At 46.5% G+C, this 49690-nt stretch carries 46 protein-coding genes, 1 tRNA gene, 1 rRNA gene, 1 other RNA gene and 1 riboswitch; of the genes, 12 read left to right on the top strand and 37 right to left on the bottom strand.

Translation table 11 applies throughout. The annotated features are described in order from the left end of the window. Positions 1-263 precede the first annotated feature (263 nt). The 14 genes from C170_RS05740 to rpoE form a co-directional block, all read right to left on the bottom strand. The gene (locus tag C170_RS05740) at positions 264-533 is read right to left on the bottom strand and encodes a pro-sigmaK processing inhibitor BofA family protein (RefSeq protein WP_036607241.1); all 270 of its coding nucleotides are present in this window, start codon (positions 531-533) and stop codon (positions 264-266) included. Between the two features lie 34 nt (positions 534-567). Next, entirely contained in the window at positions 568-795 is a 228-nt protein-coding gene (locus tag C170_RS05745; RefSeq protein ID WP_051447031.1) for a DUF2508 family protein, read from the bottom strand. A gap of 233 nt (positions 796-1028) precedes the next feature. After that, the gene (gene recR / locus C170_RS05750; RefSeq protein ID WP_036607246.1) at positions 1029-1628 is read right to left on the bottom strand and encodes a recombination mediator RecR; all 600 of its coding nucleotides are present in this window, start codon (positions 1626-1628) and stop codon (positions 1029-1031) included. 36 nt (positions 1629-1664) lie between these two features. Beyond that, on the bottom strand, positions 1665-1976 hold the full coding sequence (locus C170_RS05755; protein ID WP_036607248.1) for a YbaB/EbfC family nucleoid-associated protein: 312 nt from the start codon (positions 1974-1976) through the stop codon (positions 1665-1667). A 41-nt stretch (positions 1977-2017) separates the two neighbouring features. After that, on the bottom strand, positions 2018-3763 hold the full coding sequence (dnaX, locus tag C170_RS05760; RefSeq protein WP_036607251.1) for a DNA polymerase III subunit gamma/tau: 1746 nt from the start codon (positions 3761-3763) through the stop codon (positions 2018-2020). Positions 3764-3937: 174 nt separating this feature from the next. Continuing rightward, an RNA gene (gene ffs, locus C170_RS30375) (signal recognition particle sRNA large type) lies at positions 3938-4205 on the bottom strand. A gap of 147 nt (positions 4206-4352) precedes the next feature. Beyond that, positions 4353-4550, bottom strand: a complete 198-nt coding sequence (gene rpmE / locus C170_RS05765; protein WP_036607255.1) for a 50S ribosomal protein L31 — start codon at positions 4548-4550, stop codon at positions 4353-4355. A 102-nt stretch (positions 4551-4652) separates the two neighbouring features. Further along, a complete protein-coding gene (locus C170_RS05770; RefSeq protein WP_036607256.1) occupies positions 4653-5927 on the bottom strand; it encodes a radical SAM protein in 1275 nt (424 codons plus the stop codon). A gap of 96 nt (positions 5928-6023) precedes the next feature. After that, a complete protein-coding gene (gene rho / locus C170_RS05775; protein WP_036607258.1) occupies positions 6024-7349 on the bottom strand; it encodes a transcription termination factor Rho in 1326 nt (441 codons plus the stop codon). A 465-nt stretch (positions 7350-7814) separates the two neighbouring features. Beyond that, positions 7815-9068 (bottom strand): UDP-N-acetylglucosamine 1-carboxyvinyltransferase, encoded by a 1254-nt coding sequence (locus C170_RS05780; protein WP_036607261.1) that lies wholly within the window; start codon positions 9066-9068, stop codon positions 7815-7817. 147 nt (positions 9069-9215) lie between these two features. Beyond that, positions 9216-10070: a class II fructose-1,6-bisphosphate aldolase gene (gene fba, locus C170_RS05785; RefSeq protein WP_036607263.1), complete on the bottom strand. Its 855-nt coding sequence runs from the start codon at positions 10068-10070 to the stop codon at positions 9216-9218. Positions 10071-10330: 260 nt separating this feature from the next. After that, positions 10331-10717: a response regulator gene (locus tag C170_RS05790; RefSeq protein WP_017691292.1), complete on the bottom strand. Its 387-nt coding sequence runs from the start codon at positions 10715-10717 to the stop codon at positions 10331-10333. A 228-nt stretch (positions 10718-10945) separates the two neighbouring features. Then, on the bottom strand, positions 10946-12550 hold the full coding sequence (locus C170_RS05795; RefSeq protein ID WP_036607266.1) for a CTP synthase: 1605 nt from the start codon (positions 12548-12550) through the stop codon (positions 10946-10948). 453 nt (positions 12551-13003) lie between these two features. Continuing rightward, positions 13004-13573, bottom strand: coding sequence for a DNA-directed RNA polymerase subunit delta (gene rpoE / locus C170_RS05800; protein ID WP_036607268.1), 570 nt, complete (start codon positions 13571-13573; stop codon positions 13004-13006). Positions 13574-14034: 461 nt separating this feature from the next. On the opposite strand from rpoE, the gene C170_RS05805 reads away from it, so the two are divergent. Next, positions 14035-15189 carry a S8 family peptidase gene (locus C170_RS05805; RefSeq protein ID WP_036607270.1) on the top strand — a complete coding sequence of 385 codons (1155 nt, stop codon included), beginning with the start codon at positions 14035-14037 and terminating at the stop codon, positions 15187-15189. Between the two features lie 287 nt (positions 15190-15476). Here the strand turns inward: C170_RS05805 and argS are convergent, their stop codons facing one another. From argS to C170_RS05825, 5 genes are all read right to left on the bottom strand, one after another. Further along, positions 15477-17156, bottom strand: a complete 1680-nt coding sequence (argS, locus tag C170_RS05810) for an arginine--tRNA ligase (RefSeq protein ID WP_036607272.1) — start codon at positions 17154-17156, stop codon at positions 15477-15479. After that, a complete protein-coding gene (locus C170_RS05815) occupies positions 17153-17578 on the bottom strand; it encodes a DUF1934 domain-containing protein (RefSeq protein WP_017691299.1) in 426 nt (141 codons plus the stop codon). The genes argS and C170_RS05815 overlap by 4 nt, the downstream gene beginning before the upstream one ends. Before the next feature lie 265 nt (positions 17579-17843). Further along, on the bottom strand, positions 17844-18110 hold the full coding sequence (locus C170_RS30380) for a DUF6171 family protein (RefSeq protein ID WP_036667692.1): 267 nt from the start codon (positions 18108-18110) through the stop codon (positions 17844-17846). A gap of 3 nt (positions 18111-18113) precedes the next feature. Further along, positions 18114-19595 carry an alpha-N-arabinofuranosidase gene (locus C170_RS05820; RefSeq protein WP_036607274.1) on the bottom strand — a complete coding sequence of 494 codons (1482 nt, stop codon included), beginning with the start codon at positions 19593-19595 and terminating at the stop codon, positions 18114-18116. 218 nt (positions 19596-19813) lie between these two features. Further along, positions 19814-21001 (bottom strand): WD40/YVTN/BNR-like repeat-containing protein, encoded by a 1188-nt coding sequence (locus C170_RS05825; RefSeq protein WP_036607276.1) that lies wholly within the window; start codon positions 20999-21001, stop codon positions 19814-19816. A 629-nt stretch (positions 21002-21630) separates the two neighbouring features. On the opposite strand from C170_RS05825, the gene C170_RS31480 reads away from it, so the two are divergent. Further along, positions 21631-21762, top strand: coding sequence for a hypothetical protein (locus C170_RS31480; RefSeq protein WP_017691304.1), 132 nt, complete (start codon positions 21631-21633; stop codon positions 21760-21762). Between the two features lie 308 nt (positions 21763-22070). On the opposite strand, the gene speB is transcribed toward C170_RS31480, so the two are convergent. Together speB and speE are read right to left on the bottom strand one after the other, a co-directional pair. Continuing rightward, positions 22071-22940 (bottom strand): agmatinase, encoded by an 870-nt coding sequence (gene speB / locus C170_RS05835; RefSeq protein ID WP_036607280.1) that lies wholly within the window; start codon positions 22938-22940, stop codon positions 22071-22073. Between the two features lie 15 nt (positions 22941-22955). Continuing rightward, the gene (gene speE, locus C170_RS05840; RefSeq protein WP_017691306.1) at positions 22956-23783 is read right to left on the bottom strand and encodes a polyamine aminopropyltransferase; all 828 of its coding nucleotides are present in this window, start codon (positions 23781-23783) and stop codon (positions 22956-22958) included. A gap of 404 nt (positions 23784-24187) precedes the next feature. Between speE and C170_RS05845 the strand changes: the two genes are divergently transcribed. Next, the gene (locus C170_RS05845; protein ID WP_036607282.1) at positions 24188-26266 is read left to right on the top strand and encodes a transglycosylase domain-containing protein; all 2079 of its coding nucleotides are present in this window, start codon (positions 24188-24190) and stop codon (positions 26264-26266) included. A 197-nt stretch (positions 26267-26463) separates the two neighbouring features. Here C170_RS05845 and C170_RS05850 read toward each other — a convergent pair whose 3' ends face one another. Further along, positions 26464-26967, bottom strand: coding sequence for a YwhD family protein (locus tag C170_RS05850; RefSeq protein WP_017691308.1), 504 nt, complete (start codon positions 26965-26967; stop codon positions 26464-26466). A 101-nt stretch (positions 26968-27068) separates the two neighbouring features. Between C170_RS05850 and C170_RS05855 the strand changes: the two genes are divergently transcribed. The 5 genes from C170_RS05855 (at position 27069) to C170_RS05875 (ending at position 32136) form a co-directional block, all read left to right on the top strand. Then, positions 27069-29060 carry a M1 family metallopeptidase gene (locus tag C170_RS05855; protein WP_036607284.1) on the top strand — a complete coding sequence of 664 codons (1992 nt, stop codon included), beginning with the start codon at positions 27069-27071 and terminating at the stop codon, positions 29058-29060. 10 nt (positions 29061-29070) lie between these two features. Continuing rightward, the gene (locus tag C170_RS05860; protein ID WP_036607309.1) at positions 29071-29922 is read left to right on the top strand and encodes a hypothetical protein; all 852 of its coding nucleotides are present in this window, start codon (positions 29071-29073) and stop codon (positions 29920-29922) included. A gap of 245 nt (positions 29923-30167) precedes the next feature. Further along, a riboswitch (cyclic di-AMP (ydaO/yuaA leader) is annotated at positions 30168-30305 on the top strand. A gap of 3 nt (positions 30306-30308) precedes the next feature. Continuing rightward, positions 30309-30779 carry a C40 family peptidase gene (locus tag C170_RS05865; RefSeq protein ID WP_036607285.1) on the top strand — a complete coding sequence of 157 codons (471 nt, stop codon included), beginning with the start codon at positions 30309-30311 and terminating at the stop codon, positions 30777-30779. Positions 30780-31134: 355 nt separating this feature from the next. Beyond that, complete coding sequence (locus C170_RS05870; RefSeq protein ID WP_036607287.1) at positions 31135-31629, top strand: GNAT family N-acetyltransferase; 495 nt, start codon at positions 31135-31137, stop codon at positions 31627-31629. Positions 31630-31779: 150 nt separating this feature from the next. Further along, positions 31780-32136 carry a c-type cytochrome gene (locus C170_RS05875; protein ID WP_036607288.1) on the top strand — a complete coding sequence of 119 codons (357 nt, stop codon included), beginning with the start codon at positions 31780-31782 and terminating at the stop codon, positions 32134-32136. Positions 32137-32210: 74 nt separating this feature from the next. Here the strand turns inward: C170_RS05875 and rbsK are convergent, their stop codons facing one another. From rbsK to C170_RS05895, 3 genes are all read right to left on the bottom strand, one after another. Beyond that, the gene (rbsK, locus tag C170_RS05880) at positions 32211-33194 is read right to left on the bottom strand and encodes a ribokinase (RefSeq protein WP_036607312.1); all 984 of its coding nucleotides are present in this window, start codon (positions 33192-33194) and stop codon (positions 32211-32213) included. 44 nt (positions 33195-33238) lie between these two features. After that, positions 33239-33535 (bottom strand): 4a-hydroxytetrahydrobiopterin dehydratase, encoded by a 297-nt coding sequence (locus tag C170_RS05885; protein ID WP_017691315.1) that lies wholly within the window; start codon positions 33533-33535, stop codon positions 33239-33241. Between the two features lie 250 nt (positions 33536-33785). Further along, entirely contained in the window at positions 33786-34079 is a 294-nt protein-coding gene (locus C170_RS05895) for a hypothetical protein (protein ID WP_036607290.1), read from the bottom strand. Between the two features lie 233 nt (positions 34080-34312). Between C170_RS05895 and motA the strand changes: the two genes are divergently transcribed. Together motA and motB are read left to right on the top strand one after the other, a co-directional pair. Further along, positions 34313-35113, top strand: a complete 801-nt coding sequence (gene motA, locus C170_RS05900; RefSeq protein ID WP_036607291.1) for a flagellar motor stator protein MotA — start codon at positions 34313-34315, stop codon at positions 35111-35113. Further along, positions 35100-35918: a flagellar motor protein MotB gene (gene motB, locus C170_RS05905; RefSeq protein WP_036607292.1), complete on the top strand. Its 819-nt coding sequence runs from the start codon at positions 35100-35102 to the stop codon at positions 35916-35918. Before motA ends, motB begins: the two co-directional genes overlap by 14 nt. A gap of 213 nt (positions 35919-36131) precedes the next feature. Here the strand turns inward: motB and rluF are convergent, their stop codons facing one another. Together rluF and C170_RS05915 are read right to left on the bottom strand one after the other, a co-directional pair. Continuing rightward, positions 36132-36833, bottom strand: coding sequence for a 23S rRNA pseudouridine(2604) synthase RluF (gene rluF, locus C170_RS05910; RefSeq protein ID WP_036607293.1), 702 nt, complete (start codon positions 36831-36833; stop codon positions 36132-36134). An 18-nt stretch (positions 36834-36851) separates the two neighbouring features. Beyond that, positions 36852-39191, bottom strand: a complete 2340-nt coding sequence (locus tag C170_RS05915) for an ATP-binding protein (protein WP_036607315.1) — start codon at positions 39189-39191, stop codon at positions 36852-36854. A 332-nt stretch (positions 39192-39523) separates the two neighbouring features. Here C170_RS05915 and tadA point away from each other — a divergent pair, with 332 nt between their 5' ends. Both tadA and C170_RS05925 read left to right on the top strand, forming a co-directional pair. Beyond that, positions 39524-40030, top strand: a complete 507-nt coding sequence (gene tadA, locus C170_RS05920) for a tRNA adenosine(34) deaminase TadA (protein WP_051447030.1) — start codon at positions 39524-39526, stop codon at positions 40028-40030. A 43-nt stretch (positions 40031-40073) separates the two neighbouring features. Then, positions 40074-40643, top strand: coding sequence for a GNAT family N-acetyltransferase (locus tag C170_RS05925; RefSeq protein WP_036607294.1), 570 nt, complete (start codon positions 40074-40076; stop codon positions 40641-40643). Between the two features lie 261 nt (positions 40644-40904). Here C170_RS05925 and C170_RS05930 read toward each other — a convergent pair whose 3' ends face one another. The 10 genes from C170_RS05930 to rrf all read right to left on the bottom strand — a co-directional run bounded on the left by C170_RS05930 (position 40905) and on the right by rrf (position 49541). Next, a complete protein-coding gene (locus C170_RS05930; protein WP_036607295.1) occupies positions 40905-41999 on the bottom strand; it encodes a hypothetical protein in 1095 nt (364 codons plus the stop codon). Between the two features lie 235 nt (positions 42000-42234). Then, a complete protein-coding gene (locus C170_RS05935; protein WP_036607296.1) occupies positions 42235-42387 on the bottom strand; it encodes a small acid-soluble spore protein P in 153 nt (50 codons plus the stop codon). A gap of 21 nt (positions 42388-42408) precedes the next feature. Further along, positions 42409-42585: a hypothetical protein gene (locus C170_RS31115; RefSeq protein ID WP_017691325.1), complete on the bottom strand. Its 177-nt coding sequence runs from the start codon at positions 42583-42585 to the stop codon at positions 42409-42411. Between the two features lie 29 nt (positions 42586-42614). Then, positions 42615-42953, bottom strand: a complete 339-nt coding sequence (locus C170_RS05940) for a hypothetical protein (protein WP_036607297.1) — start codon at positions 42951-42953, stop codon at positions 42615-42617. Positions 42954-43145: 192 nt separating this feature from the next. Then, positions 43146-43234 (bottom strand) — tRNA-Ser (locus tag C170_RS05945). Between the two features lie 198 nt (positions 43235-43432). Continuing rightward, positions 43433-44716 (bottom strand): serine--tRNA ligase, encoded by a 1284-nt coding sequence (serS, locus tag C170_RS05950; protein WP_017691327.1) that lies wholly within the window; start codon positions 44714-44716, stop codon positions 43433-43435. A gap of 273 nt (positions 44717-44989) precedes the next feature. Beyond that, a complete protein-coding gene (pdxT, locus tag C170_RS05955; RefSeq protein WP_036607300.1) occupies positions 44990-45580 on the bottom strand; it encodes a pyridoxal 5'-phosphate synthase glutaminase subunit PdxT in 591 nt (196 codons plus the stop codon). Positions 45581-45797: 217 nt separating this feature from the next. Next, positions 45798-47183 (bottom strand): D-alanyl-D-alanine carboxypeptidase family protein, encoded by a 1386-nt coding sequence (locus C170_RS05960; protein ID WP_036607302.1) that lies wholly within the window; start codon positions 47181-47183, stop codon positions 45798-45800. 416 nt (positions 47184-47599) lie between these two features. Then, positions 47600-49057 carry an IMP dehydrogenase gene (gene guaB / locus C170_RS05965; RefSeq protein WP_036607306.1) on the bottom strand — a complete coding sequence of 486 codons (1458 nt, stop codon included), beginning with the start codon at positions 49055-49057 and terminating at the stop codon, positions 47600-47602. A 367-nt stretch (positions 49058-49424) separates the two neighbouring features. After that, positions 49425-49541: ribosomal RNA gene (rrf, locus tag C170_RS05970) — 5S ribosomal RNA — on the bottom strand. Positions 49542-49690 lie beyond the last annotated feature (149 nt).

Raw genomic sequence — 49690 nt, forward strand, 5'->3', positions numbered from 1 at the left:
GTCTCAAACTTTCGCGTTCATTCTGCAAGCAGAATGTTTACTCACTCGTTGTTCAGTTTTCAAAGATCAAACTTGTTTTTTCGTCACCATTTTCTCTCAGCGGCGACTTTTATAATATATCATACTTCGTTTGTTTTGGTCAAGTGTTTTTTTGAAATTCTTTTTCGAAGTTCGCAATGAACTCCTTCATTTCATCTAAAGCATCTAACCAAGCAAGCAAAGCAACGAGATATAATGTACCATATAAATATCCTGCGAGTCAACTATCCGAACAAAGAAATTTTCAACCCTAATAATAGCCCCACACCTGGCAATCCCAAAACAGTTACAGTCCCTATCGTTGCAGGGTTCAGCGGGATGTAGGTACCTGTAATCCAGCCGGAATAATTCACGATATATATCCCTACTGCAGCCAGCACCAGATGAATTCCAAATGACGTGAAAAACGATAACCCTATCCGCTTTCTGAATAAAATAACGATAAGCCCCAGTAATGATATAACCAATACACTTCCCAGTATGATACTCTTCATATGTTACACCTCCGTGTTTAATGTAAACATGACTCTACATACTAACCCCTCGCTGTGATGTAACATCATCATTAGCTCTGGCTCGCTTTGCTCTTCTCAAGTGGATCTGGTACTTCCGCTCAGCTGCCTCCAATACATAAATAGCATAATCAATCTCATCCTGCCCCTGTGCATCTTCAAACTGTCTCATAGCCCGTTCCCATTCCTGCTTAGCCATTTGAATATCTGCATAGATCTGATCCGCCTCAAGTTCCTTCAACATTCTGTTGTGTTTCTCTACCGAGTTCCGTGTATTTCGCCACAAAAACATAATCTCTCCCCCTCCTGATCAGCACAGCATATTCTCATACTTATCAGGGAAAGGACAAACTTAGAACTCGAGCATTCATTTTCTTCACAAAAAAAAGAGAGCCCTAAGGCTCTCTTTGCATATCGAAACTTATTTAGCATCCGAAGTTTCCAAGGAAGTCCGCTGCGTAATACAAATTGATCACACTAACGCATCTCCCTGCGACCTTCCAACGCTTTGGAAAGGGTCACTTCATCCGCATACTCAAGATCGCCACCTACGGGCAATCCATGCGCAATACGAGTCACACTGATCTCAAACGGACGCACCAAGCGGGAGATATACATCGCTGTAGCCTCACCCTCAATGTTGGGGTTTGTTGCCAAGATGATCTCTTTTATACGTTCATCACTTAATCGAACCAAGAGTTCCTTCAAACGAATATCGTCTGGGCCAATTCCCTCCATAGGTGAAATCGCGCCCTGTAACACATGATAGTACCCATCGAATTCCTTGGTGCGCTCCATGGCCACCAGATCTTTCGAATCCTGAACTACACAGATTACAGAGACATCCCTGGACTTATCCTGACAGATGCGACACGGGTCCGTATCAGTGATATTACAACATACAGAACAGTAATGAAGATTACGCTTCACACTTACGAGTGCTTTGGCAAAATCGATAACGTCATCTTCCTTCATGTTAAGCACATGAAAAGCTAAACGCGCTGCCGTCTTGGGACCCACACCCGGCAACCGGGTGAAGGCATCAATCAGCTTGGCTATTGGTTCGGGATAATACAATCGATTGTGTCTCCTTTGACAGGATCAATTTTTTAATTAAAATAATCCCGGAATATTCATGCCGCCTGTGAACTTGCCCATATCCTTGTTGGCAATCTCATCGGCTTTGGCCATAGCATCATTAACAGCTGTCATAACGAGATCCTGCAACATTTCAACATCTTCCGGATCTACCGCTTCAGGTTTGATCGTGATAGCAAGCAATTTCTTGTGTCCGTTAACTTCAGCCGTCACTACACCGCCACCAGAAGTACCTTGGACTGTTTTGTCCGCCAGTTCCTCTTGTGCTTTCAGCATTTGCTCCTGCATTTTCTTCACTTGTTTCATCATTTGGTTCATGTTGTTCATAATTGTTCATCTCCTTTGTTATGGTTATCGCGCTATGCGCATTATTCTTTGATCACTACAAGATCCTCACCAAAGAGCTGGATGGCTTCATCAATCCAAGGCTGTTTGTTGCCTGAACCGCCGTCTTCATGCTCAGGTTCAAGCTTAAAGTCCTCCTTTGGCGCTTCAGAAGCTCCCTCCATTGCTCCAGTCCAATCTTTGAGCATCATCGTCACCAATCGTGCCGAACGCCCAAGATGTTCCGACAACACCCGCTCAATGACTTCGCGGTTAGCCTGCTTCTCCGTCGTTTCACGGTGAATATTGTTTTTAAAAGCAACCAACACATTGTCTTCAAGCAATGATACCGGCTCACCATCCACAAACCAGGCGTGAACGGTAACCCGCTCTTCCTTCACTCGTTGCAGGATCTGACTCCATTTTTTGCTGATCTCTGCGAACTCAGGGGCTCCCTTGCGCGCAACATACTGATCCAACTGTGCAGGAAGCTTCGCAGGTGAATTGCCTCTCGATACCGGCGCTCTTGTTGCCGGGCGAGATGGAGCACTCGATGAACCTTCTCCACCAGACAAACCACTTTTCAGTGCACGATCCAACTTCTTCTCCAACTCAGCAAGCTGCTGCTTCAAGCGGTTGATCTCACCCCCATCAGCAGGTGCTGCATGAGCTGAAGCTCCCACCTGAACAGAAGCCTCACCTTGAGCTGGAATACTACACAGTTTAAGCAATGCAACTTCAAATAATGTCTGTGGTTGTACTGCATATTTCATTTCACTCTGGTACCGATTAAGGGTGTCAATCATGTGGAACAGTTGTTCCTTGGTGAATGACTCCGCCATATCACGGAAAGACTCCGGATTAAGTACCCGGTCCGTCAGTTTATCTGCATCAGGTACCATCTTAATCATAAGCAAATCACGGAAATAATACAGTAAATTCTCCATGCACTTGTCTGCACTCTTTCCTTCATGCATGAAACCTTCAATCATCTGCAAAATATGACCAACATCACCTTTGAGCAGCGAAGCAGCCAGTTTGGCAAATTGCTCTGAAGCAATTCCACCCGTCATGTCCATAACCTGCTGGTACGTTACTCGTCCATCCGTAAATGAAGAGATCTGATCCAGCACACTAAGTGCATCCCTCATTCCACCGTCCGATAAACGGGCAATGTATTGGAGCGCATCCTGGTCAGCTTCCATGCCTTCCTGTTCACAGATCAGTGTAAGTCTCGCTGTCTGCTCTTCCAGGGACACCCGACGAAAATCAAATCGCTGACAGCGCGATATAATGGTAGCCGGAAGGCGGTGCGGTTCCGTTGTTGCCAAAATAAACATCACATGTGGTGGTGGCTCTTCCAATGTTTTGAGCAAAGCATTGAATGCCTCCGTTGTCAGCATGTGCACTTCATCAATAATATAGACTTTCTGCCGGACTTCGGTTGGCGCATATTTAACCTTTTCCCGAAGATCACGTATTTCCTCAACGCCCCGATTGGATGCAGCATCAATCTCTTGCACATCCATCACAGCGCCAGTCGTAATTCTGCGGCAAGCTTCACACTCGTTACAAGGTTCAGGCGCAGGCCCACGTTCGCAGTTCACAGCTTTGGCCAAAATCTTGGCGGCACTTGTCTTTCCCGTTCCTCTGGGCCCGCTAAATAAGTAGGCATGGGAAGTCCGCTGTTCACGAATCGCGTTCTGCAAGGTCTGAATAATATGCTGTTGCCCCACCATATCTTGAAACGACTGGGGACGCCAAGCCCGGTATAACGCGATATGCTCCATGATGCGTTACCTTCCTTCCACTTCGCATTCGAGTCCTTTGTCGTTCCCCTATTATACTATATTCCAGGGTGAATCCAAACTTTATCTGACTCATTCATGCGTGGTTTATTAAGACATATCAAAAAGACCTCTGCATACATACAACTGCAAAGGTCTCTACATTTAAAAGGTAAGCCGTGCACCTGCTATCGATATTTGCGATCCAAGTGGCACCCCTGAACAATAGCTCGGGCTAGGCAACCCTCCGGCACAAGAGTGATCTCACTTATGGCTGCTTCCTTCCGGACCTGACCAGGTTCATGAGTACTCATTGCGGAGGACCCAACCGTCAACACCACGTTTAGGGACCAAACCTCACATCGGCAAAACCTCTAGCAGGAATTCAACCTCGCTATAGCGGATTGCGAGTTACAGGGCACCGCTACCTCCCCATCTAGCACGGTAAGAAATAGTATAACGTAAGGTTATCCAAATTGCAACCAGAGGAACGTGAATGCGATTATGCTTAACATATAACATATAAAAACCCCTGCCAGATCAGCAGGGGTGTGTTGGATGCAATTAGCAGACAACTCCAAGAATTGTCCAATTAGATTCCGTATTTCTTTTTGAAACGATCAACACGGCCGCCAGCATCGATAAACTTCTGTTTACCTGTGAAGAACGGGTGGCACGCGGAGCAAATCTCTACACGAAGTCCGTCTTTAACCGAACCTGTCTCAAAAGTATTCCCGCAAGCGCAAGATACTTGACCAATCGTGTAATTAGGATGAATTGCTTCTTTCATTACCTTTCACCTCTTTCCGCCCTGAGCCTCAAGCGGACCCAGAGTAAATGGCACAACCCTGAGATTATAACACGACCTTGCGCCTGTTGCAATCCATTATTGTTAAGAGGTAATCAACCGTTTTGGACGTGCCATTCCAGCGGGTGGAACATGAGTATACGATCCAATCACAACACCAGGCAACTCGTCTTCAAAGATCTCAATCATCTGCTTCATGCCCAAGATATCACCTTGAGCAGGAGGAATTAATTCCAGATAGCTCTCTGGATCAATATTGAGATTACGCATCTGAATCAAGCGTAGATCGGTTCTTCTTGCAAACTCAATCATCGCCTCAATCTCTTCTTCACGATCTGTTACGCCTGGGAAGATCAGATAGTTAATGGACGTGTATACACCCTGCTGCGCTGCGTATTTCATCGACTTCTCAACATTGGCTAAGGTATAACCACGTGGTTTATAGTAAGCGTTATAATGGTCATCCAGTGCACTAATTGTACTTACGCGCATCAGATCCAATCCAGCATCTACAATACCTCTAATGTGATCATTCAGACCGGCATTGGTATTAATGTTGATATACCCCATGTCCGTTACGGAACGCACTTCGCGAATCGCTTCAATAATCAGCTTGGCCTGCGTGGAAGGCTCCCCTTCACAACCTTGTCCAAAACTAATGATGGACTCCGGCGTCTTCAGGTGTTCCAGCATAACCTCCACAATCTCATCCACACGTGGTCGGAAGTTCATACGTGTCTGCGGGGAAACAAAGCCGCTATCATCCGGTTGCTCGGAGATACACCCGAAACAGCCCGCATTGCAAGAATAGGATACCGGCACTCCACCTTCCCAACGATTCAGGAACGTGTTTGATGAAGTTAGACATTCATATCCAAGCGCACAGTTGGATAGATGGGTGTAAAGACGGTTCTCGGGGTATTGCTCCGTCAATCGTTTGACCCCGGAACGCACATCGTCACGATCACAGTTGAGTGGATTCCATTTTTCAGGACTATCCGACTTCGAAGCGGTGACATAGAAACCGCCATCTTTCCAAACTACTGCGGAATAGCCGAATAACGGCAATTTATACTCTTTATCCGTCTTCACATAACCAGGGAGACACAAACGAGTGAATCCCTGTGGAAGCAACGCACCTACAGCCTGTGTGTCTGATGGCATTGGCAGCATCTCACCGGTGTCCGGGTCCATACCAATGGGCCGGGTACTCGGGAGTCCAACCAACGTTGCACCTTCTGGCAGAGGAATCAACTCATCCTCCATAATCTCAACGATCATATCTCCACTGCGGGCAAGCCCGTACAGGGAAGGATGATCAAATACATTACCTTTTTCATCTGCGTATACTAAATACATGATGTTCTCCTCACATCTAATGGGTTAAACCTAACGACGAGTGTATTGTAAAATTCACAGCAACGCTGTAAAAGTATGTTATTGGTCGAACGACACTTAAGTCGATGTACCTGACGTTGCTGTCTGTCTAGGTGAGCGACGGGTTGTTGTTGTACCCGAATTGCTTGTCGGGCTATTACCAGCCGAATCAAATGCCGCCAAAAACTCTGCATTTGTCTTACTGTTACGAAGTTTTTTCAGGAATCCTTCAACAAAGTCATGGGAATCATTCATGTTTTTACGAATTGCCCAGATTGTATCCAACTCTTCCTTGCTTAGCAACACTTCTTCACGACGTGTACCCGAACGACGAATGTCGATCGCCGGGAATATGCGGCGTTCTGCCAGACGACGGTCCAGATGGAGCTCCATGTTACCTGTACCCTTAAACTCTTCATAAATGACGTCATCCATACGTGATCCGGTATCAATTAATGCCGTTGCCAGGATCGTCAAGCTTCCGCCTTCCTCCACATTCCGGGCAGAACCGAAGAAACGCTTCGGACGATGGAACGCAGCTGGATCAATACCACCACTAAGTGTACGACCGGATGGTGGAATAACCAGGTTATATGCACGGGCGAGACGCGTAATGCTATCCAGCAGGATAACAACATCTTTTTTGGCCTCAACCAGACGAAGCGCACGCTCAAGCACCAATTCCGCCACCTTGATATGATTCTCAGGCAGTTCATCAAATGTCGAAGCCACAACTTCCCCTTTTACCGAACGCGACATATCCGTTACTTCCTCTGGACGTTCATCAATCAACAGGACAAACAGTTCAATTTCAGGATTGTTAGTTGAGATGCTGTTGGCAATTTCTTTGAGGAGAAGCGTTTTACCCGCTTTGGGAGGTGCTACGATCAATCCGCGCTGTCCCAATCCTACCGGGGCGAGCACATCCATAATTCGTGTGGACAAATGGTTGGGGGATGTTTCGAGAACCAGTTTTTTCTGCGGATACAGTGGGGTTAGTGCCGGGAAGTGAAGTCGCTCTGCAGCCGCCGATGGATTCTCACCATTTACAGCGTTGACTTGCAACAAACCGAAGTATCTCTCGTTTTCCTTAGGCGTTCTACACTTACCTGATACGAGGTCACCTGTTCTTAGGTCAAACTTGCGAATCTGAGAAGCTGAGATGTAGATGTCTTCCGTACTTGGCAAGTAGTTGATCGGCCGAAGAAATCCGTAACCTTCAGGTAGAATCTCGAGTACGCCTTGCATGAACATCAGGCCACTCTGTTCAGCTTGTGCACGCAGTATAGCAAAGATTAATTCTTTCTTTTTTAACGTACCATAGTACGGTATCTGATATTTTTTGGCCAGTTTGTAGAGGTCCGTTAGTTTCATTTCTTCCAAATCGGAAATTTGTAGATCCATATAATAACCACCTATTCAATTAATAAGTCCGTGTGAAATGGATAGTTTCGCTAGATGTTCCGGCTATAGAGAGCGGCGTCTGCCACAATCCCTTCTGTCCATTGTACGGAATGTAACCGTTATAATGCAAATACTTGTCTTTGAGTGTAAGTTTCCGGGTGGGATGGCCAACATTCGGCAATATCCGCTATTGAGTGAACGATGCATTGAGGCGATCAATCCGGATAGACCGGCTATGGAGCGCAGTTCAAACAAAACCGGGGGTTGGGGATGAGAAATGATGTTCTTACAGCCATATGAAGTTTATTTCAAAAAAAGACCCTCCGGTAAAGGAAACAGAAACATTTCGTCTTATGCCGGAGAGACTGAGAACTCTATTAAAACAGGTTTACCTAATCATCAAAAAGATATGCAGTTCAGTTAAAATAAACATGTGTAGGACTGAATCATGCATAATGCTTCCTATTAATCAGTTTCCCGCCATACATCTGCACCGAGCAGGCGCAGATTAGTCACCAGATGATCATAACCGCGGTCGATATATTCGACCCCCGTTACTTCAGTCACACCTTCACTGACGGTGAGACCTGCAATCACCAGCGCTGCTCCAGCGCGAAGATCGGATGCTTTTACTTTAGCCGCGTTTAATGCACTGCCTTCAATAATCGCTGACCGTCCTTCTACTCGAATCTTTGCACCCATCCGCACTAACTCAGGCACATGCTTGAATCGATTACTGTATACAAAGTCGCTCAGGACGCTCACACCAGTTGCCTGTGTCAAAACACTGGTCATTGGTGACTGTAGATCCGTTGGGAAACCAGGATATACAAGTGCCTTCACGTCCACATGGTTATAGCTTGGTTTACCAATGACACGTATACTTTCATCCAATTCCTCAATGCCAACACCCATTTCTAGCAGCTTTGCCGTTAAAGCTTCCAGATGTTTGGGAATCACATTGTCAATCAGAACATCTCCGCGCGTCGCCGCTGCAGCGATCATATACGTACCTGCTTGGATACGGTCCGGAATAATGGAATGACGGCAGCCTTTAAGCTCCGAGACCCCTTCAATACGGATCGTTTCGGTACCTGCACCCTTGATGCTGGCACCCATGGAATTCAGAAGTGTTGCTACATCTATAATCTCAGGCTCTTTAGCCGCGTTTTCGATAATTGTAGAGCCTTTGGCACGAGTAGCCGCCAGCATGATATTAATGGTTGCGCCGACACTGCTTACATCAAGATAGATTTTTGCTCCGCGCAGCTCTTTGGCATGCAAATGAATGGAGCCATGTTCGTTTGTTACGGTTGCGCCAAGCGCTTCAAACCCTTTGATATGTTGATCAATTGGACGAGGCTCAAAATTACAGCCCCCTGGTAAACCTATGGTCGCTTCTTTGAAACGCCCTAGCAATGCACCCATCATATAATACGAAGCACGAAGCTTCTTCACGGGACCATTCGGCATAGGAATGGATTTGATGTCAGAAGGGTCAATCTTCATCTGACTGCCTTCCCAAGTCACATGTGCTCCGAGTTCCTCCAAAATTTCTGCATAAACCGCCACGTCACTCAAAAGCGGCAGGTTGTCCAACACGACTTCTGACTCGGCAAGCAATGCTGCAGGAATAAGCGCAATGGCGCTGTTCTTGGCGCCGCTTATAGTTACAGTTCCCTGTAACGGACGTCCGCCACTAATCATCAATTTTTCCATAAAGCTTAATGTCCCCCTACGTGTTTTGCAGCCGATGAACGGCAATACGTGCTGTTGGCTTCCGATGTAGAAATAAGGTGTGAAAATGGAAAGACACCGGCTAGGCGGTGTTTTTCCATTTCACAGTATGGAACTGGTAAAGATAAATTACGCTTTGTTGTTAGAACCAAACTCGCGGATTTTACCTTTAACGGTTTCTTTAATTGCTTCACGGCCTGGTACGATGAATGTACGTGGATCGTAAGCGTCTGGTTTAGCTGCAAGCACTTCACGAACCACTCTTGCAAAAGCAATTTGGTTCTCTGTGTTTACGTTGATTTTGGACGTACCCAGGGAAATGGCTTTGTCAATGTCGTGTTTAGGAATACCTGTACCACCGTGCAATACGAGTGGAACTTGTACCGCGTCACGAACTTCTTCCATTTCTTTGAAGCCCAGGTTAGGCTCGCCATGGTAAGGACCGTGTACGGAACCAAGAGCTGGTGCCAATGTATCGATACCTGTTTCTTTAACGATACGGATACACTCGTTCAAGTCAGCGTACATGATACCGCCGATAACGTCGTCTTCTTGTCCGCCTACAGTACCTACTTCAGCTTCTACAGAAACGCCTTTAGCGTGTGCATATTCAACAACTTTTTTAGTCATTTCGATGTTCTCATCGATAGAGTGGTGGGAACCGTCGATCATTACGGATGTGAATCCAGCGTCGATCGCTTCTTTACACTTGTCGAAGCTTGAACCGTGGTCCAGGTGAATTGCAACTGGAACAGTGATTTTCATGTCGTGAATGAGTCCTTCTACCATTTTAACTACAGTGTAGAAGCCACCAATGTGACGTGCTGCGCCTTCGGATACACCCAAGATTACTGGGGATTTCTCTTCTTCAGCAGCACCAAGAATCGCTTGAGTCCACTCAAGGTTATTGATGTTGTATTGACCAACTGCATATTTTCCTTCAAGTGCTTTGTTCAACATGTCTGTCATAGATACTAATGGCATGGTTTCAATCCTCCTAGGGGTTTGGGTTGTGTCTATGGTTTTTAGCCGAAATCACATACGGGCTTATTATACCACATCCCATGTCAAATACTAAACAAGCATTTGCAAAAATGCTGTGCTTTGCAGCACAGTTTTCATAGACACCGCTTTATAACTTCCCCATTTCCAATATTCCCCGGATGAAGGAGTGAAATACCTCATTTTCCCACCAAGTACCTTCTATGTTCTCCACACGCAAAAAAATCCTGTATCAACAGGATTCAGCTGCATTTATTGGCGGTACCGTTGCGAAGTTGCATATTCACAGCCACTCGCATCTCGTCGATATCAAACGGTTTCGTAAAGTGCATGAGCGCTCCGAGATCCGTGGCTTCCTTAATCATGTCCAGTTCACCATAAGCGGTCATCATGATCACCTTGATACCCGGATCAATTTCTTTAATATGCTTCAGGATTTCCAGACCGTCCATCCCAGGAATCTTCATATCGAGCAATACCAGGTCAGGCTTGTCATTATTCACAATCTCCAGAGCAACCTTGCCGTTGGGTGCTTGAAACGTGTTATACCCCTCACTGCTGAACACTTCCATTAACAGGATTCGAATACCATTCTGGTCATCAACAATCAAAACTTTTTTATCTTCCACTCTGTAACCTCCTAGAATTAGGAAAGCATGCACACCTTCGAATCTGGATAACTATCCCATAGTCGTCATGATAAGTATTCTACCTCTTCCATTAAAATCCTGCTACCTTCACAAAATGACAAAAAAGCATTCCCACCTGCTCTTTACGCAAAAAAAGGGATGTTCAGGCAGCCGCTATGGTTGCCAGGAACATCCCTAATATCTATTACGTTAACACAAAAAAATTTATTACTTCTGCGCATTCACCAGAGAAGCTTTTACAAAATCACGGAACAAAGGTTGCGGACGGTTCGGACGGGAAGTGAATTCCGGATGGAATTGTACCGCCAGGAACCATGGGTGTCCTGGAAGTTCCACGATCTCAACCAGACGTCCATCCGGGGATGTACCCGAGATAACCAGTCCTGCTTTTTCGATCGTTTCACGGTATTCATTGTTGAACTCATACCGGTGACGGTGTCTCTCATACACCAGCTCGTCATCATAACAAGCCATCGCCAAAGAACCTTCCTGAAGCTTACAAGGATACAGACCCAGACGCATCGTGCCACCCAGATTCTCAATATCTTTTTGCTCAGGCAACAGGTCGATCACAGGGAATTCCGTAGCCGGATTAATCTCGGAACTGTTCGCACCATTCAAACCAACAATGGAACGTGCATACTCAATAACGGAAACCTGCATACCCAGGCAAATACCGAAGAACGGAATTTGTTTCTCACGAGCATAACGGATTGCCGATACTTTACCTTCAATACCACGATCTCCGAATCCACCAGGAACAAGGATACCCCCAATACCATGTAACAGGTCGCCTACATTCTCATCCGTAATATCTTCAGAAGGAACCCAGCGGATTTTCACATCAGCATTGGATGCAAATCCTGCATGAGACAACGACTCAACAACACTCAGGTATGCATCATGCAACGCTACATATTTACCAACAATAGCGATCTCAACTGTATGCTCCAACTTGTTGATCCGGTCAACCAGCCCTTCCCACTCGCTCATATCCGGTGCAGGAGTAGTCAGTTTCAGGTGATTTACCACGATCTCATCCAAGCCTTCTTCACGCAGGTTCAAAGGTACTTGATACAACGTGTCTGCATCACGACATTCAACCACGGCATTCTCATCAATGTCGCAGAAGAGAGCGATCTTGGCTTTCATGTCTTTAGACAATTCATACTCCGTACGGCATACAATCACATTCGGTTGAATACCGATGCTGCGTAATTCCTTAACACTATGTTGCGTTGGTTTTGTTTTCACTTCACCAGCTGCTTTGATATAAGGAATAAGTGTTACGTGGATGTACATCACATTGTCGCGACCTACATCACTCTTGATCTGACGGATAGCTTCCAGGAAAGGCAAACTCTCAATGTCGCCCACTGTTCCACCAATTTCCGTAATAACCACATCCGAACCCGCTTCACGTCCAGCGCGGAATACACGCTCTTTGATCTCGTTCGTAATGTGTGGAATAACTTGTACCGTTCCGCCCAGATATTCCCCGCGCCGCTCTTTGCTGATGACGGAAGAGTATACTTTACCAGTCGTGACGTTGCTGTTTTTGGAGAGATTGATATCAATAAAACGTTCATAGTGGCCAAGGTCCAGATCCGTTTCCGCGCCATCATCCGTTACAAAAACCTCGCCGTGCTGATAAGGACTCATTGTTCCCGGGTCGATGTTAATATATGGATCAAATTTCTGGATCGTTACCTTAAGCCCTCTGTTTTTCAGCAATCTGCCCAGAGAAGCAGCCGTAATCCCTTTGCCCAGGGAGGACACAACTCCGCCCGTCACGAAAATATACTTTGTCACTGTTATTACCCTCCTAATATAAGTACAGAAATTCAGGCGATATATGGTGTTATCGTAACCTGTTTCCCAGGTAATCATCGTTAAAAAGAGCAATGGCAGAAATTCCCTGCATCTGCGAACTGCTCTTTCTGCGAAGACGGTTTAAATACACGTTGTTCTACAGCAAAAAATGGTGCAAATATTCCGATGGCCTTCATTCCATTTGGTGTTTTTGATATACAAAAACGGGCCACGAAATGTTGGCCGGGAGCATACGGAAAAAAATCATTTTTGCAAAATTATGCCTCTAAAAATACAAAAAAAAGTACTCCCGCAGGACGGGGCACCTTCTATAAAAAACATAAATATATTGTCGCTCATTCATAAGCCCATGCAATAGTTTACCCGTTACCCCGTCTGCTGTCAAGGCTGACTATTCCGGGGAAACGGGTAAATTATAGACGTCAAAAATGACTACCGATTATCAGAATCGTCGTCAAATTCATCCTCGTTTTCGGACTCTTCTTCGTCTTCTTCGAGGTCTTCATCTTCCAGATCGTCATCTTCAACCAGCACTTCTTCTTCGCTGTCTTCTTCGTCAAAGATGTCGTCTTCTTCTTCCTCTTCTTCGTCTTCTTCTTCCTCTTTATCCGTGCTGTCGAAGCCTTCATCGCTGCTATAGCTGTCTTCTTCTTCACCGAAGTCTTCATCTTCCAGATCATCGTCTTCATCGTTGATGATACGCGGACGCTTCGCACCCGTCATGGAATCTTCTGTTCCAGCTACCGGATACCAGCGCTTTAAGCCCCACAGACTTGTACCGACGCAAGCAAAACGGCCATCGATATTAATCTCGGTATATAGCTGGGCGATAAACTCGTTGATTTCTTCATCAGTCATTCCGCGCTGCTTCGCTACCTCATTCATTAAGTCACGATAGTAATACGGCGTATTAGCCGCTTTCAGCACCATAAAGGCAAGGTCCACCAAAGGGATCTCTTTTACCTTTTCTTTATCAATTTTCAAATTGAGCGAGGTACTCACTGCAGACACTTCCTCTCACACAAAATTCACTTTTTAACCCCTACGAACTGGACTGTTACGTATAACATATCCATTAACAAACCTAAGTAAAACCTATTTAGCGTTAAAAAGCAAGTTTTTATGTACGGATGTGACGCAAATGCGGAGAGCAGCAACAATATGTCCACATATTAAACGTGAAGTGACATCAAACCCACAGGAATATCCTCTTTGCCAAAGAGACAACTCCATAATAAAAAAGACGGAGTCCCCTCCGCCTTCTGACTGTATACCCTTGGAGGATTACTCCTCACCAGGTTCCCCGCAAGAGCCCTCTAGCTCTCCATCCATCATATGTCCCTGCGCCCGTTTTGACACGAAGAGAATGTGTTTTTGTAAAAAAAGGGCAAGTTCCCCATGCGGCGGGATGAGCGCATTCATAGAATACCTCAGCATGTTCATCCCGAAGGGGGCTGCCCATTATGGACTATACTGGTTTATTGCATCAATTGATTGACGGAATGCGACGCCCTGAACCAGAACAGGGAGGGCGATATTTGATCCGATTTGCCAAACCGCAGCAGTACGAGGCCTGTCTCGTAGAATTGTCCCGAATGCGGAATGAATTCACCGACCTTGGGGCTGTCCGTTCCTCGCGACTGGCTCGTTCCATTATCGCTCCAGTCCAACGCCCGGAGGACCTATACCGCTATGGGGATGAAATTACGATTGAAGAAGACGTTCCCATCTCCCTTCATGCCACTGCACTCCACAGCAAACCAAGCAATGCTCAAGGCATACCCTGGGGAGTGAAGCAGATTCGGGCGCCCAAAGTATGGTCTGTGTCTACCGGACACCGGATTAAAATCGGTGTGATTGATACAGGTGCTGATTATCATCATCCTGATCTTCGTTATTCACTGGCACGCGGAATCAATCTGTTAAACCGCAGCCTGCTTCCTCATGATGATAACGGACACGGCACCCACATTGCAGGCACTATCGCTGCTGCCAACAGTACCGCAGGCATGATTGGTGTAGCTCCACGTTCCCTGATCTATCCGGTGAAAGCATTTGACCACAACGGATCGGCTTATGTATCCGACATTGTACTTGGCATCGACTGGTGTGTACGCAACAAGGTCGATATCATCAATATGAGCTTTGGCATGAAAACACGCAGCAAGGCGCTTCTTGACGTTGTCAACCGTGCGTACCATGCCGGAATCGTTATTGTTGCTTCGTCAGGAAATGACGGCAAACGCCGCAGTATTGATTACCCTGCACGGTATCCCCAGACCATATCTGTTGGGGCAACCGACAAAAACAGACGTATTGCGTCCTTCAGCAATCGTGGCGCATATGTGGATGTCTATGCACCCGGTGATAAAATTGTCTCCTCCTGGGTACAAGGAAAGCATCACGAGATGAGCGGCACATCCATGGCGACGTCCCATGTGAGTGGCGCTATCGCCTTGCTACTCTCCAAACATCCGGGGTTATCCCCTAGTGAAATCAAGACACTCGTCAAACGTGCTACGATCCCTTTGCGCGCCCGCAAGACTACCACCGCAAAGAGCAAGGTGCGCGGTGGTGAGATTGATGCCCTGAAGCTAATGCAGGAGGGCGGGGAGTGAGCCAGCTCTGTCAGCCGTCAGCAGAACTTGATTGAGGCTCGTGGCGAAACGCAGTAGCCCGGCCCAGGTAGTACGCAGAGGGAGTATTACGTAGCGGCTGAGACCCTAGGTTACGTCCACTGTGATGTCAGAGCAGGCTAGTGTGCCTTGGATGGACCAGGCATTTCGTTTCTTCAGCTAGGGCACACAACAAAAAAAGTCTCCATGTACCACGTTGAAGGCACTCAACGTGGACATGGAGACTTTTTGCCTTAGGCAGAGCGGCGGATAGGCCGCGATCCTGGAATTTACATTTTGTCAGGAGCGGTTACGCCTACCAGACGAAGTGCTGTTGCGATAACGGTACGTACAGCACCGATCAGTGCCAGACGTGCTTGAGTTTGCTGCGCGTCTTCCGTAATGACACGTTCTGCACGGTAGTAGCTGTGGAACAGGGATGCCAGCTCGTATACATAACGGATGATACGATGAGGCGCATATCCTGTTGCTGCTGCCGAGATTTCCTCAGGCAGCTCTCCCATTTTGCGGAGAAGGTCATACTCGTGCTCTGTTGTCAGCTTGGACAGGTCAATCTGTGCCAGTGGCAGCAGTTCAATACCTTGTTCTTCAGCCTGACGGTATACGCTGCATACACGTGCATGCGCGTATTGTACGTAGAATACCGGATTCTCATTGGATGTCGAAATCGCAAGGTCCATGTCAAAGTCCAGATGGGAGTCCATGCTGCGCATTGTGAAGAAGTAACGGATCGCATCAATGCCGACTTCATCCATCAGGTCTTCCATCGTTACAGCTTTACCTGTACGCTTGGACATCTTCACTTTTTCACCGTTCTGGAACAAGCTCACCATCTGTGCAATCAAGACCACCAGTTTCTCAGGGTCATTACCCAGTGCTTGCATCGCGGCTTTCATCCGTGGAATATATCCATGGTGATCGGCACCCCAGATGTTGATCATCGTGTCGTATCCACGAGCATATTTGTCACGGTGATAAGCAATATCTGGCGTCAGGTAAGTATACGTGCCATCGTTCTTAATCAATACACGTTCTTTGTCGTCACCGTACTGCATCGTTTTTAACCAAGTTGCTCCATCTTGCTCATAGATCTCATTGCGGTCACGCAATTCATCAAGCACTCGCAGCACTTCTCCGTTGTCGTACAGGGAAGTTTCGCTGAACCAGATGTCAAAGTTAACACGGAAGCGATTCAAGTCACGTTTGATCTTGTCCAGTTCCTTCTCCAGACCAAAGTCACGGAAATAAGCCGCACGGTCACCCGGATGCATGGACAGCAATTCGTCACCCTTTTCAGCAACAAGTTGCTTGGCGAATCCTTTAATATCTTCACCGTGATAACCGTCTTCAGGCATCTCAGCATCCTGACCCAGCTCTTGCAGATAACGAGCTTCAATGGAACGAGCCAGATTAAACACCTGATTACCTGCATCATTAATGTAGTATTCACGGGTTACATCATATCCTGCGTAGTCAAGGATGTTACATAGCGCATCACCTACAGCTGCTCCACGGGCATGGCCCAGATGCAGGCTGCCTGTCGGGTTGGCACTGACAAACTCCATCTCGACTTTGCGTCCTTCTCCGATGTTAATTCTTCCGTAATCTTCACCCTGCTCCTGCACAAGCGCAAGTACTGGATAAAGGTAACTCTTGTCCAATTTGAAGTTAATGAATCCTGGGCCCGCAATCTCAGCCTTCTCGATTCCGGCTTCAGCCAGATTCAGATTAGCAATGATCTCTTCAGCAATCTGACGCGGATTACGCTTGGCAATCTTGGTCAGCTGCATGGCAGCATTGGTCGCCAAGTCCCCGTGTGTTTTCTCACGTGGCACTTCCAATGTGATGGCTGGCAATTCGTCCTGCGTAACAATTCCGGCCGTCACAATGGCGTTGCCGATGGCCGTACTTACCCGTTCGTTAATCGTATCTAGTGGATTACGTGTCATGAAATTGGTTCCTCCTGTATATGCAAACTAATCGCGAAATGTCCAGATTCTTCATCAAAGCGGTAAAAGTCGTAGCTCCACGCTGCGCGTGCGCTCAATCCCTGAATGGAAAGTTCCAGCTTCTGTGTATGCGTGGACAGGGCAAACGACATGTATGGTGATCGGTAGAAACCAGGAAGCTTCCGATTCAACTCAAAAGTCTGCTCCGATTCTACCTCACCATGACGTATAATCTTGATGGATTGTCCGCCCAGCTTCAATGTTGTACGGGTTGTACCTCCCTCAGGTCCAACCTGCGGTTCTTCATAACGAACATAAAGAACAGACCCTTTTAACACGGCTTCACCCTGCATTTCCTGCAGCACATCTTCACCTTCATAACGGCTGTGCAGCCGGATGTGTACCGGTCGCATGTTCGACATGAATGTTAACCTCCATTATATTCGAGGCGACGCAAAATCAGGCACGGCTGGTGAGAACAGCCCTTCCCGTATTGTTGTGTCGCTATACGCGCTCATATTCCCGGATAGCTCGCTATCCTACACTCTACTGTATAACTATATCCAGTTCCCTCGCTCAATTCAAATCCAAATTCAGAGTTTTTTCCTCATCAAGCCAAAAAAGAAGAGCCGCACCTGTAAAGTGCAACTCCCTTTTGCTTCATTATAATAAGATTCGTTCCTCCGATCAGGCCCATTGCGATTCATAAGGAAAAGGACATGTCGACTCACTCAGCTTCGCTCGCACCTGTACGAGACAACCACAATGCCGACAAGTTGTGCCATATTGCAATCCCGGACAAGCAGAGCAGATGGATAGCCGACGTTCATATTCCTCATCCTGTACCGTCGGACGCGAACGTGAGGCAATCTCCACAAGTCTGGCCATTTTGGCATCGCTAATCTTCACATCGTACTGATCATTACAGCCTTTGCAAGGTTCCTGCCTTTTCATGCATTAACCCTCGACAGCGAGCACCCCAACCGATGCTGGTGGAAGGACAAAACGCAGTGTGTTATTCTCCAGTGTGATTCCATCCCACGCCACAGGCTGAACATGATTCGGCTGTTCAAAGGTATTAAATGCACCAAAATCAGTATGGTGCAGAATCTGCCCGTTTACTTTAGCCGCTTGAGCTGCGTCCAGCTGACACACAACTTCCAACTCATCCGTGTGACTCAGATTACAAGCTGTCACATGAATGACCCCATCCTTGTTGCGGGAAGCTGATAAGCTGAGCTGCGGAATGGTCTCTTCTCCGAATGTGTATCCTGGGCTTTCATAATTCAAATCCAGTCGCTGTGCATCCATATGGACCTGATACATATCAAATACATGGTACGTAGGGGTCAGGAGCATTTTGTCCCCTTCCGTGAGCACAAGCGATTGAAGCACATTGACGATCTGCGCAAGATTTGCCATGTGTACCCGTTTATTATGTTGGTTGAAAATATTCAGGTTAACACCTGCAAGCACAGCGTCCCGCATCGTATTCTGTTGATACAGGAACCCTGGATTGGTTCCCGGCTCAACGTTATACCACGTGCCCCATTCATCCACAATAATGCCGACTCTGCCCTCTGGATCATATTTGTCCATAATCTCGGAGTGCTTCACCAGTAATTCATCCATATGGAGCGTCTTTTTCAAGGTAGTGAACCATTCAGCCTCACCAAATCCTGTAGCTGCGCCTTTATCATTCCACTCTCCTGTAGGGATGGTGTAATAATGAAGACTGATTCCATCCATAAAGCGAGCAGCCTCCCGCATCAGGACTTCCATCCATTCATAGTTACCTTCGTTCGGTCCGCAAGCGATTTTATAAATCTCGTTCCCGGAATAGTTACGTACATATGTAGCATACCGACGATATTCATCCGCATAATATTCAGGACGCATATTGCCGCCGCATCCCCAGTTCTCATTTCCCACGCCAAAATACTTCATTTTCCACGGTTCTTCCCTACCATTACTCTTACGCCAGTTCGCCATCGGGGATTCGCCGTCAAATGTGATGTACTCCACCCATTCCTGCATCTCCTGCACTGTACCGCTACCCAGATTGCCACTGATGTATGGCTCCGTGCCGAGTAGCTCACATAATCTCAAGAATTCATGTGTACCAAAGTGATTGTTCTCTTCCACACCGCCCCAGTGTGTATTGATCATACGAGCACGCTCACTCTTCGGACCTACACCATCTTTCCAGTGATATTCATCGGCAAAACAACCGCCTGGCCAGCGAAGTACTGGAATATTAAGCTTCTGCAAGGCCGTCAATACATCATTTCGAATCCCATCCGTATTCGGAATAGGTGAATCTTCTCCTACCCACAGCCCCTCATAAATACAACGTCCCAAGTGTTCGGAAAAATGACCATATATATTGCGATTTATTAATCCTTGATCCGAATCCGCCTTTAAAATAACATCAACCATGATTTCAACCCCCATAAATTATATTGTTATCGCTTACAATAACTCGTTTTAGAGTAGGTTTCAACCGTTTTTATTTCTACACAAACAAGCCTCTTCCTGTGTAATTGATTAGGAAGAGGCTTGTTTGTTATAGAAATTCATACAGAGACTTACCAAATTGATTTTTATACATTTCTAATTTGGATTTGCCCGTTTATTATTTCAGAATAACAGGCTACTTAATCCTGCTCTGAAGGCAACAACATTTTTTGTGTCCACGTCGTCCCACCATCTATAGTCTGATAGATTGCAGGAGAGTTATCACTTGTGACTACGAGCCAACCCGTCTTGGCCGATGGGAACGAGATACGGGAACTGTATCCCGGATCTTTCAGGTCAATATTTTTCCACGTGGAACCTGTATCATAAGAACGTCCAATACCCACTTTGCCAGCTGCGGGTGAACCTGCAGACAGATAAGCCGTCTGATTACCAATCAACGCCATGTTGCCGGGATGACCACCCGGGTTGGCTGGTCCATTTCCTTTGCCCGTACTGTTTGTACCCGGTGCAGGACCTCCCCCTGCTGTGGATTGCGCAAATACTTGGGTCCAGTTCTTGCCTTGATTACCGCTCGCATAGAGGGAGTACGATTGTTGGGACATGCCTGCATCACCATACAGAAGGGCCCATACTTGTTGGCCATGTGCATACAGATCCGCTCCGCTCCATGTGTCTGAGACAACTCGAAGAGAGGTTGTCCAGTTCTTGCCGCCATCACTCGTTTGCTTCAGATGATATCCCGATCCAGGTACAACCACGACGGCATACCCTTGTTTCTCTGTTGCAAAGGCAGCTGCACGCGTGTTGGCAGGTGTATTCATTTTATTCCAGGTTACCCCGCCATCCTTCGTCTGATATGCACCATTATAGGTGTAACCATAACCTACATCTTTATTGCGAAAATCAATTCGTTTGAATTGAATGCCCGGCGTATCGAGCCGCGTCCAGTGCGATCCCCCGTCATGGGTACGGATCAGATAGGTTGCAGGTGAATCCTTCACTCGCGCCAGCGCATATCCGTTCACATTATTCGGAAAATCAAGCTGAGTGAATTGCCACTGCCCGGTATATATGGACTGCCACGTACATCCTGCATTCGAGGTACCGATCAGGAAGCCTTCACCCCCAGCTCGTCCAGTCGTATCATTAAGAAAATCAATGTCAGTAAATTGCAGGTGTTGCTCTTCCACACCGCTGCCCTTTTTTAATGTAGCAGATAGTCCATGATCTCCCTTTCCACATGCCTGTGAGGATGCAGCGTTAGCACCTGATAGCGTATGTACCGGACCCATCCCCCAAGCCAGCGTTAACGATAATGCGAGTGCACCAATCCGTTTCCATGTCATTGTACTCTTGGTTGTCATCGTAACACCTCCTTCTATGGTTTTACCCAAATTTGATGGTTCTAACGTAACAATCTGATTAACCCTGATGACAATTTCGCAAGAAAAAAACCACCTTTACCCATGATTGGTATCATGCAGGCAAGGGTGGTTGATTACTAAACGTTGTGTACTCTAAGTTAAATGGGAAATGTCCTGATACCAAGGATAACAAAACTGATACTTAATAAAAGACATAAACTAAAATATATTTTGTTGTATTTATATTCCCGAATACTATATGCAGCAAAAAGCATAGCCAGATCAGCCACCATCAACGTAAAGTTGAGAAATATCGTCACTGCTAATACAAAATTGATGACAAACACTATAAAAACTGCAGTCAGCCACTTGGGATACATACTCAATTGAGTCCGAATCACACGCATTCACATCCACCTTTCCCTTCCTCTATTTCCATATTATACACAAATATTAAGATAGAGTCATACCAAGGCACGATATCTGTGTAAGAGGAGAGTCCATACTAACACATGAAATAAATGGTAGAGGCAAGGGAACATACGTGCTATAATTAATGTTATGGACTTTTGAATATCGGTGGATGTTTTCCAGACCACGGCGCAGCTTCCCGAAAGGGGGTGACGTCGTTGGTCAAACTTGTGGCGTTGCTTGATGTAATCCGATGGATTGCTGCGATCCTCAGTATTGTACTGAGTGGGCGAAAGCTTTACCGTTGGTTGCGCAAAAAGTTTCGTAGCAAGCGAAAACCCACCTCATAAGGTCGGAAGCCTGACGGTGGGTTTTGCTTGAATAGCATTATTTAGTTCATGGGCGCCGTGGCAATCCACAGCCTTTCGGGTCCTAAGAGTCTTTACCGTTGGCAGCGGTAAAGGCTCTTTTTAGTATATGACCGAACCCGATCACCATATACTTCACGAATGTAATATATCAATTAATATACTACTGAATACTTATGTAGTCAGTATAGCACAGCTCTGTACAAAAGTTAACAATACAAAACGCCCTCCCCTGCGCAAAGTTGAACCCGCGCAGACAGAGAGCGTTATACTTATCGATTATTCTGTGATTATTTCACGAATCCAAGCAGCATTTCACGGATCAGCTTCGCAGCTACAATCTGTGTCTGTTGTGTTGGATCATAGATTGGTGCAACTTCAACCAAGTCACAACCAACTACATTTACATCAGATCCTGCGATCATATGAATGGCTTCCAGCAGTTCCTTGGACGTAATGCCGCCCGCTTCTGCTGTACCTGTTCCTGGCGCTGCTGACGGATCAAGCACATCGATGTCGATGGTCACATACACCGGACGGTTGCCCATCTTCGGAAGAGCTTCCTTCATCGGAGCTGCCACTTCAAATGGATAGAAGTTGATGTTCTCGCGACCGTACTGGAACTCCTCACGGGAACCGGAACGGATACCGAACTGATAGATGTTTTTGCCACCCATCAACTCAGCTGCTTTACGTACTGGTGTGGAGTGGGACAATGGCTCGCCTTCATAGTTTTCACGAAGGTCAGCGTGTGCATCAATATGAATCAGGATAAGATCCGGGTATTTCTTGTACATCTGTTGGATGACTGGCCAAGTAACCAGATGCTCGCCACCGAGACCAACTGGGAATTTGTCGTCAGCGAGCAGACTGCCGATGTATTCATGAATTACCTCAAGACTGCGTCCAGCGTTACCAAAAGGCAAGAGCAGGTCTCCAGCGTCAAAGTATGTCATGTCTACAATGCTTTTGTCGAGATATGGGCTGTACTCTTCAAGTCCAACCGATGCTTGACGGATATGAGATGGGCCGAAACGGGAACCCGGACGGAAGCTGACGGTGTAGTCCATCGGCATGCCATAGATAACCGCTTTGGAGTTCTCATAATCCTCAGAGCTGCAAATAAATACGTTTCCTGAATAAGCTTGATCCAGTTTCATTAATGATTTCCCCTTTTATTTCGTTAAATCTTCCACGAATTTAGGAAGTACAAATGCTGCTTTGTGCAGACGCGGAGAGTAATACTTGGTATCCATCTCCGGGATTTGAGTCTCATCCACTTCGAGCGGGTCATGTTTCTTGCTACCCATGGTGAATGTCCACAAACCACTTGGATAGGTTGGAATATTACAGCCGTACACATGTACGATCGGGAAGATTTCTTTGACGTCTTTGTTCACCTTCTGGATCAGATCCGCCTTGAACCAAGGGTTGTCCGTTTGGGCAACGAAGATTCCGTCTTCTTTGAGTGCTTCGTAGATGCCTTGGTAGAACCCACGCTCAAACAATGGCGCAGCCGGGCCTACAGGCTCCGTGGAGTCTACGATGATCACATCGTATTCATTTTTATGTTCAATAATATGCATGTAGCCGTCGTTTACGAGCACTTCAACATTAGGCTCGTCCAACTTGCCGGCGATTTCAGGCAAATATTTTTTGGAGTATTCAATAACTTTACCGTCAATTTCGACGAGAACTGCTTTTTCTACAGCAGCATGCTTGATGACTTCACGAATGACTCCGCCATCGCCGCCACCGACAACCAGAACTTTTTTCGGATTTGGGTGTGTGTTCAGCGCAGGATGTGCCGCCATTTCGTGATATACGAATTCGTCTTTTACGGTAGTCATCACCATGCCATCAAGAAGCAACATGTTACCGAATTCTTCGGTCTCTACCATGGCCAAATCTTGAAAATCCGTTTTCTCTGTAACATAGGTCTGCTTAATCTTCGCGGTGATCCCGAATACCGGGGTCTGTTTCTCCGTAAACCACAATTCCATAATCTCTACCTTCTTTCCGTAAAGTTAATGATCAGCCATACCCGATCAAGTGCTGTGCACTATATTCGGTTCGCCCAAGCACGTCCAGCGTTCGGCGCCATATCGCGTTATCATTGCTGGCCTGCGGGAAAGGTCCGCGGTTCACTTCATTATATAGATTAAATTGACCAGAGCGTGCAGAGCGTCTGACTAATCAATGACCATTCGTCTGTTCGTCCTTACGCGCTTTAGTATCTTGTGCCGAATCTTACCTTTTCATTACCCTTTTGCATTATACGCGATTGACGTTTATACTGCAAAACGGTTTTTAAGGCGAAAACGCTACATTTTGTTTGCTTAGGCACCCGATTGAATATCCCTGCCAATCAAGCCCCATACTGGAAGAAAAGAGAGGAGCCCGTTCCATGACCAAGCCAAATCAAAAGACCCGCAAACGCGGGTTCCGTGTACGTAAATTGTTTAAAAACCTGTCTCTGCTCGCCGTGCTCGCCATACTTGCTACCGCTGCAGGATTGGTCTATCTATACGCAACCAGCCTGCCCCTAGCAGACTCTGATCGGAATTCCAGATTACTGGACAGTCAGGGTGAAGTCATCGCTACCTTCTCCGCAGGTGGCAAAGACTCTGTACCCGTTCAACTGGAGGATATCGCTCCAGATTTGGTCAATGCCACTCTGGCTGTAGAGGACCGCAAATTCTATAATCACTACGGGTTCGACGTGCAAGGGATGGGACGGGCTGTGCTCGTTAACCTCGAACATATGCAGATGTCGCAAGGTGCGAGTACATTGACTCAACAGCTGGCGCGTAACCTATATCTATCTCATGAGAAAACATGGACTCGCAAAGCCAAGGAAGCCATGTACACGGCACAATTGGAGATGAAATACAGCAAGGATGAAATTTTGCAGATGTATCTGAACGAAATCTATTATGGGCATGGAGCGTACGGAATCGAAGCGGCTTCGCGGATGTATTTTGGCAAATCAGCCAAACAGCTGGATCTCGCAGAGAGTGCCATGCTAGCAGGAATCCCGAAAGGACCTACCTACTATTCACCCTATAACCATATGAAGAATGCTAAAGACCGACAGAAGATTGTGCTGAATGCCATGGCTGATATCGGCAAGATCACCCAGGCCGAAGCGGATAAGGCCTATGAGAAAATGCTTTCGTTCAAACCGGAGAGCGAGCGTAAAACGGTGGAAAGTGCCCCGTATTTCCGTGACTATATCCGGAATCTGGCCATCAAAGAGCTGGGAATCAGTGAAGCGATGCTGGATCATGGGGGATTGAACATCTACACCACCCTGGATCTGCGTGTACAAAAAGCAGCGGAAGACGCCATAGCGAAGGGTATGGATGCCAAAAGTGAGCTGGAAACGGCTCTGGTGTCCATCGACCCTCGGACGGGTTACATCAAAGCCATGGTAGGCGGCAAGAATTACCGCACCAATCAGATTAACCATGTATTGGCGACTACGCGCCAACCGGGTTCGGCGTTTAAACCGATTATGTATCTGGCAGCCCTTGAGTCCAAGCAGCTTACCAGTGCATCCATATTTAACAGTGAACCTACCCTTTTTCACTATGACAATGACCGCAAAACCTATAAACCCGGCAACTTTGGAGACAAGTATCTGGGTGAGATTGATCTAAGACAGGCGATCGCCGCTTCAGACAATATCTATGCGGTGAACACCATTATGCAGATCGGTCCTGAGCAGGTTGTGAGTATGGCAAAAAATCTCGGCATTACAAGTAACCTGAGCGCCGTACCTTCTCTTGCACTGGGAACGTCACCTGTCAGCCCGCTGGAGATGGCGTCGGCCTTTTCCGTCATTGCTGCTGGTGGACAACGGACGCCACCTGTAGCCATTCTGCAAGTGACGGATGCCGCAGGACGTGTGCTCTATGAATCGCCTCAGACGAAGGCTGAGACCGTTGTGGAACCTGCGGCAGCTTATGTACTGACTCGTTTAATGGAAAGTGTCTTCGAAAATGGAGGAACGGGCAACCGGGTGTCTAAGGCGATCAAACGTCCGGTAGCGGGAAAAACGGGAACAACCAACACGGATGCCTGGCTGGTTGGGTTCACACCCGAGCTCTCCACCGCGGTATGGGTTGGGTACGACCAAGGCAAAGCCATCTCGACTTCGGATGGCCGCCGGGCAGCGCCGATCTTTGCCCAGTTCACAGAGCAGGCACTTGCGAGCGTACCACCCAAAATCTTCACCGTGCCTGATCATGTCGTAAGTGTCTATATTGATCCGGAATCCGGCAAGCTGGCAGGCAACGGTTGTGAAGAGAAACGATTGGAAGTTTTTATTGATGGTACCGAACCGACAGAGGTATGCCATGGCACGACGGATGATTCGGATTCTGGAGAAGATGAGAAGACCCGTCAGGTACAGAATCAACAAGGCATACAGGAAGAGAAACATTCCTGGTGGGGAGATTTCAAACGTTGGTGGGTAGAATGACGTAAATGCGCAATGACTTAGTTGCGTCACCTATAACCCCTGGTTATATTGAACAATTGGTAATTCACTTCGGATGAAAACTCATAATTATTCAGATCGATGAATACGATTAGGCACAAGCAAAAGACCCCCAACCTAACTTTCCGGTTAAGGGGCCTTTTGCTTTTTTTCTTTTAGACTGTGTTGAAAGATCTACCTTAGGCGAGTGCTTCCTTCAATACATCTGGAGAAGCATTCCACCAGTCTTCGTTGTGTGAGATCAGCAGTGTCTTAAGTGCAGCTCGAGCTTCAGGTCCAAGCTCATCCAGCATGAAGCGACGCTTCAAGGCATAATCCATGCGATTCACATGTTCCGCCAGCAGTTTCCATCCACGTCTTGCTTCTGTATCAATCCACATCTCACATGCCGTTGCTCCACCATACAGTTGGCCTTCCTCCGTGCGATCGACAGCTACCCACACCAGCCATACCTGGCGTCCGTTGGGCACATCTTCACGATTGGTAGAGAACTTGATATTGCGTTCCACTTTGCTCTTCGCATGCATCGCACCGATATCGATTTTGGCTTCGCCATTATCAATAATGACCGGGGAAAGGTTATTCAGCTCAATGGAGCCTGCACCGAAGCCTTTATGCTTGCTTTTTGCACTAACGATATTCAAGGCAATCTGTTTTTTGCCGTTTTGCTCGTTTTGGTCCATGTTTATAACCTCCAAGGGTTGATACAAATATTTTAACTAATAATTGCCCCATTGCAAACATATACATGCTGTAGATGCTTGTCAACGGGAGGTATTTAACGATGATTCCACGACGCGCCAAGAGCTGGCTCACTGCATCCCTGGCCCTGTGTGTACTTGCCGGAGGGATATGGATCACTCTGGGTTATAATCGCTCAACTCATTCCGAATTGCCAGTACTCGCCCCCGAATCGGGCAAGCCTAAGGCAATAGCCCCAACGCCAGCACCTCCAGAAAGTGTACAGACCCCTACTGCCGAAGTGTACAGCAACCGTGTTGTGGAATATCACATGGATGTGAAGCTGGTCGAAGGGAATGTACTGGAAGGGACTCAGACGATTACCTGGACACATCCAGGTAAAAAAACCGTCAGCGAGCTTTACTTTCATATGTATCCCAACGCCTTCTCTTCTGCTGACACCACCTTTATGAAAGAATCCGGTGGAAAGCTTCGGGGTGATGTCATGCCTACCAATGGCTACGGCTCCATGAACATTACCGAAATGAAAACGGAGGACGGGCTCTCTCTGCTGCACCGGATGCAGTATGTTCAACCGGATGACGGAAATATCAAGGACACCACCCTCATTAAAGTACGCTTGCCCAAACCCGTCAAAGGCGGGGAAAGCATCACGCTCCACACTCGATTTGAAGTGAATCTGCCGAAGATTTTTGCCCGGATGGGAACTGCTGATCATTTTGTCATGGCAGGTCAATGGTTTCCCAAAATCAGTGCCTATGAACCTGTGGGCAGACGTGGACGAGCAACGGAAGGCTGGAATCTGCACCAGTACCATGGCAATTCAGAGTTTTACGCCGACTTCGGTATATATAGTGTACGTATTCGGGTGCCTGAAACATACAAAGTTGCTGCTACCGGATTTCCGACGCAGCAAGCCGTGGTGAAGAATGGAGAAAAGGTCTATCAATTCTATGCCGATGATGTGCATGACTTCGCCTGGGCAGCCTCACCCGATTTTGTGTACGCCGAGGAACCCTTCTCTGCACCCAATGTGCCTGGTGTACGAATCAAGTTATATCTGGACCCTGCTCATCAGGATCTGAAAGAACGTTATTTCTACGCCGCGAAGGCCGCTCTAGCCAATTATAGCAAATGGTTTGGCCCATATCCTTATGCTACCTTATCCATCGTAGTTCCACCCAAAGCGGGGAATGGCGCTGGAGGTATGGAATACCCTACGCTAGTTACAGCCTTTGGAGCCGATGACACCACGCCAGGTTATGACCTGGAACGAACCGTAGTCCACGAGATCGGACACCAGTACTTCTACGGCATGGTTGCCAGCAACGAATTCGAGGAAGCCTGGCTGGATGAGGGATTCACCTCTTATGCAGAAGACAAACTGATGGAGCAGGAATACGGATTGATTCCGAATCTGCCGGTACAATCGGGACTGATTACTTCTCCGTCATCCTTAACACAAGAATCCTGGAAGTTCGATTCACAGAATGAGTATGCAGCCAATGTCTATACACGTGGCAAGCTTGTATTGCTTGGTATCGAACATCAAGTCGGTGCCAAAAAGATGGAACGAATTCTCTCTACCTATGTGAAGAAGTACCGCTTCAAACATCCCACTTCGGCTGATTTTCAAAACGTTGTGGAACAAGTGACCCGCACTTCCTGGTCTGATTATTTTGATCAATACGTCTATAGTAACGGGATGGCTGACTTTGCTGTAGAGAAGATTCGTGTTACGCCCGTACAGAAAGACGGTCAAACATTGTACGAGTCATCCGTGACGATCGCAAAAAAAGGGAGTGATTACAACGCCGTTCCTATTCGCATTGCTTTTGAAGACGGGCATATCCTCACCAAGCAATGGAATGGCAAAGAAGATCGCATCACTTACAAATTAACTCACACATCCCCCGTATCCTGGGCCATGACCGATCCCCTGTACTCGATCGTGCTGGAGAACCGCCATATGAACAATTTCCTGAAATCCGGACTGGATGAGCAGACGAAGTCCCGCTGGAGCATGAGTGTAACCAAACTAATAGAAGCCATATTCGGAGGTCTGTCATGGTGAGGTGGAAACGGTGAAAGCGAAAATACGTGAAGGCTGGTTTCTCGTCCGTCAGCATATGTTCATTGCCGCACTCTTATTTCTTTATCAACTCATTTGGGGATATTTCTTCTATCGAATGGTACAATCGGCCGTCATCCCACTGCTCCTTCGCTATCCAGATGCTGATGCCGGTGAGCTGAGTACACTTTTGTTCAAAATGGAAAGTCAACTTAACCTGTCTACCCATCCGGAGGTTCATCGTTATCTATGGATTCTCGGGGGCATGCTGCTGGTTCGCATGTTGATCAGCCCCCTCATTCAGGCAGGACTGCTCTACTCACTTCAGCACTTTAATTCTACAGAAGAGCGCATTCCCTTTGTCCGCGGAATCAAAAATCTGTGGAAACCGATGCTGCTGCTCCACACCATACGTACATTATTGATACTTCTGCCCGCCTACTGGCTCATACCGAAGCTCTACTCGATTCTCATGGACGGATTTCATTCCCTTCAATTACTTTTACCTGGCATACCTTATGTTGCTGCCTGGATTGTATATGGTTGGATCATCCACCATGTCATACTCTATATGCAGTTCGGTGTTTCGGCACCAGAAGGAGAAGGCGGGGCTCACGGTACCCTCAAAGCACTCTGGATTGCACTGCGTCATCTCATCGCTGTAATCGGCATTGCATTACTGCTGGGCGGAGTACACCTGCTCGTCTTTGGGGCATTCACTACAGCCTCATGGTTATTAACTGGACTGACCGGACTTATACTACAACAGACGTATCCACTTGCCAGATGTCTATTGAGTCTGTGGAAAATATGCAGCCATTTCCGATTATGGCAGTCCAAAATATCCAAAGGCGAGAGCAGATAGTTTAAAAATTGTTACCATCACATGTTAAACTCATGGCCTAATATGTACTTATAAATAGGCAAACCTCAACCTTTCCCCGTCAAAGGTCGAGGTTTTTTTTGCTAAATTTGTTGCTAAACGTTGCCAAAGCCGTACTCCTCTGTTACAATAATCGCAGTGAGTTTTTAGTAACAACTTTGTAATCTTTACATTCATATTTGTAACTACTTAAAATTAAATCGTCATTTCTTGATTTCGCAGGTGCATAACTAGCATAGCCAAATTCCTGGCACCTGGGAAGCGGGGGAACCAGTTATGGGTGAATTGATCTTGCTACAGAGGGATCATAGGGGACCTTCAACCGAATCCTTAAGCTAACCTCGCAGGCATTGGAAGGGGAATATCTCTTGTTCAAGAAGAAATTAACCGCAGCTGTACTTAGCATCACATTCGCTTTATCGCTTGGTGCAGGTAGCGCATTCGCAGATTCAAAGATGGACACAGTAATTGATTCAGCAATGGGAACTACATACAAAAGTGGGGGAACAACGCTTAACGGCTTTGATTGCTCCGGATTTACCCGGTATGTATTCGACAAGTTGGGTATTGATTTGGCACGCCAATCCAGTTCCCAATTCGACATGGGCGATTCCGTATCCCGCATGGAGATGAGAGCTGGCGATCTGGTGTTCTTTAATACAACAGGTAAAGGCGTGTCCCATGTAGGAATCTTTGTAGGGGATGGAAAGTTCGCACACTCCTCTTCTTCCAAAGGCGTTACGATCAGTGCATTGAGTGAAAACTATTGGGCCAATCGTTATGTTGGCGCAAAACGGATTATGAGCACGGACGCATATGAATCACTGGCCCTTGACTAGGGACAAGCTGAGCAACATGATGCTGTAACCATTAACCATATTGGAACGAAGCAAGAAGCATAACAGAACCGCCCGGTACATTCTCCGCAGGAATGTATCCGGCGGTTTTTTTGTGCTTCAATCCTTATTCATGTTGCAAGTTATACTCGGGGCATATCCTGCGACATCAACAGGTTCATTTTGCGTTCGTTCGTCCGTGCCCTTATGATGTTTTTACCCATCCCGTTATAATATAAACGAAATTACCGGAACTTTTGTTTCATTTTTTTTCTTGGGAAGGAAGACTTGCTAAATGAACATCTCTTTTGTAGAGTGGACAAAGAGTTCTGTTTCAAGGAAAGGAGCATGCAGGTGTATGAAGGAAACCCCTGTGACGTTTCACGTTGTACCCATGCGAGAAGAACATGCGGAGCTTATCTGCAGTTGGCAGTATGATCCGCCTTACAATATCTACAGCTGGCTCCCCTGGGAGCAGATGAAAGCTCTGGAAGTGGAATTCGGAGATGCACAGCTGCGGCAGGAGCAATATGCGATCGTCCTGGATCAGAACGATCGTATATGTGGGTTTGCTCAATACTTCCCACTTCAAGGGGTAACCCGGATTGGCCTTGGCATGCATCCAGAGCTGTGTGGTCAGGGTCAAGGGACAGCTTTTGTCACTGCCATTGTACAAGAAGCTATTCGCCGAAATCCCACGAATGAGATTGATCTGGAAGTACTCACTTGGAATGCTCGTGCCATTCAAGTCTATCTGAAGAGTGGATTTGTCACCCAGGATACATACGAACGACAGACCCCCAGCGGCTTGAAGCCCTTTCACTGTATGGTTTATGAAGGGCCTCGCGGTTAGAATCCATTGCAAAACAACCAAATTTGCCCCTTGTTATGTGATTAGTTCAAAAAATTCCCACAAAATGCTATGATGTCAGTACAGGTTCCGTTATAATGATATGGATAGTTTCAGGTTAGATGATCTTTCATTCTGGAGGGGACATAAGGGATGCACAAATGGATCATGAGCGGAGTATTTTTTGCAGCATGCGCTTTAGCTATTGTTTTAATGTTTACGCTTCCAGGGAAAGAAGAAGTAGCTGAAGAAGCCAAGCCAACCATGCCGGAAGTAACATTGGATGCCGGACAAGCTGAAGCACTGGTCAAAGCCAATTGTATCTCCTGTCACGGGGATCAGCTTCAAGGTGGCGTAGGACCTGCTCTGGCCAACATCGGCAGCCAGGATGATCTGGAGAAGATCTATTCTACGATTGTCAAAGGTAAAGGTGGTATGCCTTCCTTCAAGGGCAAACTGCAGGACGAAGAGATTGCAAATATCGCCATGTGGCTGTCAGAGAAGAAATAATCTCTGCACACGCATAACAAAGAGGCGCTTAATCCCCTTTTCGGAGAATAAGAGCCTCTTTGTTATATCAATTATTAAGCCTCTGCGGCATGCTCAGCCAAAAAGGCCTCAACTTCACGTGCGGACGGCATCCCGGACTGGGCGCCGAGCTTTGTCACGGATAACGCGGCCGCACCCATGGCGAAGCCTACGGCCGCGTCCAAAGTCTCACCGCGCGCGAGGGCTACTGCCAGCGCGCCGTTGAAGCAATCGCCAGCGCCGGTCGTATCGACGGCGCTTACGGCGTAGCCGGGCGCACGGCACGCGCCGGCACGCCCTGCTTGTACGCGGCCACCAGGCGCCGCCGCGTAGACAGCCCCCTCGGGGCCGAGCGTCGTGACGACAGCGGCCCCGAGGGATGCGGCGAGCTCTGCGACCGCCGCATCCAGGTCTTCCGGCCGGAGATGATCCCGGCCGGTAAGCACGGCAAGCTCACTGCGGTTTGGCGTGACAACGTCGACGCACCGCAGGAGCTCCTGGGGCAGACCCGGCACCGCGGGAGCCGGGTTGAGCACCACCAGTGCGCTGCCTTCAGCCGCCAGTTGGGCGGCGCGGGTAACCGCTGGCAGCGGGATCTCCAGCTGTAGCAGCACCGCTGCGGCTGCAGTCAGGCTTTTAACCGTATCCGCCTCTTCCAGCATTTCAGGCGCCACTTGCCCATTCGCACCAGGAATAACAATAATCCGGTTGTCTCCCCGAGAAAGCCAGATGGAAGCCGTCCCTGTAACCGTGTCTTCCAATATGCGAACCCGCGAGGCATCTGCACCACTTTCCGTCAGACTGTGCAGCAGACGTTCGCCAAAACCGTCCGATCCCACCGCACCAATCATCGTAGTCTGTCCACCCAGACGCGCAGCAGCAACAGCCTGGTTCGCCCCTTTGCCACCAGCGAGATAATGCAGCTCCTCACCGCTCACCGTCTCTCCCTCTTCCGGAATCGTGTCTGTCTTCACTACAAGATCCATATTGAGACTGCCTACGACAGCAATAAGAGGTTGTTTCTGATTATAGTCTGACATGTATGGTTCACTCACTTCTGGCCGCGTGATAATAACCAACCTCGTTATTGCGACCTCATTTTGTCATAAGCTTCGTTATATTGCCCTGCTTCCTTGATATCTACAGATGTAATACCACCCGCATCCCATGATGTGAGACGCAGCGTAACCGTTGTATAATCAATCGTAATAAAAGGATGATGATTGAATGCTTCCGAGATCGCAGCGACCTCATCCACAAATGCAATCCCTTTCATGTAGTTGGAGAACACGAATTTACGTACAATCCACCGTCCCTCTTCCAGTTCCCAGCCTTCCAGCCTTCCCAGATGAGCTTCGACTTCCTCTTGCGAAAAAACCATGCGTTATCTTCCTCCCCATAGGGTGGTACATTACAGACATGCGTCCGTATAACCACCGACACCTTCGGCGCTATCAACAGCAACCTCAAAGGCCAGGCTCACCGCCATGCGGTTGGCCCATTTCACGACTAACATCTTACCACGGACAAGCTTCAAAATCCAATCAACTACATGGCATAGAACCAATAACCATAAGGCTTTGAGGGGAATTCCAATTCCATTTACACCCCTGAAAATGCATGTAAACACACTAAATTAAAGGTACAAATGTCAACTCTTCTTCCCCGATCAAAATATGAATGCGGTGCTGTTCCTTATCATGGATGACCACGCCACTTCCAACCGGAATAACGGACTCCTCGCCCAGCGCATAGAACAAATCCTCCGCCAATGCCTCATCCACTTCAAGTTGGTCAGATGCAGCCAGTCTCCCCCACTCTTCCGCGTCCATTTCAAAGAAAACATACCGATCCGGTATGCGTCCGATTGCCGTTGTCAGATCTGTCAAAATTCCTTCATAATCCCGTCCATGCTTTACGCCCATTGGCTTTTCACTCCTATTCGGCCCCTAAGGAGCGGATTTGATCTTATTATACCTGAAAATAGCCCTTAAAAAAAAAGGCCTTCTGGTCGATAAATACATATATGACCGTTTTAACTGTTTTAGCAACCGTAAGGAATGCCTAACATTGAACGGATTGCGGCCAAAAATTCGTCCGGAAGCCCGAACACAGCCGCTTGAAAGGATTCAATTTTATCTCATGGATGAGGTGTATGATGAACATTTCAACGATTATTGGACTAATTTTGGGGCTGGTCTCCCTTGTATTTGGTATGTTCTTGAAGGGTGCGCCCTTAATCAACCTGGTTAACAATCCCGCAGCCTACATTATTATCTTTGTTGGTACGGCAGGAACCATCTTTATCGCATTTCCGATGTCTGAAGTTAAGAAAATCCCTAAGCTTTTCGGGATTGTTTTCAAAAATCAAGTACTTATTGATCGCGTATCCCTGATCGGCACATTTATGGATTGGGCTTCCACTACCCGTCGTGAAGGTTTGCTTGCACTGGAATCAAAAGTAGAAGAGATTGACGATCAGTTCCTTCGTGGCGGTATGCGTATGATTATAGACGGCAACGATCAGGAATTTGTAAGTGATGTGCTCATGGAAGATATTCATGCTACAGAGGAGCGCCACCGTGGCAGTGCCTTGATCTTCGCTCAGGCGGGGATGTACGCACCAACGCTCGGGGTTCTCGGGGCCGTTGTAGGTCTCATCGCAGCACTTGCCGATCTCAGTGACATGGAGAAACTCTCCCATGCGATTGCGGCAGCATTTATCGCAACACTCCTTGGTATATTTAGTGGTTACGTGTTATGGCACCCGATGTCTAACAAGCTGAAACGGATGTCCAAGCAAGAAATGGAGATCAAGCTGATGATGGTTGAAGGACTGTTATCCATACAATCCGGTGTCTCCACCATCGCCATCAACCAAAAGTTATCCGTATTCCTGACACCTTCCGAACGTAAACAACTGGAAGAGAAGGAGGGATCACCAGGTGAAAAAGGCTAAGAAGCACGAACCACATGAAGAGCATATAGACGAGAGCTGGTTGCTTCCCTATTCCGACTTGATGACCTTGTTGCTCGCTCTGTTTATTGTATTGTTCGGTATGAGTTCAATCGATGCAGCTAAGTTCGAGCAGATGGCTTCCGCACTAAACAGTGCATTAAATGGAGGTTCCGGAATTCTGGACCATTCGTCCATGAATCCGGATACGCCAGGTGCTGATTTGGGTAAGAACAAACAGGAACCTACAGAAATCACCAAGAAAACACCAGCTCAGATTACAGATGCACAGATGGCTAAGAAAGAACAAGAAGACCTGGAGAAACTCAAAGAGCGACTCGACAAATATATCTCGAAGAACGGACTTTCAGACCAGCTGAACACCAAGCTGAATCAGTCTGAATTGAAGATCACCATCAGTGATAACGCCCTGTTCTCCTCAGGCCGAGCAGATGTGAAGCCTGAATCACGATCCCTGGCCAAAGCAATCTCAAGCATGCTGCAGGAGTTCCCTGAATATGAAGTGGTTGTATCCGGTCATACCGATAATATTCCCATTTCGAACAACCAATATAAGGATAACTGGGATCTAAGCGCAGATCGTGCGCTCAACTTCCTGAAAATCCTGTTGCTGAACTCGCAATTGGACCCTTCCAAATTCACACCAAGTGGTTATGGAGAGTATCACCCAATTGCCAGCAATGACACCAATACGGGACGGGCACAGAATCGCCGTGTAGAGGTATCTATCATTCGGAAGTATCAAAGTAACAATACAAATGTAAAAGCCGTTGGCGGAGGAAACTAGAGGCCTGCAGCGATTCATTAACCAAAGACCGTTCTCCAGGTACAAGGAGAACGGTCTTTTGGGTTTATATAAGGCTTATGCCTGGTTCATCTACATATTTCCTTACTATTCGGTATTATTGACCAGTCTTCATTAACTCTGCACACCAAAAAGCCCTGCACTCCCTTACGGAAAGCAGAGCTTTAATCAGTTAAATTAGTCAAAGTCGATCAACTATTCCAGTGAATAGTCCAACAGACCGCCCAGCTCCGCTTTTTCAGCAGGGGTAAGCTCTCTCCATGAACCTGTCGCCATTTCTCCAAGATGGATGTTCATGATCCGAATACGCTTCAACTTACGAACCTCGTAACCAAAGGCACTACACATCCGCCGAATCTGACGGTTCTTTCCTTCAGTCAGGATGATACGGAATACTCGATCCGTCATCCGGGTCACTGTACAAGGCAGGGTCATTTCACCCAGGATCTTCACCCCAGTGCTCATACCTCTAAGGAAACTCGGGGTTACAGATCGATCAACAGTAACGATATACTCTTTCTCATGGCGCCCTTCTGATCTAAGAATCCGGTTAACGATATCACCATCATTGGTCATCAGGATCAAACCTTCCGAGTCCTTATCCAGACGTCCAATAGGAAAGATACGTTCATCGTGCCCGACAAAATCAACGATATTGCCCTGAATATGCTGCTCGGTTGTACTTGTGATCCCGATCGGTTTATTCAGCGCGATATATACGTGTTTTCTCTTTTCCTTGATTGGCTTGCCATTGATTCGTACATCGTCGCCTTCTTCTGCCTGACTGCCCAGTTCAGCCTTAACTCCATTAATGGTTACCTGACCACTATCCACCAACTTGTCGGCTTCACGCCGGGAGCAATAACCTGTTTCACTAATAAATTTATTAATACGCAAAAGGTAATCTCACCTCATCTATTTCTCTTCATCTGTAAGCGTGTCATCTGTTACCTGATCTACCTCAATAACTTCCGGTTGTTGCTCGGATGCAGGCAGTTCAATAATAACCGTTGTTCCCTTGTTCATGACGCTTTTAATATCCATCATGCCCTTATGTGATTGAATAATGCGCTGACTGACCATCAGGCCAAGCCCTGTTCCAGACTCTTTATTCGTAAAGAAAGGCTCCCCAAGCTTGGGCATCATCTCTTCCGGGATACCGATCCCTTCATCCCTGATCTCAATTCTGACGCGTTTCGATTGCTCGTCATGCTTGAGCTTGATATGGATGTTTCCTCCATTTGGCATGGCCTCCATACCGTTTTTCAGCAAATTGATGAATACCTGCTTCAATTGGTTCTCTTCACAGTGTACCATAGCCGAATCGGATGAGGCACGCAGTACAAATTCTACACCATGCAGATGCGCCTGACTATCCAGTAACGAGATGACATCGCCAAGAATAAAACGAATATCCCGATTCTGAAAATGAACCGCCTGCGGTTTCGCCAGAATCAAAAATTCACCAACAATAAGGTTGATTCGATCCAGCTCCGATAACATCAGATCCAGATGACGATGATTCAGCTTGTTGCTCTCTTGCTGTAACTGCAGGAATCCGCGCAGCGTGGTCAGTGGATTACGAATCTCATGTGCCACACCTGCTGCAAGCTGGCCCACGGTTGTTAGCTTCTCAGAACGTCTCAGCAGCTCTTCCATCCGATTACGGCTTGTAATGTCCCTGGAGACACTAATGAGCGCGGTAATCTCTCCAGCCTCGTCTCGTACCGGAGCCGTACTGACACTGACCTCTACTCGGGTCCCGTCTTTCTTCATCCAGGTGGTTTCGTTGGACGTAATGGACATCCCCTCAACGAGTTGGGCATGCTGACGTTTCATTTCTTCTTCTGCCTCTGGCGGGATGATCTTCAGATTACGACCTTCCACCTCACGACTTCGAAAGCCATATAATTGTTCAAATGCGCGGTTAACCCGCAGCACTTTTCCTTCAAGGTCCGTAATGTGAATGGCGTCCGCTGTCTGATTGATAATGGACTCCAGATGTTCTTTCACCGCCCGATTCTCTTCATACATCTGTTTCAGACGGCTCGTATAATGGCCCAGATTACGAATCATGGCATTAATACGATTGGCCAGCTGGCCAAGTTCATCCTTCCTCCGTACTTTCAGACGGAAATCAAAGTGCCCATCCGCTACATCATTCACTTTGCCCAGTATGGATTGAATCGGACGCGTAATATACCCTGCGAGCAGATAGCTGCCAAAGATCACAATCTCCAGCAAAACCAATGATATGGAGGCATGGCTCACCAACTGCTCAGATACCATGGAGGATATTTGCTTATAGTCCATGACAATACTGATCACATAGGAAGACTGATTGGGTGTGAAAATGGGAATAAAACTCTTCAGTACCTTCTGTTCGTGCGTTTCACTGACAAAAGATACATTTTGCCCTGTTCGAATGGCGCGCACCACAGCACGATGATCCTCATCCGTAGAACCATACTGGTATGTACCAAAACGAATCGGTCTGTTATTCAACTTGCTAAAGTTTGAATCTCTTCCGTCATCACCCATGTTCGGGCTGCCAAAAGTCAACGGATTGATGCCTGTAATCTCCAGAATGGAGGGATTGACCTCACGAATTTTATTTAAAATCTCATCCGGACTAGAGATTTTCACATAGTCATCAACTTCCGTATTATTATAGAAGGGATTGATTATGTAGTTTCTCTTTCCATCATGGTAGTAACCCCAGATATCAATATCCGAAGGACTGGATGTCGAATATTCGAATCCATCTGACCAGAAATGCTCCAACTTCTGCCCTTGGGGAATCGTCACCTGTTGTTTTTCGAACAATTGCTTAAAGGCCTGATACCAATAAGTCATGGATTTGGTGGACAGCCCGATTTCTCTCGGATCTGAGGAGCGGTTAACAACGATGTCATCATCCGTCTGCTCCATTAACGAAATATGTGAGACGCCGACCTTTTGGCTCAAGCGTACAAGTTCTTCATTTGTGATATTATTAATATCCGGGTCCAATTCTTCCGCTGCCATGACAGCAGCAAGCCACAGATTGTTTCCAATCTGCCGTTTTACATAATCCGAACTGTATTGATTCTGTTCGACAGCAATTGCAATCTGTTTTGCAGTGAGCACCATCTTGGTTTCACTGTCCTGCCTCAGATTCTCTTCTGTAGTATAATAACTCAGTGCGATATTCAACACTAAAATAACGAGCACTGAGCACGACATAATCATGGATAATTTCGTTTTAATAGACAAGTTTTTTTGTTCACCTCTCGGCTTGTACCCTCTGGCGATATATGGCAAAACCTATCTCCATCATAACGCTTGTATGTCTTTTTGAAAAGGATAATTGACCTGTGTCCAAAAGTTACCGAATGACTGAAAAGCTCGAAATTTGTTGTTTTTTGCATTTTCGAACTCTACAATGAAATTAATCACTATATTTATCCACATACCCACAGGCTTGTGGATAGTTTGTTTATAACTATGTGAGCAACTACGAGGTTATCCACAATTCTATACACAACATGTTAACAACCCGAATATTTGTTCGCTGAATAAACGATTTTGGAAGGAGTTATATAGTAATGAATGACCATTCTCTCCAGCCCGATCTTGGGAATTTATCTGAAGAGGCTCAACATGAGCACTGGATGCGAGAGGCCATTGCCGAGGCCTACAAGGCTGAGGCTCTTGGGGAAGTGCCGATTGGAGCTGTAATCGTACAAAATAACCAAATTATTGGTCGGGGATACAATCTGCGTGAAACTACACTGGATTCCACCGCCCATGCAGAGATGGTGGCTATTCGTCAGGCCAGCGAGACCATCGGAGCTTGGCGTTTGTTGGATTGTTCTCTGTACGTCACACTGGAACCTTGTCCAATGTGTGCAGGTGCAATTGTACAATCCAGAGTTCCCCGCGTTATCTATGGTACGGCTGATCCCAAGGCAGGCTGTGCAGGTACACTGATGAACCTGTTACAGGAGCCGCGTTTTAACCATCGCACCGAGGTTATTGCGGATATTCTCCAACCTGAATGCTCCACGATGCTAACTCAATTTTTCAGAAGTCTGCGCCAAAAGTTAAAGTAGTCACCGACTACAAACATCCCAATTAGAAAGGAAGTGTGCTGTAATGGCACTAACACTCTATGATACAGCCAATGGCATAAGCCTTCGGTTGCTCACACCCCAAGATACACAGTCCTATTTGGACCTGATTCAGGTCACACGCGTCCCCTACCAGTCTGTAGAACCCGTGCGAGACGATGAATTCTATACACTGGATGCTCAGACTCGGCGGATTGAGGATCGGGTCAAGGCAGCAGAAGATGGTACAGGATATCAATTTGGAATCTATACCATTAAAGACAGCCTGTTGATTGGACAAGTAAGTATCAACAATGTCGTATTGGGCGTTGCCAATTATGCGGATATGGGTTACTTTATCCATCCAGATTATCAGGGTGGCGGACGAATGACAGCAGCGGTTAAACTGGCCGTAGCTTATGGCTTCCGTGCGCTAAAGTTAAATCGGATTCAGGCTGCAGTATTGCCCTCCAACAAAGGTTCACAGCGCGTACTGGAGAAGAACGGATTCCAGTTTGAAGGTACTGCACGCAAATACCTCAAGATCAACGGCAAATATCAGGATCATCAGATCTATGCTGTACTTGCTGAAGACTTGGACGAACTTACGAATTAATTGATTTAGAAGCTTCCCAATAAAGCTGTCTGTATTCCCAATTCAACAATATACAAAGTTAATGTACAAAACCGCACTACTCTAGTTATGTAGGAGAGAGTGCGGTTTTATTTATATAGATCACCAGCCACGATTCAACTTCAAAGATCAATTATTTTGCGTATATCCCCTCTTACTCTGTCTAACTAAAAAAACCGCCTGTACCCAAGCGGAAGGATATTATCCTTCACTTGAATCACAGACGGTTTGAACTCAGCGAGATTAGTATCCGTATGAAGCGTTCATCAGTTCTTCGAACTCTTGCATAGTAATTACGTCATCGCCAGTAGGGATGTTGATTTTGAATGCTGCTTTTTCGTTAATCTTGGTGTACGTATTGGAACCGGTAAATGCCAATTTCACTTCGTCTTTTGTACCTTCTGGCTTGATCAGCACATCAGCGACCATCTTTTGATACACAGGGAAGTCGTTTTTGTCCAATGCGAAATCGATGTTGAATTGGTTAATTGTCAGAACATCTTTCAATTTATCCAAGTCTTTAGCCATTTCAGCCTGATCTGCTTCAGTGATTTTCAAATCTTCTTTAGCTTTGTCGATATCAGCCTGATCCATTTGCAGCATTTCACGATATTCCTCTTTGGACAGAATATCCAATACTTTAGGCATAGCTTTTGTTACCAGTACAGTAACTGCTTCTTTAACATTGTCATTATTCACCGAGAATTGTACAACTTGCTTCGCATCTACACCTTCAGGAAGTTTTGCATCTTTGGTGTCTAGATTTTTGAAGAATTTAGCTTGATCGTACTCGCTCAGCACTGCGTCCATGACTTCGTTGCTCAGCTTTTGCGTTTTGGCTGCGTCCATAGCATCAGGGTTCCATTCTGTACCCTCTTGCTCAGCCAGTTCTTTCAGGTCCAGCTCGAGGAACTTGTTAACAACATTCTCCGGAATCGGGAAGAACGGAATATTCGGCACTTTCACATAGAGTTTCTCTGCCGTCATCACCATTGGGATGTTAAAGGTCATACCCATGTCGCCTTTAAGCTCGATGCCAAGAGTCATCTCTGTCTGCATTGGCTCACTTTGGTATACACCTGTTACATTCAACTGAGCATCCTTCAGCATGCTCATAAACTGAGTCATGGTAGGATCAGTTTGTGAAGCATCCCCAGGTTTATAGCTCAATTCATTAATAGTGAAATTAGAACTCATTTCATACGAAGTCAATTTGGAAGCATTGGCCGCAGCCGTCTTCAATGCCTCTTTTGGTTCCTGCTTGCTGCTACATGCTGTCAATGCCATAGATACGGTCAACAGCAACGTGAGAAGAAGCGCCCCCATACGTTTAGTCATTTGTTTCTCTCCTCTCGTGATAACCCCAAAAAAAAGTAATTCAATACCAATGATATACCATATCACCAGATACCGAAACCTAATTTGGGAAAAATGTGATCTTTCCTCTTTAAAATGGCTACAAAGACCTATGTCAGCTTTGGGAATAACCATGTGCCTGTCTTTATATATGTATGAATACGCAAAAGCCCCCTGTTAGGTAACAAGGGACTTTTGCGTGAATCTGTTTCTTCTATTAACCTTGGGGATTCAAATGATCCACATGATTTTGATTTTTTACTTTTTTGGAACCGGATAATGGTTCCTGCATGGAAGAGCGTTTGGATGAATGACGATGCTGTTCGGATGCTTGCGCTTCCGGTACGGGAATTGTTTTTGGTTTGCTCATATTATTGCCCCCTCATCATTGTTAGGAATGGGATGGGTCCCTATCTTCCGTTTTGTCATGATTCAGTGCATCCTGATGACGGCGATCATTAATATCTTGCTGAATTTGCTGAGCATGATGACTGTTTACGGCAGGCTGCTCCAGATCATCGACTACATTTTGCAGGTTTTTGTCTACTCCCGCTTTGGCTTTAGTCAATTGAGTTCACTCCTTCAGATTTCAGGCTATTATCTCGTCTGGGATTGTAACGACTGGGCGCATTCATGAATGTGCCGTGTATAATCGTGAGCCAGTTCCTGAATCGGTTCTGTACGCTCATCCGTCGTTCGTCCATCCCGTTCCACATCAATCAGCTGTACGCTGACTTCACGGGAATCGACATATGCACATTTGAAATCAAAAGAGTACATCTCGTGCCCTGCTGTAGCAATGTGTATCCGAATCGCCTGCTGATCGGCTTCATCGGCCATTACCTGAGCCTGGTCTCCAACATTCAGGACTTGAGGCAAACGTTCTTGCCAAGCCCCTACAAGCTCTGTCTGATCGATGTTTAACTCGCGGTTCATCTTACCACCTCCACTCCTATAAAGTGCGGCGATGAAGATGTTTTTATACATATTAGCCTTATTCAAAATATAACGTTGTACTGAGCAACGTATACATCGGTCAGCAACCTGTATGCTCACTACGCTGGACAAACTCACAACGCAAAAAAGGACCCGAGCGAGATCGCTCGAATCCTTGTTATAAGTGTAGTATGGCGGAGAGGGTGGGATTCGAACCCACGTGGAGTTGCCCCCTAACGGTTTTCAAGACCGCCCCGTTATGACCGCTTCGGTACCTCTCCAGGGAAATTAACTTTTATAAACTTGCCACGAAAAGTATCATACCACATCTCGACATTATAATGCAACCTTTTTATATTAAAATTGATAATCTCGTATCAGACAACTTCCTCAGTTATACAAAACACTCCAATCCGCCATTCCGAAATGACGGATTGAATTTGTATTCCCCTTGATGAGGATGGTTAGCTAACTCTTACTTAAGAGCGACGTGCAATCACACTTGCACCACCCATATAAGGACGCAATGCTTCAGGAATAACAACCGTACCATCTTCCTGTTGATAGTTCTCCAGGATAGCGGCTACCGTCCGTCCAACTGCCAATCCTGACCCGTTCAATGTATGCACAAATTCCGGTTTCGCTTTTGGCTCTCTGCGGAAACGGATATTGGCACGACGTGCCTGGAAGTCCTCACAGTTGGAGCACGAAGAAATCTCACGATAGGTATTGCTCTCAGGTAACCATACTTCAATATCATACGTTTTAGCTGAAGTGAAGCCCATATCTGCCGTGCACAATGTCAGGACGCGATACGGCAAGCCCAACAATTGAAGCACACGCTCCGCATTTTGAGTCATTTGCTCCAGCTCTTCATACGAAGTCTCCGGAGTAGAGAGCTTGAGCAGCTCTACTTTGTTGAATTGATGCTGACGAATCAATCCGCGTGTATCCCGTCCAGCCGAACCGGCTTCAGAACGGAAACAAGAGCTGTATGCCACGAAGTGCTTAGGCAATTGATCTACATTCAGAATCTCTTCGCGATGATAGTTCGTTACCGGAACTTCAGCAGTAGGGATCAGATAATATTCGGTATCTTTCAACTTGAACAGGTCTTCTTCGAACTTAGGCAGTTGACCTGTTCCAAACAAGCTGTCCCGATTAACAATGTATGGAGGCAGAATCTCTTCATATCCATGTTGATCGCTGTGCAGATCCATCATGAAGTTAATCAATGCACGTTCCAGACGTGCGCCTAATCCTTTATAAAAGGTAAAACGGGAACCTGTTACTTTGGCAGCCGCTTCAAAATCAAGAATATCGAGATCCTGCGCAATTTCCCAGTGTGCTTTTGGTGCAAAAGTAAATGACTTCGGCTCTTCCCAACGACGAATCTCAACATTGTCGTCTTCAGAAGCTCCAATAGGTACGCTTTCGTTAGGAATATTAGGAATCGCCATTGTGAGATCATTGATCTTCACTTCCAGTTCCCGAACTTCCTCGTCCATGGCTTTGATTCGATCAGACACTTCACGCATCTCCACAATCAGATCATCAGCATTCTCACGATTCTTCTTCAGTCTAGCAACTTCCGCGGAGACTGTATTCCGACGACTCTTCAGTGTTTCACTCTCTTGAAGCAATTCCCGACGCTTGGCATCCATCTCGGTAAATCCAGCGATAAGATCCAGCGATTTGCCACGTTTAGTCAATGCTTCTTCTACACGTGCATACTCATTCCGCAATATTTTCACATCAAGCACGATATACCCCTCCTAAATAACCTCACAACGTGAAGCCTTATGTTAAATCCATTCTCAAAACTCTACTGTATACACCTTACTATATACTTATCGGAACCTGTAACCCAAAAAACAACCTATATCCCCCTTGTCACCCTCCGCTGCGATTCCCGCTATGAAGCAGATACAGGCAACATCAGGCATCCGTTCAGATGCAACTGCCAACCAGTGGCCTTACACGGCTTCTGGTGAAGTGATCCGATGACCGGGAGATCATAGGTTGTACATCATGCATTATTTAGAGTCTACCGTGTGTTTGTAGGATCTGGCCATGTCTACAAAATAAGTATGTAGACGATAGTCATCCGTCAATTCCGGATGGTAGGAGCAAGCCAACAAATGTCCCTGACGAGCCGTAACAATCTCATCCTTGTATGTGGAGAGAACCTCCACCTGGTCTCCGACACTCTCGATCAAGGGCGCCCGTATAAATACAGCCCTTACCGTTTCCTCAATACCTTTGACTGGCAAATCCGTCTCAAAACTCTCTCTCTGCCGTCCAAATGCATTTCGGGATACAGTCATATCCATTAGCTCCAAATGAGCTTCTTCTTGCCCTGCAATGTGTTTAGCCATAACGATCAAGCCAGCACAGGTACCAAATACCGGTTTACCCTCAGCAGCAAACGCCCGAATGGCATCCATAAACCCATACTTGCGCATCAGTTTACCAATCGTCGTGCTTTCCCCGCCAGGAAGGATAAGACCATCCAAGTCCTCCAATTGCTGAACCTGTTTGACGGCTATACCTTCTGCTCCAGCACGTTCAATACTTCGAATATGCTCTGTGACAGCTCCTTGAAGTGCTAAAACGCCGATCTTCATACGCTCATTCCCCTTCTCTTACCAGCCACGATCTTGCATACGGTAAACGAACATTGTACTTTTTCACTTCATCATACGTGAATTCTAACTTGATATTTTACCGGAAAAATTGTAAATATACAATCCATCCGGTCGGAATAACTTGTATTTTGTCAATGATATGACCATGTAAACATTAAAATCATGATCATACTCTTTCCATGAAGTTTGTTATGGACTAAAACAGGTTTTTAATCCCGTCAAAAAGATCCACAAAAAAATCCTTCACAGCACGGAAGAACAAACGGAACCATCCGCCTTTTTCAGCCTCTTCAGCAGTGATCAAGTTCACTGTTTTTTCCTGCGGCTCAATTCCCTCTGCTTTATACGTGTACGTTACCGTACCAACCTTCGTACCTGCCTTGAGTGGTGCTACCAGCTTGTCAGCCTCAGTTACGTTGGCTTTGAACGTCACATCCAGGTTCTGAGTACCTTTGGGTACAACGAAACTTACTGCATTATCTGTTACAACAGGAACGGTTGTTTCTTTCCCTTTTTTCAAAGGTACCGCTTCCCAGCCCGTCACTTTGGTCTTGCCTGCAACAGCCTGTTTCACTTCAAAGTTGTTAAATCCATAGTCCAATACCTTTTTAGTTTCTCTGAAACGTGCGGATTCCGAATCTGTGCCCATAACAACACTAATTAGACGCATACCGTTACGTTCTGCTGTACCTGTAAAGTTATTACCTGCGTTCGTGGTATGGCCTGTTTTCATTCCATCCAGACCTTCATAGGCATAGCTTTTGAAATTGGTTATATTTTTATTCGCTTCCAGCATCCAGTTGTAATTGATAATTGGAGCTTTATCATTAGGACGGAACTTGTAGGATTGAATCGTTGTAAATTCTGTGTAGTCCGGGTGATCCATAATGATGTATCGGCATAGAATTGCAGCATCCAGAGCGGACATCACTGTTTCCTTGTCTTCAGCTGGGCGGAAGTCAGCAGGCATATCTGCTCGATCCAGACCCGAAGAGTTGATGAAGAACGTATCCTTCATGCCCATACGCTTCGCTTCATCATTCATCATTTTCACGAAAGCTTCTTCCGAACCGGCAACATGTTCAGCCAAAGCAACCGTAGCATCATTGGCAGAGCCAACAGCCATAGCAATATAGAGATCCTTAACTGTGTGCTGGTCACCTTCCGCGAGGAAAATTCGCGACCCGATACTTTGTGCAGCATTCTTTTTAACAGTTACAATATCGTCCCAACCGAATTTACCTTGTTTGACTTGTTCGGCGACAATGTACTCTGTCATCATTTTGGTCATACTTGCAGGTGGCATCGCTTTATCCGCATCAACATTTAGTAGAATCTGTCCCGTTGAGGCTTCCATTAGCACCGCTGATCTAACCTCAAGCCCAAGTGAGTCTACCCCAGGCACCTTTACGGCTTTTTCCGTCTTTGTTGTTGCCGCAGCAGTCAGAACCTGACTGGAGTTGTCCGCAGCAGCCATGACCGGCATTACTGCAGACATGCAAAGCATGTTAATTAGCATTACCGAGGCTACGCTCTTTTTGAGCATTTGGCGTTTCTTTTTATTCATGTGTTTGGCTTTCAATGATGAATACTCCCTTCGATCCAAAGCATTGTTAATTGCTTCAGTGCAGCTTATGCTGCGATTTTCTTGTTCCCTAATCTGTGTGTTTGATGTATGAGATGTGTGCTATATGCGCTGTATCGAACGAGCAATATTATTGCTCCTAAAGTTCGTTATCGATTGTCACTTAGTCCGCATTTTGCAAATGCTTATGTAAAAGGACGTCCGCGCTTCTGTTTACCTGGCAGCCTTTTCTGGCACTGCATTTTCTTTTCAAAACCATATTCATAGATTCACGTCAAAAAGCCGCCGCAACGCCTTAATCCATCCATGGATCGTCACCGCTTGTTCTATTCTATCACAGGGGTATCTGCAAAAAAAGACAGACCCGGTGAAAATCACCGAGCCTGTCCTGGAAATGATTAACTCTCTTCAGATTACAACGAGTAGTTAGGTGCTTCTTTGGTAATCTGTACATCATGGGGATGACTTTCGCGCAGTCCCGCACCTGTAATTCGGATAAAGCCTGTATCGTTACGAAGTTGCTCCAAGTTACTTGTACCACAGTATCCCATACCCGAACGAAGGCCACCAATCAGTTGGTGGATCGTATCAGACAATGGTCCTTTGTAAGCGACACGACCTTCGATTCCTTCCGGAACCAGTTTCTTGTCATCATCTTGGAAATAACGATCTTTACTACCTTGTTTCATTGCAGCCATTGAACCCATACCGCGGTATACTTTGTAGCTACGTCCTTGGAAGATTTCAGTTTCTCCCGGGCTTTCTGCTGTGCCGGCAAACAAACTTCCAAGCATCACCGCGTGTGCGCCTGCAGCCAGTGCCTTTGTAATTTCACCAGAATATTTAATTCCGCCATCCGCGATAATCGGAACTCCATATTCGCGTGCCACTGTTGCACAATCGTACACTGCAGTTACTTGAGGTACACCAATACCAGCGATAACACGTGTTGTACAAATCGAACCTGGACCAATACCTACTTTGACTACCGAAGCCCCTGCTTCGATCAGGTCACGAGTGGCTGCGCCAGTAGCGACGTTACCTGCAACGATGGTCAGACTAGGGAAACGTTCACGAAGCTGACGTACAGCTTCAATGATATTGATGTGGTGTCCGTGAGCCGAGTCTACCGTAATCAGGTCGACACCAGCTTGTACCAAAGCATCAGCACGTTCAAATGTATCTTTGGAAATACCAATCGCTGCACCAACCAACAGACGTCCTTGAGCGTCTTTGGCTGCATGAGGGAATTGAATGGCTTTCTCAATATCTTTAATCGTGATAAGACCTTTTAACGTGTTTGTCTCATCAACTAATGGAAGTTTCTCAATCTTGTGCTTCTGAAGGATACCCTCAGCTTCTTGAAGTGTAGTGCCTACAGGAGCGGTAACCAGATTCTCATGAGTCATGACTTCGCTAATTTTGATGCCGTAATCATGAATAAAACGCAAATCGCGGTTGGTCAAAATACCAACCAGCTTCTGATCTCCTTCAATAATAGGTACACCGGAGATCCGATATTTCGCCATTACTGCTTCCGCATCAGATACCAGATGATCTGCCGTCAGTGAGAACGGGTTTGTAATAACACCACTCTCCGAACGCTTAACACGATCTACTTCTTCTGCCTGTTGTTCAACCGACATATTTTTATGAATAATACCGATACCGCCTTCACGTGCAATGGCAATAGCCAAAGTCGCTTCAGTTACTGTATCCATACCCGCACTGATCAAAGGAATATTTAGCTTTACAGTATCACTCAAACGAATAGATACATCTACTTCTTTAGGCAGTGTCTCGGATTTCCGTGGCACTAGCAATACATCATCAAAGGTGAGGCCTTCCTTACCAAATTTATCTTCCCACACGCAAGTGTTCCTCCTTATGTTTGCTCAGCTTTACGGTCCAAAACCCGAAGATTCCAGGCTGTATTTTACGCCGAAAATACGTTTTCTGAAAAATTTATTATTGCCATCTTAGCAAAGCGATATTTAGACTGTCAAGGAAAAGTACTTGGTTATATCAGGTGTATTGCCTGATGAACACAACTGTTTTTCCAGAGCGGACAAGTCTAGTTATTACGCAAAAAAACGTCAATTCGTATCGAATAACGTTACCTGTATACATCCTATTGTGCTGAGAAATCACCAAATTCAATCTGTATTTTAATCCCATACTGCATAATAAAACTATATAATAAAAACCACCACCGAATAACATCGGCAGTGGTTCTTTGCTTGGCGGCGTCCTACTCTCCCAGGACCCTGCGGTCCAAGTACCATCGGCGCTAGAGGGCTTAACGGTCGTGTTCGGGATGGGTACGTGTGGAACCCCTCCGCCATCGCCACCAAACGCATAGCTTAGCTTACATTTCAGAGATCATTCTCTGAAAACTAGATTCGAAACGAAACATGCGAATTATCACTTGCTATTGGATAAGCCCTCGACCGATTAGTACTGGTCAGCTCCATGCATTGCTGCACTTCCACCCCCAGCCTATC

The organism is Paenibacillus sp. FSL H7-689 (genome assembly GCF_000517905.1).
In the GTDB taxonomy this organism is placed as follows: Bacteria; Bacillota; Bacilli; order Paenibacillales; family Paenibacillaceae; genus Paenibacillus; species Paenibacillus amylolyticus.

Excerpts from the sequence above, each read along its gene's own strand:
- rho (WP_036607258.1), bottom strand. The coding sequence starts at position 7,349 with ATGGATCTACAAATTTCCGATTTGGAAGAAATGAAACTAACGGACCTC.
- C170_RS05855 (WP_036607284.1), top strand. The coding sequence starts at position 27,069 with ATGATTCCACGACGCGCCAAGAGCTGGCTCACTGCATCCCTGGCCCTG.
- C170_RS05780 (WP_036607261.1), bottom strand. The coding sequence starts at position 9,068 with ATGGAAAAATTGATGATTAGTGGCGGACGTCCGTTACAGGGAACTGTA.
- C170_RS05885 (WP_017691315.1), bottom strand. The coding sequence starts at position 33,535 with ATGGTTTTTTCGCAAGAGGAAGTCGAAGCTCATCTGGGAAGGCTGGAA.
- rbsK (WP_036607312.1), bottom strand. The coding sequence starts at position 33,194 with ATGTCAGACTATAATCAGAAACAACCTCTTATTGCTGTCGTAGGCAGT.
- C170_RS05925 (WP_036607294.1), top strand. The coding sequence starts at position 40,074 with ATGGCACTAACACTCTATGATACAGCCAATGGCATAAGCCTTCGGTTG.
- C170_RS05770 (WP_036607256.1), bottom strand. The coding sequence starts at position 5,927 with ATGTATTTAGTATACGCAGATGAAAAAGGTAATGTATTTGATCATCCT.
- rpmE (WP_036607255.1), bottom strand. The coding sequence starts at position 4,550 with ATGAAAGAAGCAATTCATCCTAATTACACGATTGGTCAAGTATCTTGC.
- C170_RS05875 (WP_036607288.1), top strand. The coding sequence starts at position 31,780 with ATGCACAAATGGATCATGAGCGGAGTATTTTTTGCAGCATGCGCTTTA.
- speB (WP_036607280.1), bottom strand. The coding sequence starts at position 22,940 with ATGAAACTGGATCAAGCTTATTCAGGAAACGTATTTATTTGCAGCTCT.
- C170_RS05845 (WP_036607282.1), top strand. The coding sequence starts at position 24,188 with ATGACCAAGCCAAATCAAAAGACCCGCAAACGCGGGTTCCGTGTACGT.
- C170_RS05870 (WP_036607287.1), top strand. The coding sequence starts at position 31,135 with ATGAAGGAAACCCCTGTGACGTTTCACGTTGTACCCATGCGAGAAGAA.
- C170_RS05940 (WP_036607297.1), bottom strand. The coding sequence starts at position 42,953 with ATGAACCGCGAGTTAAACATCGATCAGACAGAGCTTGTAGGGGCTTGG.
- C170_RS05745 (WP_051447031.1), bottom strand. The coding sequence starts at position 795 with ATGTTGAAGGAACTTGAGGCGGATCAGATCTATGCAGATATTCAAATG.
- C170_RS30380 (WP_036667692.1), bottom strand. The coding sequence starts at position 18,110 with ATGAAAAGGCAGGAACCTTGCAAAGGCTGTAATGATCAGTACGATGTG.
- C170_RS05815 (WP_017691299.1), bottom strand. The coding sequence starts at position 17,578 with ATGTCGAACATGCGACCGGTACACATCCGGCTGCACAGCCGTTATGAA.
- argS (WP_036607272.1), bottom strand. The coding sequence starts at position 17,156 with ATGACACGTAATCCACTAGATACGATTAACGAACGGGTAAGTACGGCC.
- motA (WP_036607291.1), top strand. The coding sequence starts at position 34,313 with ATGAACATTTCAACGATTATTGGACTAATTTTGGGGCTGGTCTCCCTT.
- C170_RS05850 (WP_017691308.1), bottom strand. The coding sequence starts at position 26,967 with ATGGACCAAAACGAGCAAAACGGCAAAAAACAGATTGCCTTGAATATC.
- fba (WP_036607263.1), bottom strand. The coding sequence starts at position 10,070 with ATGCCATTAGTATCTATGACAGACATGTTGAACAAAGCACTTGAAGGA.
- C170_RS05930 (WP_036607295.1), bottom strand. The coding sequence starts at position 41,999 with ATGACTAAACGTATGGGGGCGCTTCTTCTCACGTTGCTGTTGACCGTA.
- C170_RS05895 (WP_036607290.1), bottom strand. The coding sequence starts at position 34,079 with ATGGGCGTAAAGCATGGACGGGATTATGAAGGAATTTTGACAGATCTG.
- C170_RS05935 (WP_036607296.1), bottom strand. The coding sequence starts at position 42,387 with ATGAGCAAACCAAAAACAATTCCCGTACCGGAAGCGCAAGCATCCGAA.
- tadA (WP_051447030.1), top strand. The coding sequence starts at position 39,524 with ATGAATGACCATTCTCTCCAGCCCGATCTTGGGAATTTATCTGAAGAG.
- dnaX (WP_036607251.1), bottom strand. The coding sequence starts at position 3,763 with ATGGAGCATATCGCGTTATACCGGGCTTGGCGTCCCCAGTCGTTTCAA.
- C170_RS05825 (WP_036607276.1), bottom strand. The coding sequence starts at position 21,001 with ATGACAACCAAGAGTACAATGACATGGAAACGGATTGGTGCACTCGCA.
- C170_RS05740 (WP_036607241.1), bottom strand. The coding sequence starts at position 533 with ATGAAGAGTATCATACTGGGAAGTGTATTGGTTATATCATTACTGGGG.
- C170_RS05755 (WP_036607248.1), bottom strand. The coding sequence starts at position 1,976 with ATGAACAACATGAACCAAATGATGAAACAAGTGAAGAAAATGCAGGAG.
- C170_RS05820 (WP_036607274.1), bottom strand. The coding sequence starts at position 19,595 with ATGGTTGATGTTATTTTAAAGGCGGATTCGGATCAAGGATTAATAAAT.
- pdxT (WP_036607300.1), bottom strand. The coding sequence starts at position 45,580 with ATGAAGATCGGCGTTTTAGCACTTCAAGGAGCTGTCACAGAGCATATT.
- speE (WP_017691306.1), bottom strand. The coding sequence starts at position 23,783 with ATGGAATTGTGGTTTACGGAGAAACAGACCCCGGTATTCGGGATCACC.
- C170_RS05805 (WP_036607270.1), top strand. The coding sequence starts at position 14,035 with ATGGACTATACTGGTTTATTGCATCAATTGATTGACGGAATGCGACGC.